Origin of the sequence: Halorubrum sp. PV6 (genome assembly GCF_003990725.2) — an archaeon.
GTDB lineage: Archaea > Halobacteriota > Halobacteria > Halobacteriales > Haloferacaceae > Halorubrum.
In genome coordinates this window covers 55425-112659 of sequence record NZ_CP030064.1, presented here as the reverse complement: position 1 = coordinate 112659, position 57235 = coordinate 55425, and the positions used below count along the sequence as shown (strand labels likewise).

The following is a 57235-nucleotide window of genomic DNA, read 5'->3' as shown; positions in this document are numbered from 1 at the left end:
GAGACGTACCGGGACATGTCGGCGACGAAGGTGATCACGGCCGACACGTACGACGACGACGGCTACCCGATCGACATGGGGCTGATGGACCCGCGGCTCGGCGTCATCGACCCCGGCCTGGAGTGTCGGACCTGCGGGTCCCACTCCGGCTCTTGTAACGGCCACTTCGGCCACATCGAACTGGCCGCGCCCGTCATCCACGTGGGCTTTACGAAGCTCATCCGACGGCTCCTGCGCTCGACGTGCCGAGAGTGCGGTCGCCTCGCCTTAGACGACGCGCAGCGCGACGAGTTCCGCGACCGCTACGAGCGCGCCAAGGAGCTCGGCGACGACGAACACGACGTGTTGAAGGCCGCCGTCCGACAGGCCCGGAAGGCGTCGACCTGCCCGTTCTGCGGCGAGCCGCAGGCGGACATCAAACACGAGAAGCCGACCACGTACTACGAGGTCCAGGACGTGCTCTCGGGCGACTACTCCGAGCGCATCGCGGCCGCGATGCAGCCTGACGAGGAGGAGGACGACCCCGGCACCTCCCCGCAGGAGCTCGCCGAGAAGACGGACATCGCCTTAGATCGAGTCAACCAGATCATGGCCGGCGAGTTCCGTCCGCGCAAGGAGGACCGCCGCGCCATCGAGAAGGCGCTGGAAGTCGATCTCACGGAGGAGGATATGAACAAGCTGATGCCCTCGGACATCCGCGACTGGTTCGAGGACATCCCGGACGAGGACCTCGAAGTCCTCGGCATCGACTCCGAACACTCCCGCCCGGAGTGGATGATCCTGACGGTTCTCCCGGTGCCGCCGGTAACCACGCGCCCCTCCATCACGCTCGACAACGGCCAGCGCTCCGAGGACGACCTCACGCACAAGCTGGTCGACATCATCCGGATCAACCAGCGGTTCATGGAGAACCGCGAGGCGGGCGCCCCGCAGCTGATCATCGAGGACCTCTGGGAGCTGCTCCAGTACCACGTCACCACGTTCGTCGACAACGAGATCAGCGGGACGCCGCCGGCGCGACACCGCTCTGGCCGTCCCCTCAAGACGCTCAGCCAGCGCCTGAAAGGCAAGGAAGGTCGTTTCCGTGGCTCCCTTTCGGGCAAACGCGTGAACTTCTCCGCCCGGACCGTCATCTCGCCGGACCCGACCCTCTCGCTGAACGAGGTCGGCGTCCCGGACCGCGTCGCCAAAGAGATGACCCAGACGCTCAACGTCACCGAGCGCAACGTCGAAGAGGCGCGCCAGTACGTCCGAAACGGACCGGAGGCGCACCCCGGCGCCAACTACGTTCGCCGACCTGACGGGCGTCGCCTGAAGGTGACCGAGAAGAACTGCGAGGAGCTCGCCGAGAAGGTCGAGGCCGACTGGGAGGTCAACCGCCACCTCGTGGACGGCGACATCGTGATCTTCAACCGGCAGCCCTCGCTGCACCGGATGTCCATCATGGCCCACGAGGTCGTGGTGATGCCGTACAAGACGTTCCGGCTCAACACCGTCGTCTGTCCGCCGTACAACGCCGACTTCGACGGCGACGAGATGAACATGCACGCGCTGCAAAACGAGGAGGCCCGCGCGGAAGCGCGCGTCCTCATGCGCGTCCAAGAGCAGATCCTCTCGCCGCGGTTCGGCGGGAACATTATCGGCGCCATTCAGGACCACATCTCCGGGACCTACCTGCTCACGCACTCGAACCCCGAGTTCACCGAGACGCAGGCGCTGGACCTGCTCCGGGCGACCCGCGTGGACGAACTCCCCGAATCGGACGGCGTCGACGACGAGGGACGCGAGTTCTGGACCGGCCGGACGCTGTTCTCGGAGCTGCTCCCCGACGATCTGTCGCTTGACTTCACCTCCTCGACGGGCGACGACGTGCTCATCGAGAACGGCCAGCTCGTCGAAGGGACGATAGACGAAGACGCCGTCGGCGCGTTCGGCGGCGAGGTCGTCGACACTCTCACGAAAGAATACGGCGAGACGCGCTCGCGCGTGTTCATCAACGAGATCGCGTCGCTGGCGATGCGCGCGATCATGCACTTCGGATTCTCGATCGGGATCGACGACGAGTCGATCCCGCCGGAGGCCGAAGAGCAGGTCGACGACGCCATCGAGAGCGCCTACGACCGCGTCCAGGAGCTCATCGCGACGTACGAGGCCGGCGAGCTGGAGTCGCTGCCGGGCCGCGGCGTCGACGAGACGCTGGAGATGAAGATCATGCAGACGCTCGGGAAGGCCCGCGACTCGGCCGGTGACATCGCCGACCAGCACTTCGGCGACGACAACCCGGCGGTCGTGATGGCCCGCTCCGGCGCGCGTGGGTCGATGCTGAACCTCACGCAGATGGCCGGCTCCGTCGGCCAGCAGGCGGTCCGCGGCGAGCGGATCAACCGCGGCTACGAGGACCGGACGCTCTCACACTACCGCGAGAACGACCTGTCCTCGGAGGCGCACGGCTTCGTGGAGAACTCCTACCGCAGCGGGCTCACCCCCGAGGAGTTCTTCTTCCACGCGATGGGCGGCCGCGAGGGGCTGGTCGACACGGCGGTCCGGACCTCCAAGTCCGGCTACCTCCAGCGCCGGCTCATCAACGCGCTCTCCGAGCTGGAGGCGCAGTACGACGGAACGGTTCGAGACACCTCGGGCCGGATCGTCCAGTTCGAGTTCGGCGAGGACGGCACCTCGCCGGTGAAGGTCTCGTCCGGCGAGGGCGACGGCATCGACGTCGACGACATCGTGAACCGCGTCGTCGACTCCGAGTTCGAGTCGGATGACGAGAAAGAGCGGTTCCTCGGCGAGCGCGCGCCGCCGACGAACCTCTCGGAGCATTCAGGACCCGGCCTGAACAAGGCCTCGGGGGTGGAGTCGGATGACTGAGTACGACCACGTCACCGACGACATCGAAGCGATCGTCGAGGCGACTGAGCTGCCCGCGCGCCTCAAAGACGAGGTGTACGAGGCGATAGACCGGAAGGCCGAGGAGAGCGGCGAGGTCACCACAGAACAGGCGACCGACATCGCGACGGGCGTCGAGAACCGCTACATCGAGACGCGGGTCGACCCGTTAGACCCCGTCGGCACCGTCTCCGCGCAGTCGATCGGCGAGCCGGGAACGCAGATGACGATGAACACGTTCCACTACGCCGGCGTCGCAGAAATCGACGTGACGCAGGGGCTCCCCCGGCTCATCGAGCTGGTGGACGCCCGGAAGACGCCGGACACGCCGATGATGACGGTCCACCTCGACGGCGAGTACGCGACGGACCGCGAGAAGGCCCACGAGGTCGTCTGGTCCATCGAAGCGACGCGCATCCTCGCGCTCGGCGACGTGTCGACGAACGTCGCCGACATGCTCGTCCGGATCGACTTAAACGACGACACGCTGCTCGAACGGTGGCCGACCCACTCGGACCCCTCGGAGGTCGCCGCGATCATCGCGGAGACCATCGAGGACTCGCTGGGCGTCGACACCCGCCAGTCGGGGACCGTCGTCGAGTTCGGCCCGAACGAGCCGAGCTACCGCGAGCTGCTCCAACTCGTCGAGAAGCTCCGCGAGATTGTATTTAAAGGGATCGAGGAGATCGAACGCGTCGTCATCCGGAAAGAGGAGATCGACGGCGACGAGGAGTTCGTCCTCTACACCGAGGGGTCGGCGTTCGGCGACACCCTCGACATCGAGGGCGTCGACGCCTCGCGGACGACGTGTAACAACATCCACGAGATCTACCGCAACCTCGGGGTCGAGGCGGCCCGCGAGACGATCATCGACGAGACGAAGAACACGCTCGAAGAGCAGGGGCTCGACGACGTGAACGTCCGTCACCTGATGTTGGTCGCCGACATCATGACGAACAACGGCGAAATCGAGTCGATCGGTCGCCACGGCATCTCGGGCTCGAAGGACTCGGTGCTCGCTCGCGCCGCGTTCGAGGTGACGGTCAACCACCTGCTCGACGCCGCGATCCACGGCGAGTACGACGAGCTCGACGGCGTCATCGAGAACGTCATCGCCGGCAAACCGATCTCGCTCGGCACCGGCGACGTCGACCTCCGGATGGGGTCGCGCGTCGTGGGCGACGACTAATGCGCGTCGAGCTCTCCGACGAGGCACGGCGGTACATCGGTCGCTTCGACGAGCTGACCGGGGTCGCGCCGAAGGACTGCCTCGTGGAGGGCGACCGGCTCGTGTTTCTCGTGCCGGCCGGCGAGATGGCCGCCGCGATAGGACAGGCCGGCGAGACCGTCAAGGAGGCGGAACGGCGGCTCGATAAATCGGTCGAACTGGTCGAAGACGCGGACACGCCGGAGGCGTTCGTCGCGAGCGCGCTCTCGCCCGCGGCGGTCAACGCCGTGACCGTGTCCGAACAGAACGACCGCGTCGCGTACGTGGAGGTGTCGGAGCCGGATCGAGGCGTCGCCATCGGCGCCGACGGGACCAACATCGAGACGGCCCGGACGCTGGCACGGCGGCACCACGACATCGACGACATCCAGCTGACCTGAACCGAGAGAATCCGCGTCCTTTTGGTCGCCGCACCGCTTTTTACGGTATGAATCGGAGACGCTTCCTCGCGGGACTCGGAGCCGGAGCCACGGTCGGTATCGCCGGCTGTTCCAGCGACGACGAGGCGAGCGGCGGCGATGGGGAAACCGGTCCCGACCGGCCGTTCGCCGACGCGGCGTGGCGCGACGGCGAGGGGATCGCGATCGAGACGTTGGCCGAGAGCCACGTCCAGCGGTTCGTCGACGCGGGCGGGTTCACCCTGTTCTCGACGGCGGAGACGAGTCACGATGGCGACGAAGAGCCGACGCCGTGGCTGCCGTCACAGACCTACGAGTCCGGGTACGACCTCGAAAACGGGCGTCAGTACTTGAAACAGGAGTTGGGAGACGCGGCCGGGGGCGCCGTGACGGAGCTTTTCGTCGCCGACGGCGAGGTGCTGCTCCGGCGACAAAGCGACGGCGAGACGCAGTACGACCGCCAGTCGCCGGACAACTCCGAGGTGGACCTCGAAGCGGCGATGCGTCAGGAGGCGGTGACGGGGCTCCGAGTCGGGAGCGAGACCGCGTCGGGCGAGACGCAGTACGAGGGGCTCAACCAGTGGAACGCCACGAGCGACGGCAGCGGATCGGTCGAAGGCGAGACGACCGCGCGCTTCACCGCCGATCAGTTCGCCGGGAACCGTGGCGTCCCCGAGACGGTCGAGACTGCGGCCGCGACGGTGCACGTGTACGCGGCGGGCGTCGTCCCGCGCCTCGAACAGTCGTGGGCGGGCCAACACGACGGAGGGGAGGCACGCGTCGACGTCGACATCGACTACCGCGATCCTGGCGCCGAGATCGCGGTGCCCGAGTGGGTCCCCGACGCCCGCGAGGCGACGAGCGAGTGAGCCGCCGGCTCGCTCGTCCCGAGAGACGACAGCGAGCAACGGCGGGCGCTCGCGCCGGCTTACCGGCTCATCGGGAACGAGCGTCGGTTATTTCTGCCTCGTGCGCGACGAGAAACACGCTCAAAATGGACGAGAGGCACCGCTCGAGCGATCTGAGGCCGTTTCGCCGAGCCGAAAGACGACGCTTAAGTAGCTCCGTTCGGAAGTGGTTGTACGATGGCGAACGGCAAATACGCGGCCCGTAAGCTCAAACAGGACCGGCAGAAGCGCCGCTGGTCCGACTCCGAGTACGCTCGGCGAGAGCGCGGGCTCAAAAAGAAGTCCGACCCCCTCGAGGGTGCCCCGCAGGCTCGCGGCATCGTCTTAGAGAAGGTCGGAATCGAGGCAAAGCAGCCGAACTCGGCGATTCGAAAGTGTGTCCGCGTTCAGCTCATCAAGAACGGGAAGCAGGTCACCGCGTTCTGTCCCGGTGACGGCGCCATCTCGTTCATCGACGAGCACGACGAGGTCACCATCGCCGGGATCGGTGGGGCGAAGGGTCGCGCGATGGGCGACCTCTCCGGTGTCAACTACAAGGTCGAAAAGGTCAACGGTGTCTCCATGATCGAACTGGTTCGCGGCAACGCGGAGAAACCCGTCAGATGAGCGGTGAGGAGACCGAGGCGCCGTCCGAGGAGGACGTCGCCGCCGACGAGCCGGACCCGGACGCGCCCGCGTCCAGCGAGGCCGCAAACGAGAACGCCAAGCTGTTCGACGTGTGGGACGTCACCGAGATCGCCTACGAGGACCCCTCGACGAAGCGATACATGACGGTGACGCCCATCGCGCACACGATGGGACGCCACGCTTCGAAGCAGTTCAAAAAGTCCGAGATCTCGCTGGTCGAGCGGATGATCAACCGCTTGATGCAGACCGACGAGAACACGGGGAAGAAACAGCAGGCGACGCGAATCGTTCGCGACGCCTTCGACATCATCCACGAGCGGACCGAGGAGAACCCGGTTCAGATTCTCGTGACGGCCGTCGAGAACGCCGCGCCGCGTGAGGAGACCGTCCGCCTGAAGTACGGTGGCATCTCCGTCCCCAAGGCGGTCGACGTCGCGCCGCAGCGCCGCGTCGATCAGGCGCTGCTTTTCATCTCCGACGGCGTCGCTAACACGACCTACAAGTCGACGACATCCGCCGCCGAGGCGCTCGCGAACGAGCTCGTCACGGCCGCGGACTACGACCCCGAGCGCTCGTACTCCATCTCACAGAAGGAAGAGCGCGAGCGCGTCGCCGCCGCGGCCCGCTAACGCGGTCGCGACGAGGACCCTCCACTCTCAGTATCTTTTAAACGTCGCGACTGGCGAGACAGATCGCGGCGAGTCTATTCTTAAATGGGGCGCAGAGTCACGGTGTTCGCTGAGCCGCCGCTGGCAACGAGGTAAAAAAAAACGAGAAGATGGGCCGTGAGTCTGACGATCCGATCGACAGCCGTCTCAGTCGTCTGCCGGCGCCGCGCCGGAGTCGCCCGAGTGCTGCTGTTTGACCCACGAGAGCTTGCCGCCCGCTGCGAGGATGTCGCGTTCGCGGTCGGAGGCGTCGAGGTCGGCGGTGAACTCCCAGTCGCCGTTGACGCTCACGGTGAACTCCTCCTGCCCGGAGCGGACGCCCGCGGGCACGTCGTCGACGATTTCGAGGTCGTCGCCCTGCTCGATCTTCTCGTACGTCTCCGCGTCGATCGCGAGGGGCACGATGCCGAAGTTGAACAGGTTCGCCTTGTGGATGCGGGCGAAGCTCTGCGCGAAGACGGCCTCGATGCCGAGGAACATCGGACAGAGGGCCGCGTGTTCGCGCGAGGAGCCCTGCCCGTAGTTCTCGCCGGCCACGAGGACGCCGCCGTCGGCGTCGAGCGAGCGCTGCGCGAACGTGTCGTCGACGCGCGAGAGCGTGAACTCGGAGAGCTTCTCGATGTTCGAGCGGAACTTCAGGATGTCCGCCGTCGCCGGGATGATGTGGTCGGTCGTGATGTTGTCCTCCATCTTGAGGAGGGCCTCACCGCCGTCCACGTCGATCCCGTCTTTGATCGGCACGTCGCCGATGTTCGGGCCTTTGACGAGACCGTCGTCGATCGCCTCGTCGGGCGCGATGATGTCGTTGTCGTCCTGGCCCATGCCGGGACCGTACTTCGTCCCCATCTCGAGGCCGGGCGCCTCGAGGTCGCCGAGTTCGTCGGCGAGGTCGCGGGGGTCGACGATTTTGCCCGTGATGGCCGCCGCGGTGGCGACCTCGGGCGAGCAGAGGAAGACGGAGTCGTCCTCGATACCGGAGCGACCCTCGAAGTTGCGGTTGAAGGTACGCAGCGAGACGGAGTCGGAGGCGGGCACGTGACCGATACCGATACACGCGCCACACGTCGCCTCGGAGAAGTTGACGCCGGCCGCCATCATCTCCGCGGTCCAGCCCTCGCGGGCCAGCATCTCGGAGGCCTGCTTCGAGCCGGGCGCGACGATCATCTCGGTCTGCTTGGCGACCTCGCGGCCCTCCAGCATCTTCGCGCTGGGGAGGATATCCTCGTAGGCGCCGTTGGTACAGGAGCCGACGATGACCTGCTCGACGTCGGTACCCTCGAACTCGCTGACGGGGGCGACGTTGTCGGGCATCGAAGGCGCGGCCACGAGCGGTTCGAGTTCGTTGAGGTCGACCTCGATGGTCTCCGCGTACTCCGCGTCGTCGTCCGGCTGAAGGTCGACGTACTCCTCCTCGCGGTCCTGGCGCGCGAGCCAGTCTTTCGTCTTCTCGTCGGTGCCGAAGATCGAGGAGGTGGCGCCGAGCTCGGTGCCGAGGTTCGTGATCGTGGTCCGCTCGGGGATCGAGAGCTTCTCGGCGCCGGGGCCGGTGTACTCGAAGATCTTCCCGACGCCGCCCTTGACGGTCAGCTCGCCGAGCAGGTGGAGCGCCACGTCCTTGGCGGTCGCCCACTCGGGGAGATCGCCTTCGAGGTGGACGTTGACGACTTCCGGCATCTCGACGTAGTAGGGGCCACCGCCCATGGCGACGGCGATGTCGAGGCCGCCGGCGCCGATCGCGAGCTCGCCGAGGCCGCCGGGAGTCGGCGTGTGCGAGTCGGAGCCGAGCAGCGTCTTACCGGGCGCCGCGAAGTTCTCCTTGTGAACCTGGTGGCAGATACCGTTGCCGGGCCGGGAGAAGTACGCGCCGTACGTGCCGGCCGCAGAGCGGAGGAAGCGGTGGTCGTCGGTGTTTTTGAAGTCGAACTGGTACGTCTGGTGGTCGCAGTACTGCGCGGCGAGCTCCGTCTGGACCTCGTCCATCTCCAGCGCCTCGAACTGGAGCCACACCATCGTCCCCGTGGTGTCCTGTGTCAGCACTTGGTCGATCTCGATGCCGATCTCCTCGCCGGGCGTCAGCTCGCCCTCGACGAGATGGTCATCGAGGATCTTCTCTGTAATCGTTTGTCCCATATCACGCGGAGATGGCTCTCCCGTGAATATAAAACCCGCGAGTTTTCTGGAAGATCGACCGTGTTAGATCGGTTTGAGACGCAATTGTTGCGGAAAAAAGGTCGTGATACCAATACCCATGTGAAAATTGATCGTAACGAGTGTATAAGGCCAATAAAGGGCTACATCGGTCGATTTCGGCAGTTTGAGCAGATCCGGAGTTTTGCGGGACCGAGCCCGAACGCGCGGGCGACACGGTTTAGTCTGGGCCGCGGGTCCGGTCGAGTATGTTCGATTCGGGAGCGACGGTCGCGGCGGCACTCGAGAGCGCCGACGCCGACCTCGACGAGACACAGCAACAGCCGAACGGCGTCGACCTCACCCTCGGTGCCGTCTTCGAACAGGCGGCGCCGGGCGAGATCCGTCGCGACGGGAAGCGAGTCGGCGAGCGTACCGAGGTCGAGCCCGAAGACGGCGCGTATCGCTTGGAGCCGGGGACGTACGTCGTCCGGTACGGCGAGCCGGTTCGGATTCCCGAAGCGCGGATCGGCTTCGTGCTCCCGCGGTCGACGCTGCTGCGTAACGCGTGTACCATCGACACCGCCGTCTGGGACGCGGGCTACGAAGGGGTCGGCGAGGGCCGTCTCGACGTGGGCCACGAGATATCGATCGAGCCGGGCGCGCGGATCGCCCAGCTCGTGCTCGCGGCGGCCGATCACGAGGGCACCTACGACGGGACGTATCAGGGCGAGGGGCGCGAGTAGAGGGAAGGTGGGCTCACGGCGTCGAAGTCACTGCCTTTGAGGGCGCGAGACGCGTCGCTCGCGGTGATGTAAGGACGAACGGCACGCCCGTGCCAGGAAAAAGCGGCACGAGCGTGTCGTTCAGTAGGTCCCCGCTGACGCTTCGGCCCTCCAAGCGAAGCGTCACCTGTACAGAGTGGTGGAATCAACTTAAACGTGCCGGGGGGTCCGAGATGTCGACACGCCGGTCTCGCTGACGCTCTTAAATACCGTTACGGAGAGGGCGCTTCGGGCGAAGAGACGTAGGACGCGAAGTCGGAGGTGGTGATGATCCCGATCGGTTCGTCGCCGTCGACGACGGGAACGTGGTGGAACCCGTGTTCGACCATCGTCGCGGCCACCGCGGACACCGAGTCCTGTGCGCTCGCCGTGATCGGGTCCGCGGTCATGTATCGCTCGACGGTCGTCTCGGCTTTCGGCTGGCTCTTGGCGACGATGTCGACGAAATCGGTCGTCGTGAGGATGCCGACCAGCGCGCCGTCCTCGACGACGAGCGCCGAGCTGATGTCGTTGTCGAGCAGTACGGCCGCCGCGTCCTCGACGAGCGTGTCCGGCGTCACCGTGTACAGTTCGCTCGTCATCAGGCGCGCGACGAACACGTCTTCGATGTCGTCCATACGTATCTGTCCATCCCTCGAAGCATAAGGATTCCCACGGCCGCCGGTCAGCGGAACCGCGAGAGGCCCGACTGGCGACGCGGCCCGGCGCCGTCCGGCGTCGCGACCCACGCGGTGCGCTCGTCGCGGAGCGCGTCCCGGTCGGTCGCCGGCGGGTCCGCGGGCTCGAACGCCTCGCAGGCCTGGCCGCAGTCGCGGCCGGGGTTGACGACGCGCTCGAACTGTTCGCAGTAGGGGCGCCCGTCGGCGGTCGTCGTCGCGTGCGCGCAGGCGGGCGGGTCCGGTCGCCACCCCTTCCCGTAGGCGCGTTCGGCGATCCGGCGGCGTTTGCGCGCCTTCGCGTCGGCGGTGACGAGCGCCACGTCGGTTCGGAGCGCGCGCTCGTCGCGAATCTCGACGCCGGGCGCGTCGGGCGCGAGGCGGGTCGGCTCGCGGACGACCTCGCGGTCGCCCGTGTCGGGGTCGAACCGCCAGACGCCGACCACGTCGGGGATCCGGTTGAGGTGCGCGCGGGTGACGTACGAGGCCGTCGCGAGGACGACGTGGTCGAACAGGCCGAGCGCGGCGTCGTACCGCAGTTGCGCCGCCAGATCGCCGGGCGAACCGAGGTCCGGCTTGTTCTCGACGGCGGTGAGCGACCCGACCCAGTCGTCGGGGTACCGGGCGGTCGCGCGCACGACCGGCCGCCCGTCGCGACGCTCGCGTTCGAGATACCCGACCGCGGCCGCGTGGTCGGCGACCGCCTCGGCGCGGTCGGGCGGCAGGTCGAACGCCTCCGTGAGCGGGACCGCCTCGCCGGGACCAACGGCGGCCTCGATGGCTGGGTCGGGGATCCGGTCGGCCGTGATCGCCGCGCGCCGGTCGAACGCCGGGCCGGGCGTCATCACGCAGACGTCGACGATCCGGCCGCCGGGGTTCTCGATGCCAGCGCCGAGCTGTCGGGAAACGACGCGGTCCGGCGATTCGAGCGCGGCACACAGCGCCAACTCGAACCGGAACTCCATGCGCACGCGAGGGGCGCGGCCGGCTAAAACGCGTCGGCGAGAGCCGCGTCGGGACGCCCAGCCGACGAGCGTGGCGGTTCCGTGTTCGGCCGGACGGCCCGCGGCGGCCGCGGTCGAAACCGGTATTCCCCGGCGGGGCCAACGATACCCATGCGCCCGGTCACGCGGAACCTCCTCGTCGCCATCGCCTTGGTCGCCGTCGCCCTGCTCGCGTTGGGGGCGGTGCCGAGCTACCTCGGGAGCGGCGACCCCTACTACCTCACCGCCGAACCGATCGAGACGAACGAGACCGCCGCCGACGTGAACAACGTCTCCGACCGGCGGTACCCGTTCCTGACGACCGCAATCGAGAGCGAGGACGGGCGCTCGGAGGGGTACCAGACCGGGCTCTCCGGCGCGAAGAAGTGGTTCACCCACACGCCGTTCGACGAGGTGGACGCCCTCACCCAGCAGGTGCCGGAAGCGGCGGCCGGCGACGGGGTGCGCGTCCGCCGCGGCGGACAGGTCTACTACGTGGAGGTGGTACAGCCGTGAGCGACGACCTCCGCGACCTGCCGGCGTTCGACGACGGGCGGTCGCACTCGCTGCCCGGCGAGCCGGAGTGGCCGGTCTTAGAGGTCGCGGTGGAGTACGACGCCGGCTGGTTCGTCGGCGGGTACGACCGCGTCGAACAGCCGGACGGGACCGAAAAGAAGTACTACTGGGCGGAGCTGTCGCCCGCGACCGTGGTGATCGCGGTCGCCGACGATCAGGTGCTGTTCGTCGAGCAGTACCGGCCGACCGTACGCAACACCCAACTGGAGCTTCCGGCGGGGATCGTCGAGCCCGGCGAGTCGTACACCGCCGCCGGGGCTCGGGAGCTCGCCGAAGAGACCGGCTTCGACCCGGCGTCGACCGTGCTCTTACAGGAGGTGTGGTGTTCGACGGGCGTGTTGCGCCACAAGCGCGGCTACGTGTTCGCCGAGGGGTTAGAGCCGGTCAGCGTCGACCACGACAGCAACGAGTTCCTCGTGCCGCGGACGGTCCCGATCGACGAGGCGCTGGCGGTCGCTCGGGAGCCGCCGACGAACGACGCCACGCTGGAGGGGTTGCTGTTGGCCGAGGCGGAAGGGTATTTATAAGCCGCGGCGGCCGCCTAAAAGCTGTGAGAACGCCGAAACGCGCCGCATAACCCGATGACCGTCCAGTTCTTGGCGTCGACGGGGAGGTATTAGTCGCCTCGGTCCTACACTAGGGTATGAGCCAGACCTCGGACCAGTCGGTGTTGCTGTCGGACGACCCCCCGCTCGACCTCCGCCTCTCGGAGGCGGAGCTGGCGGCGACCCGCGAGCGGATCGTCTCCTTTATTCGTGACATCGTCGACGACGCGGGCGCCGAGGGGGCGGTCCTCGGGCTGTCGGGCGGGATCGACTCGACCGTGACCGCCCACCTCGCCGTCGAGGCGCTCGGGAAAGACGGGCTTCACGGGATCACGATGCCGTCCGAAGTGAACGATCCGGAGATGATGAGCGACGCGGAGCGCGTCGCCGAGGACCTCGGAATCGAGTACGACGTAGTCGAGATCCAGCCGATAGCGGAGTCGTTCTTCGACGCGGTCCCCGAGGCCGCGGACGACCGCATGGCGGCCGGCAACGTCTACGTCCGCACTCGCGCGGTAGTGAACTACTTCGTCGCCAACGCGGAGAACCGGGTCGTGTTGGGGACCGGGAACCGCGCGGAGGCGATGACGGGCTACTACACCAAATACGGCGACCAGGCGGTCGACTGCAACCCCATCGGCAACCTGTACAAACAGCAGGTCCGCCAGTTGGCCGCCCACGTCGGCGTCCCCCGCGATTTGGTGATGCAGGAGCCGACCGCGGGCATGTGGGAGGGACAGACCGACGCCGAGGAGATGGGCCTCGACTACGACACCGTCGACGCCATCCTCGCGGTCCACGTCGACGGCGGGCTCTCGCGGTCGGCGACGGTCCGGGAGCTCGGCGTGCCGGAAGCGGCGGTCGAGCGCGTCGCGGATCTGCACGAGCGCAGCGCTCACAAGCGCGCGATGCCGCCCGCGCCCGACCGATAACGATCGGCAGGCGGCGCAGGCGGAGGGCCGGGAGAATCAGCGGGGGTCAGGCGTTCTGTGCGCGTTCCTTCGCGACTTCGGCGATCCCGGCGTTCGCCGAGCAGTTCGGGCACGCGTGAATCCGACCGCGAGCGTCCGAAAACACCCGAGCGAATCGTTCCGAGACGTGCGCCTCGCAGTGCTCACACGTCGGCATAGTGAAGCGTGGTATCGTGGGTCATATTCTGTACAATACTTGTAGGGTGCGTGGCCTCAAGACTCCTTTCCGGATTCCCTCCCAAATTCGACCCATATCGGCGTTTCGGCGCGCGAAAGTACCGAAAACGGCGACTAATCGGATTTCGGTTTGGGGTACAAAAACGGACGCGAGACCGACGCAGCCAGGCGCGGTCAGAAGTCGCGGAGCGCTTCGAGCACGTCGAAAGCGGAGCCGTCGTCGATGGCGGCGTGAGCCGCGTCGATGCCGGCTTCGATCGAGTCGACGTCCCCGCGGGCGTAGATCCGGAGCGCGGCGTTGACCACGACCGCGTCGGCGAAGGGGCCGTCGCGCTCGCCGGCGAGGACCGCCTCGGTGATGGCGGCGGACTCGGCGGCGACGTCGTCAACCGCGAGGTCGTCCTCTTCGAGGTCCATCCCGTACTCGGCGGTCTCGATCTCGAAGTCGTCGAAGGAGGCGCCCTCGCTGCCGTCGGCGGCGTCTCCGCCCGACGCGTCCCACTCGGCGACCTTGGTGTAGCCGGGGCGCACGTCGTCGTAGCCTTCCATCCCCTGGAACATCAGGACGCGGTCGAGGTCGTGGAACTCGCTTTCCACGAACGTGTCGACGACCTTCTTCGCGAACGCGAGGTGGTAGAAGGAGCCGAGGTGGACCGACGCACCGGACGGGTTCGCCAGCGTCTCGATGGTGTTGACGAACGTCCGGACGCCCATCATGTCGCGGCGGTCGAACAGGTCGTCGATGGCGGGGTTAAACGCGGGCTGGTAGTAGAAGCCGAAGCCGGTCTCGTCGACCATGTCGGCCGAGTCGGACGGCGTCAACTCGGTGTGGACGCCGAGTTCGTCGAGCACGTGTTTATACGAGTCCTGCTTCTGCGTGGGGACGCGGTCGCCGGAGTGGACGACGACGGGCGTGCCCGCGGCGGCGGCCACCGCGCCGGCCGCGACGCCGAGGATCGCCGAGCGGCCCTTGCCGTCGTAGTTCGCGCCGCAGTCGACGGGGTCGGCGTCGGGTTCCGCGTACTCGACGCGCTCGCACATCACGTCGACGTAGGCGCCGAGCTCCTCGGGCGTGTTTCGCTTCCAGCGGTTCGCGAGCCAGAACGCGCCGAGCGTCGTCGGGTCGGGCTCGTCCGCGAGGATGCGTTCGAACGCCTCGGTCGCCTGCGCGCGCGTCAGGTCGTCGGCCGACTTGTGGCCGGAGCCACAGACCTCGGTCATCAGCCGTTTGAGGGGCCAGTCGCCGAACTCCTGGGTCGCCTGAGCCATACGCGTCGTTCGGGTTCTCGAACGAAAAGTCCCTCGTTCGGCTCCCGGAGGCTGAGAAGAGTCCCTCGCGACGGCGCGCCCGAGCGGTGGGCGAGCGGGAACCGGCGGGTGTTGGGTGGGGTTCCCCCGAATCCGTGGTAGTAGTTCGCAAAGTGAAATCGGTCGATCGTCTACTAACACCTTATTTTCTCTTTATACCCAAACTTCTATAGCGCACTAGTTGATGGAGTGAGGTGCAAAACCCGTTAGAGTTATATGTTCGTCCATCTTGTAAACAGATGTTCCCGATGACATCCAAATCCGTCGCCACCGCACTCACGCTGTATCGCGCTCGCACGCTGACGCTCGAACAGGCCGCCACGGTCGGTGGCTGCTCGACCGACGAACTGGAAGCGAGCGCCCGTACGTTCGCGCCGACGCCGAGTGAGACCCCCGCTGACGACTGAGCCCTCGTCACCCCACTACCGAGTGAGCCCTCGTCACTCCGCTACCGACCGAGGCCTCGCCGCCCCGCTACCGACGCCGGCCGGCCGCAATCGCCGGAGTAGACTGTGTCCTCGACTGCTCCGAAACCCGTAGGTACGCGCAACTCCTACTGCGCGCAATGAGTCTGGACGCCGACTGGCGAAGCGATATCGATGCGGTCGACGCGGCCCTCATCGACGAGTACCAGAGCGGGTTCCCCGTCGAGTCGCGCCCGTTCGAGCGGGTCGCCCGCGAGATCGCGGCCGAGACGGGCGTCGCGGTCGACGCCGACGAAGTCCTCGACCGGGTTCGCGACCTCCGCGAGAAGGGGGTGTTCCGACGGTTCGGGGCGGTGCTTAACCCCCCAGTCATCGGGTCATCGACGCTCGCGGCGGTTCGCGCGCCCGAGGACCGGTTCGACGAGGTCGCCGACGTGATCAACGGCTACAGGCAGGTGAACCACAACTATCGGCGGGACCACGAGTGGAACCAGTGGTTCGTCGTCACCGCGGGGTCACGCGAGAAGCGCGACGCCATCCTCGAATCGATCGAGGACGAGACCGGGTGTGAGGTGTTGGCGCTCCCGATGCTCACCGACTACTACATCGACCTGGAGTTCCCGGTCGTGAACGAGGACCGCTTCGCGCGCGAGTCGCTCGACAGCACGGACGTCTCGGCCACCCGCATCTCCGAGGACGCGCGGGGCGACCTCACCTCGCTCGAAGCCGACCTCCTGTTGGCTATCCAGGACGGGTTCCCGCTGTCTCCGACCCCCTACGCCGACGTGGCGGCGGAGATAGACGCGCCCCTCGACGACGTGCTCGCGGCGGTCGAGCGCCTGCTCGCTGACGGCTGTATCAAGCGGATCGGCTGTATCGTCAACCACGTCGTCACCGGGTTCACGAACAACTGCATGGTCGTCTGGGACGTGCCCGACGACGAACTCGACGAGCGCGGCGCGGCGGTCGGGAGCCTCCCGTACGTCACGCTGTGTTACCACCGACCGCGGCGCCCGGACCAGGAGTGGGAGTACAACCTGTTCACGATGATCCACGGGCGCGAGGCGGAGGCGGTCGACGCGAAGATCGACGAGCTCGCGGCCGACTACCTTCCGGTTCCCCACGACCGGCTCTACTCAACGGAGACGCTGAAACAGACCGGCGCGCAGTACGAAAGCCTCGTCGCCGAGGAATAAGAAGAGCGGCGGCGGTTCAGTCGTCGCCGAGGACGGTCGTGTGCTCCCCGGCGTCCGCGTCCGCCGCGTCGACCGCGAACGCCTCGCGGCCGGCTCCGAGGTACTCAAGCGCGTCGGCGCCAGCGACGGCGACGACGACGAAGCCCACCTTCGAGACGATGTCGAGGTAGACGAAGACGAGCATCTCCGTCGACGGCGTCACCAGCCCGAAGCCGGTGGTCCCGAGCAGCCAGACGACGGGGTACAGCGTCCACAACACCACCGTGATGTTCCGGAGCGTGCCGAAGACGGCTCGAACGCGGTCGCTCTCTGCCGACGCGGAGCGCGGGAGCGAGACGAGGAGGCCGTAGACGAGCGCGAGGAACGCGGCGCCCGCGACGCCGAAGGCGACCCACGAGACCGTTCCGGTGGTGGCCGCGGCGACGATCCCCCCGGCGATTATCACCACGTCGATCCCGATCAGGCCGGCGAGGACGCGCCGCGGCGGCCGGACGAGCAGCCCGAGATACAGGATGAGAAGCGGCGTCGTCAGGAGCCAGTCGACGTACCGAACGATGTCGAGCTCCGCGCCCCCCGTCGAGACCGTCCCGTAGCCGAGCGCCATCAGGAGGTACGCGACCGCCGCGATGCCGGTGACGCCGGCGAGCGTCGCGTAGTAGACGGCGTGTGACTGCTCGGCCGACGAGGACCGAGAGAACCACGCCCAGAGCGGCGGTATCGTCCCGGCACCCATTGCGAGCGCGCCGATCCACGCCCAGACGGCGATGTCGACGAGCACCTCAGTTCACCCCCTCCCCGTCCGCCGGGTCACTGCGAGGCGCGTCTCGCCCCCCGGCGGCGTCGCTCCCGCGTGAGAAGTCGAAGGAGCCGCCGTCCGGCGAGTCCTCGGTGCCCCCGTCGGAGACCGCCGCGGCGGAACCGGCGGGGCTCGCCGAGCTGTCCGCGTCGAGATCCGTGCCGGGAGCGAGGCCGCTGTCGGCCTCGAACCGGAAGTCGTCGACCGCGTTTCGCAGCGCGACGGCGCGCTCCGAGAGCGACCCGGCCGCGGTCTCGACCGCGCTCAGGGTCTGCTCCTGTTCGTCGACCGCGCCGGTGACGTCGCCGGCCGCGCTCGCGGTCTGGGCGCTGATCGCGGAGACGTCCTCGACGTGGCCGACCACCGCGTCGACGGAGTCCGCCTGCGTCTCCGTCGCCCGCGTGATCTCGGTCATGCTCGTGTCCGTTCGCTCGGAGGCTTCGGCGAGGCGTTCGAGCGCGTCGATCGACGTCTCGACGGTTTCGACGCCGGTCGAGATGCGCTGTTCGGTGCGTGCCATCGCGTCGGCGCCCGTCTCCGCGCGCTCCTGGATGGAGTGGATCCGGGCTTCGATCTCGCTTGCGGACTCCTGTGTCTCCTCCGCCAGCGCCTTGACCTCCTCCGCGACGACCGCGAATCCCGCGCCCTCGGCGCCGGACCGGGCCGCCTCGATGGAAGCGTTGAGCGCGAGCAGATTCGTCTGCTCGGCGATCTCGGAGATAGTGTCGACGACCTCGCCGATCTCTTCGACCTCCTCGGCGAGCGCCTCGACCTCTTCGGTCGTCTCCGCGGTCGTCTCCTCGACCGCGTCCATCTCGGCGAGCGCCTCCTCGGCGGCCTCCCGGCCCTCGTCGCCGACTTCGGCGGCGTGTTCCGCGGTCTCGGCCACGTCGGAGACGGTGGCGGCGACCTCCTCGGCCGAGGAGGCGAGGTTCTCGGCCTCGTCGGTCGCGGCCTGCAGGTCGTCGCGCTGGGTGCGAGCGCCCTCCGCGATCTCGTCGACCGCCTCACTCACGGTGCCCGTCGTCGCTCGCAGGCTGTCCGTGCGGTCGTCGACGGTCCCGGCCACGTCGGCGGTGTCCTCGGCGACGGTGGCGACGGAGGCGACCGTCTCCTCCAGTTCGTCGGCCATCTCGTTGAACGCGACGCCGACCCGGCTCATCGCGTCGTTGTCGCTCTCGGGGTCGACCCGTCGGGTCAGGTCGCCGTCGGCGAGCGCGCGCATCGCCGACTCGTACTCGGACGCCTTCTGCTCGACCGTCTCGGCGCGTTCGGTCGCCTCGCGGCGCGCCTGCTCCGCGTCCTGACGGGCTTCCTTGGCGTCGTTGATCGTGGTCCGGAGCGACTCGCGCATGGCGTCGAACGCGCGGAACAGCCGCCCAAGCTCGTCGGTGCGCCCCGTCTCCAGTTGCACCTCGAGGTCGCCGTCGGCCATCCGCTCGGCTTTGCCGGTGAGTTGGCGCAGCGAGATGACCGTGTTCGATCCAACCGTGACGCCGATGAGCGCGAGCCCGATCACCGTCAGCAACGTCATTCCGATGAGCCCGGATCGGACCTCGGTCCCCACGGCGCCGGCCGTGCGAAGGTAGACGATGACCCCGTATGAAACTGAGACCCCCATGACCCCGATGAGCGACAGCGCGAGCTTCGCGCCGTAACTCGATCGGATGCCGGAAGTCGACCCCTCTTGCATAATGTACCATACAACAGTGATCGGATCGGTATAACAGGTGGTTCCCGAATATTAGCACTGATAACGCTGATCGGCCGCCGCGACGAGCGGCTCCGCGGCCTCGCGAAGTCGCCGACGAGTTGGTCGACGTCGCGGACGCGCGTCTCCGCCTATATAGGTATGTAGTCCGGTATCCATCGCTACACCGCCCTCATAGTCGGTTTTACGACGCTCGCCGAGAGATTCGTAGCCGTGACCGACGCCGACGCCGCCCCCTCCGGCCGGCCCGCGCTCCTCGCCGCGACCCCGAGCGCCGAACGGGTGACGCGGTGGCTCCGAACGCTGGCGCTGCTGGCCGGCGTTCTCGGCCTGCTTATCGGCCTGCTCGTCCTCGAACTCGTCGGCCGGCTGTGACCGCGAGCGGCGCCCGCCGGTCAGCCGAGCGAAACTGAACGGCCGACGACAGCGAACCGGAGCGCAGACGCCGCGTCGTCTCTGTTTTCACTTTCGCTTTCGGGCGCGTTTTTAAAAGGCGTGGGCACGACGAGTCGGGTATGAGCCAGTCCACGTTCGACGACGACGACCTGTTCGGCGAGGCCGCAGAAGAGACCCGCGCCGAGGTTCGAGAACACCTCCAGGCCGCCCGCGAGGAACTCCCCGACGCCGACGCGGTGTGGGAGACGGACGCGGACAACGTGTTGGGCGCGCTCAACGGGCTGAAGTCGGCGCTGTCGGTCGGCGACGCGGTCGACAGCGTGCGCTCGGCGAAGAAGGCGTACGTGCTCGGCGAGCGCGCCGACGCCTTCGAGGACGCCGAGGATTTACAAGCGGAGATCGAGGAACTGGAGTCGCTCGTCGGCGACATCGAGGCCGCCGCCGAGGACGTCGGCTCGCTCACCGGCACGGTCCCCGCGATTCGCGGGGCGCTCCAGGACGCCGCCGAAGCGGACGACGAGGAGTAGTCGCACCGAACGATTCCTTATAAATCCCGGTCGACGACCGCCGTCGCGACCTCGACGAGCGCGTCGCTCGCCGTATCGAGGAGTTCCGCTCCGCGCTCGGCGTCGCCGGCGCTCGGATCGCCGACCACGCCGTTGTCGCTGAACTCGTCGGCGTCGTGCGCGAGGTTCACGCCGGCGACCCACTCGCCCCACCGGTCGGCGGCGCCGTCGCGGGCGTCCGCGATCCGGTCTTCTCGAACCAGATCCGGGTGCGTCGCGCGCAGCAGCGCCGTCTCGAGCGGCCCGGCGTGGCCCATGTCGCTCGCGTGCTCGCCGACCGAGTCGAACCACGTGAACGCCGCGGCGTAGCCGTCGTGGGCCGCGTCGCGAGAGAACCGGCGGGCGACCTCCGCGAGCGCCGCCACGTTGCCGCCGTGGCCGTTGACGAACACCACCCGATGTATCCCGTGGCTCGACAGCGATTCGGCCGCCTCGCGGACGTACGCGCGGAAGGTGTCCGGCGAGACCCACATCGTCCCGTCGAACGCGCGGTGTTCCTCGGCGACGCCGACGGGAATGGGCGGCGACACGGCGACGGCGCCGCGGTCCGAGGCCTCGTAGGCCGTCTCGCCCGCCTCGGCGACGGCGACCGCGTTGAGGGTGTCGGTCCCGAGCGGGGCGTGGGGGCCGTGCTGTTCGGTGCTGCCGACGGGGACGAACGCGAGGTCGATGTCGGCGTCACGCACGTCGGTCCAGGTGGCGTCCGCGAGTCGCATACCCGACCGTCGGCGGGACATGCCGTATAGCCGACGGTCCGGGCGCCGGGACGCCCGCCGTCAGTCGTCGTCGCTCTCGGCGTCTTCGATCAGCTGTGCGGTGCGCTGTTGGGCGCGGTCGATGAACTCCTGCGGGAGCTCGTCGATTTCGCCGGCCTGGACGCCCCAGAGGTGGCCGTACAGCCCGTCGTTGGCCAACAGTTCGTCGTGGGTGCCGCGCTCGACGATTTCGCCGCCCTCCAACACGAGGATGGTGTCGGCGTCCTTGATAGTCGAGAGGCGGTGGGCGATGGCGAACGTCGTTCGGTCGGCGGTGAGGCGGTCGAGCGAGCGTTGGATCAGCATCTCCGTCTCGGTGTCGACGTCGGAGGTCGCCTCGTCGAGGATGAGGATGTCGGGGTCTTTCAGCACCGCTCGCGCGATGGTGACGCGCTGGCGCTGGCCCCCGGAGAGTTTGACGCCGCGCTCGCCGACCATCGTGTCGTAGCCGTCCGGGAGGTTCTGGATGAACTCGTGGGCCTCCGCGGCCTCCGCGGCCTCGCGGACCTCCTCGTCGGTCGCGTCGAAGGTGCCGTAGGTGATGTTCTCGCGGACGGTGCCGTAGAAGAGGTACGACGACTGGCCGACGTAGCCGATCGACCGGCGGAGGGATTTGAGCGTCACGTCGCGCACGTCCTGGCCGTCGATCCGGATCGCGCCGTCGTCGACGTCGTACATCCGGAGCAGCAGTTTGAGCACTGTCGATTTTCCGGCGCCGGTCGGGCCGACCAACGCGAGCGTCTCGCCGCCCTCGACCGCGAAGTCGATGTCGGAGACGATGGTCTCGTCGTCGTAGCCGAAGCTCACGTCGTCGTAGACCACGTCGCCGTCGCCGACGGTCAACTCCTCGGCGTCCGGATCTTCGGCGAGCCGCGAGGGCTCGTCCATCAGACCGAAGATTCGCGCCGAGGAAGCCCGAGCGCGCTGGTACATGTTGATGATCTGCCCGAACTGCGCCATCGGCCAGATGAACCGCTGGGTGTAGAGGATGAAGACGACGAACATCCCGACCGACAGGTCGCCGGTAAAGGGGCCCGGCGGCGTCTCGCGGAACACCCACAGGCCGCCGACGACGAAGGTGAACACGAAGCCGATGCCGGCCAGCACGCGGAGCGCGGGGAAGAACTTGATCCGGGTCGTGATGGCGTCCCAGTTGGCGTCGAAATAGTCCATCGACACGTCGTCGACGCGGTCGGACTCGTACGGCTCGGTGTTCGACGACTTGATCACCTGAATGCCGCCCAAGTTGTTCTCCAGCCGGGAGTTCATTTTCCCGACCGACGAGCGCACCTCGGCGTACTTCGGCTGGATGATCTTGATAAAGAGGTAGGTGAAGCCGGCGATGACGGGCACCGGGAGGAGCGCGACCAAGGCGAGCTGCCAGTTGATCCACACGAGCAGGAACCCAATTCCGAGGACCATCACGGAGAGGCGGAACAGCGAGTTCATCCCGTCGTTTAAGAACCGTTCGAGCCGGTTCACGTCGTTCGAGAGGATGGACATCATCTCGCCCGTCTGCTTGTCGGAGAAGAACTCCATGTTGAGCCGCTGCATCTTGTCGTAGGTGTCGGTCCGAACGTCGTGCTGGATGTTCTGTGCGAAGGCGTTGAACCCCCAGTTGCGGACCCAGTGGAAGGCGGCGCCGATCCCGAACGCGCCCCCGATGACGGCGATGGTGAACCAGAACTGCGCCTCCTGTCCCGTCGGAAGCCACGCGTCCGGGAGGACCACGAGCGGGATCTGCTCGCGGAACAGCGCGTCCTGGTAGAACACGGCGTCGATAGCGATCCCGAGCATCAGCGGCGGGAGGAGGTCGAGGAGCCGCGCGAAGACGCTGGCGAGGACGCCGACGGACACCTGCGGGAGGTAGTCGCGGCCGTACGCGAGGAACAGCCGTTTCATCGGGTTCTCGATTTTGTCCCGCTGTTCCTCGAACGGGTCGTCGTCTTCCCACTCGGGACTACTCATTACCGTATCGTACCGTGTCTGGCGGCATATGGGTTTCCTTCGGACCGCGATGAATCGGTTGAAATCTCCGGTATCGAGCGCTGAAACCGCCGATCACCGGGTGGGCGTCACACGACGCGGCGCTCCGTGTCCGGGTCGACGCCGGCGGCGGCGAGGTCGTCTCGGATGCGTTGCCGGAGCGGGTCCGGAATCTCCTCGCGGGGGACGGGGGCGGCCGTCCCGACAGCGGTCTCCTCCTCCGAGTCGGCGGGGACCGTCCAGTAGAGGACACGCTCGGCGTCGGCGTAGAACTCCACCGCGAACCGCGTGCCGCCGCCGTCGTAGTGGACGCGCGCCGCGGCGCCCTCCGCGCGCCACCCGTCTTCCTTGGTCAGCGCGGCGATCGAATCGTACACGGTCGCGTTCGGGGCGGCGGACACATGTCGGTGTCGCCGTCGGGCCGCCTCGACCGCGTCATCGATACCGGTTTACAAACCCCGCCCCGATGGGTAGCCATGTCCCTTCGCGTCACGTTTCTCGGAACGGGCGGCGCCGTCCCGACCACCGAGCGCGCGCCGAGCGCACTGTTCGTCAACCGCGAGGGCGACCGCCTGCTGTTCGACTGCGGGGAGGGCACCCAACGCGGCATGATGCGGCACGGAACCGGGTTCGGGATCGACCACCTGTTCGTCTCGCACCTCCACGGCGACCACGTCCTCGGGATTCCGGGGCTCGTCCAGACGCTCGGGTTCAACGACCGCGAGGACCCGCTCACGATCCACTGCCCGCCGGGGACCGGAGCGGACCTCCACGACCTCGTCCACGCGGTCGGCCACGACCCGGCGTTCGACGTGCGGCTCAACGAGGTCGCCCCCGGATCGGTCGCGCTCGACGCCGACGGCTACGAGGTCCGCGCGTTCGAGACGGTCCACCGGACGAAATCGCAGGGCTACGTGCTCGAAGAAGACGACAGGCCGGGGCGGTTCGACCGCCCGAAGGCCGAGGAGTTGGGCGTCCCGGTCGGACCGAAGTTCGGCCGCCTGCACGCCGGCGAATCCGTCGAGGCCGAGGACGGTTCGATTGTCGAACCGGAGCAGGTCGTGGGGCCGCCGCGACCGGGACGGACGCTCGTGTACACCGCCGACACCCGGCCGCGAGAGGGCACCGTCGCGGTCGCCGCGGACGCCGACCTGCTCGTCCACGACGCCACCTTCGCCGACGACATGGCGGACCGCGCCCGCGACACGGCGCACTCGACCGGGCGAGAGGCCGGGGAGATAGCCGCCCGCGCCGACGCGAAGCGGCTGGCGCTGGTCCACATCTCCTCGCGGTACGCCGCCGACGCCTCGCCGATCCGCAGGGAGGCGGCGGGCGCGTTCGACGGCGACGTGCTCCTGCCGGACGACGGCGACCTGTTCGAGGTCCCGTTCCCCGGCGCGGACGAGTGAGGGGTTGTCGCGGGCGTCGTTCGCGCCGGAGCGCCGTTTCGCCGTTTCGTCCCTTCACGGCCCCGCTGTGGTGAGTTTTTCCGTACTGCGCCCCTACCGGTAGCGAGAGCTAATGTCCGCTTCAGAAACGGTCCGGTCGGAGGGCGGGAGAGATCCCGATCCAACGGACCGGCTCGGCTCGGCCCGGGAACGCTTCGACCGGATTGACCGCGCGATCACGAGAGAGATGGACCGACTCGGAATCCCCGTCCTCCGGGTCGCGCTCGGGATCGTCTTCGTCTGGTTCGGCGGACTGAAAGTTATCGGCGGGAGCCCGGCCGCCGACCTCGTGGCCGCCACGGTGTACGTGGTGCCGGCCGAGGTGTTCGTCCCGATACTCGGGGTCTGGGAGGTGCTCATCGGGCTGTGTCTGCTGTACCGGCCCCTCATCCGGGTCGGCATACTCCTGTTGTTCCTCCAGATGCCCGGCACCTTCCTCCCGATGGTGCTACTGCCGGAGGTCGTGTTCGTCACGTTCCCGTTCGAGTTGACCGTCGAGGGGCAGTACATCGTCAAGAACCTCGTGATCATCGGTGCCGCGCTGGTCGTCGGCGGGACCGTCCGCGAGGACGCCGAGGAGTGAGCCGGAGCGCCCGGTAGGGGCCACCGTTCGGGAAACCTTGATGAGTCGCCGCGCCGACCGCTCGGGTATGTCCGGAGACTGCATCTTCTGTTCGATCGTCGCCGGCGACATCCCGGCACGAACCGTTCACGAGACCGACGACGTGCTGGCGTTCCTCGACGCCAATCCGCTCGCTCGCGGACACACGCTCGTGATCCCGAAGTCGCACGCGAAACACGTCGGCGACCTCGACGGCGACCTCACGAGCGAACTGTTCGCGGCCGTGGCCGAACTCACGCCGCGCGTCCAGTCGACCGTCGGCGCCGACGGCGCCAACGTCGGGATCAACGACGGCGAGGCGGCCGGACAGGAGGTCCCGCACGTCCACGTCCACATCATCCCGCGGTTCGAGGGCGACGGCGGCGCGCCGCTCCACGCGGTCGGCGGCGAGCGGCCCGACCTCTCCGACGACGAACTCGACGCGATCGGCGAGGCGATTGCCGAGTGAGCGTCACGGCGGCGGGAGGACAACAGGATTAACAGCGAAACTGCGAGAAACAGAGCGCATGCACGCGACGACGCTCGCGCTCGTCGGAGCGACCGGCGGGGCCGGAACGACCCGCACCGCGATCGAACTGGCGACGCTCGGCGCGCGCGACGGCCGCGACGTGGCGGTCGTCGACGCCGCGTTCACCACGCAGGGGCTCTCCGAATACGTGTCGGGCCGGATCGGGACGGATCTCACGACGCTTCTCACCGACGAAACCGGCTCGTCGCTGTCGGCGGCGACGTACCCGATCGCACCGGGCGCTGACGGCGGCGGGGACAGTGCCGACGGCCTCGACCTGCCGGGGCGGGCAGAGGTCGTTCCGGCGCGGGCGCCCTTCGAGCGCGTCGCACGCGCGAAGACGGCGGAGGCGGCGCGGAAGTTGGAGCGCCGGATCGACGAGGCCGCGACGACCTACGACGCGGTCCTCGTCGACGCCGCCCCCGTCGGCTCGAACGAGGCGGTCGCGGGGGTCACCGCCGCCGATCGGACCGCGGCGGTGACGCCGGCGACGACGCACGGCCGGGACGCCCTCCAGCGACTCCGCGGTCGCGTCGCGGACGTGGGCGCGAGCGTGGACCGCACCGTAGCGATCGCTCGCGAGGCGGACGGGGAAGCCGCCGAGCGCGACGCGGAGGTGTGCCTCCCACAGACGGCTCCCGAAGTCGGTGCTGCGCCGACGACGGCGGCGGGGGACGGCGCGTACACGCGGGCGGTGGCGGCGGCCTTCGAGGACTGCTTCGACGCGACGGTCGACGTCGAGTTCGCGGAGCCGGGGCTGGTCGACCGGCTGCGGTCTTAAAGGGAGAAAACAGGCGACAGCGACTCAGCGGAGGCCGTCCGGCGACCCGAGCGCGCCGCCGAGCGCGTCGTCGTCGCCGGCGGATCCGACGCCGAGCGGCGCGGAGCCGGCGACGTGAGCGTCGACGGCTTCGGCGGCCGCGGGGAGCGGGTCGTGCGTCTCGACGTACGTCGCCAGCGCGAAGTCCGCCTCGTCGCCGCCGGCGAGCGCGACCGCCTCGCTGCGCGCGAGTCGACCGTCCAGCCAGTCGCGGACGACCTCGCGGCGGCTCGGCGCGAGCGGACAGACGCCCTCGACGCCGCACCGGTGGAGCGCCTTCGCGCCCGTCATCGGCGTCACGCCGGCCTCGCGCGCGGCGTCGCCGACGCTCCGGCCGGCGGTGTACGCGTCGACGAGCGTCGCCGTCGCCGCGGGCGTGCACGGGAGGTCGTCGGCCTGTTCTGCGAGTCGCTCGGCGAGCGGCGTGTCGGTGTCGTCCGCGACGGCGACCCCGCGGTCGCGCTGGCTCGCGGTCACCTCGAGGCCGTCCGCGATCTCCGACAGCGTCATGCGAGATGCTCGCACGCTCGACGAGTTAAAACCACCGTACTGCGGCGGGATAGTGGGAAGAAACACCGACCGATTACCGGTCGGTTCGATCCCGCAGAGTCGACCGATCGACCCGCGATCAGGGCGGGTTTAAGTAAGGCATCGGGTCCGAGTTCGATGTGTGATGAGTGACGCACGCTCGACGCAGACTCGTTCGCCCCGTACCCAGACCGACGACGCCGCGACCGCGGACCGCGCCGAGCGCCCGACCCGAGCGGCGACCGTCGAGGACGGCGACGCCACGGCGACGAACGCCGACGCCCGCGAGACGTGTCCGGAGTGCGGTGGCCGGACGCGCGTCGACGCCGCAGAGCGCGTCTGTGCCGACTGCGGGCTCGTCGTCGAGGCCGACCGAATCGACCACGGCCCCGAGTGGCGCTCGTTCGACGACGACGACACGAACCCCAAGCGCACCGGCGCACCCCTGACGCGCTCGCGTCACGACCGCGGGCTCTCGACGGAGATCGGCCGGTCGACGAAGGTGAAAGGGCGCAAGCGGCGGCGACTCGCACGGATGCGCACCCAGCACAACCGCGCGCAGATATCCTCGAAACGCGATCGCAACAAGGTGTACGCCTACACCGAGATACGGCGGCTCACGGGAGCCTTAGAGCTGCCCGACAGCGTTCGCGACACGGCCTGTACGCTGTTCGACTCCGCACAGGACGAGAGCCTGCTCCGCGGTCGCTCGCTTGAGGGCTTTGCGGCCGCCTGCCTCTACGTCGCCTGCCGCACCGCCGACGTGGCGCGGACCGTCGGTGAGATCTGCGCCGAAGCGAAGGCGACGGAGGCCGAACACCGGGCCGCCTTCGACGCGATGAACCGCGAACTCGGCCTGCCGATCGCGCCGACCGGACCCGCCGAGTACCTCCCGCGGTTCGCGAGCGACCTCGGCTGTGCGCCCGAGTTGGAGCGTCGCGCCGGAGAGCTGGCCGAGCGGACCGTCGAGGAGGGCATCGCGAACGGCCGCAACCCGGTGGGCGTCGCCGCCGCGTGCCTGTACACGGCCGCCCGAGAGCTGGGAGCCGACTGCACGCAGCAGGAGGCCGCCGACGTGGCCGGCGTGACGCCCGTGACCGTACGGCGGACGTACGTCGACCTGACCGAGTCGTGAACCGCGACCCGCGCCGGAGCGCACGGTCCGGCGACGTCGGCCGACGAGGAACCGACCGAGTGTGACCGCATTGCTGTCGGGGGCGGTGGGAGCGCTCCCGAGCGCTCGGTATCGGTAACGTGACGTGAGTACGCATACCACGAAAACCGTTAAGCCCGGCTGTTCCCTATCAGCGGTTATGAGCGCTGACCGGTCCGTCCTCCAGCGGGCCATCGAGCGCGGCGAACGAGACGGCGGTTCCATCGAGTTCAAAGAGCGACTGACTCGCGAAGTCCACCTCGCCGACGGGCGCATGGAGTCGCTCGTGGCACAGCTTCGCCACCGCGTCCTCTCGGGCGACGGCGAGGCGACCTACGTCCTCGGCGTCACCGACGACGGGGGGTTGGCCGGGATCGACCCCGACGCCTTCACGGAGACGATGGACGTGCTCTCGCTTTTGGCCGACGAGGCCGACGCCCACATCGCCGACGTAGAGACGTGGAGCGCCGGCTCCGCCGGCAACGGGAACACTGACGGGCTCGTCGGCCTCGCCACCCTCCGGGAGGGCGGCATGTTCGAGGCTGACGACGACCACCTCGTGGTCGGGACGGCCGGCCACGTCGACCACGGCAAGTCGACGCTCGTCGGGACGCTCGTCACCGGGCGAGCCGACGACGGACAGGGCGGGACGCGGGGATTCCTCGACGTGCAACCCCACGAGATAGAGCGCGGGCTCTCGGCAGACCTCTCGTACGCCGTCTACGGCTTCGACGACGAGGGCGGCGAGCCGGTCCGAATGGACAACCCGCATCGGAAGTCCGATCGCGCCCGGATCGTCGAGGAGGCCGATCGGTTAGTCTCGTTCGTCGACACGGTCGGCCACGAGCCGTGGCTCCGGACGACGATCCGAGGGCTCGTCGGCCAGAAACTCGATTACGGGCTGCTCGTCGTCGCCGCCGACGACGGCCCGACGAAGACGACCCGCGAACACCTCGGCATCCTGTTGGCGACGGAACTCCCGACGATCGTCGCGGTCACGAAAGCCGACGCCGTGAGCGACGACCGGCTCGCGGCGGTCGAACGAGAGGTGGAGTCGATGCTCCGGGACGCGGGACAGACGCCGCTTTTGGTCGAGCGGCACGGGATCGACACGGCGGTCACGGAGGTCGGTGACGGGGTCGTCCCGCTGCTCCAGACCAGCGCGGTGACGAAGCAGGGCGTCGACGCGCTCGACCGACTGTTCGAGGCGCTCCCGAAGCGGGCGACGCCGGAGCGCGAGGAGTTCCGGCTGTACGTCGACCGGAGTTACAAGGTGACGGGCGTCGGCGCGGTGGCGTCCGGCACGGTCAACTCCGGCACCGTGGAGGCCGGCGACGAACTCCTGTTAGGGCCGATGGCCGACGGCTCCTTCCGCGAGGTGGAGGCGCGGTCGATCGAGATGCACTACCACCGAGTCGACAAGGCGACCGCGGGCCGCATCGTCGGAATCGCCTTAAAAGGCGTCGACGAGTCGGAGATCGAACGCGGGATGGCGCTCGTCCCCAGAGACAGCGACCCGAAGCCGGTCCGGACGTTCGAAGCCGAAGTGATGGTCCTCAACCACCCGACGCGGATTCAGGCCGGGTACGAACCGGTGGTTCACCTCGAAACCGTCTCCGAGGCGGCGGTCTTCGAGCCGGAGGGCGGACGGCTGCTCCCCGGCGACACCGGCCGAACGACGGTCCGGTTTAAGTTCCGGCCGTATCTGATCGAGGAGGGACAGCGGTTCGTCTTCCGGGAGGGGTCGAGTAAGGGCGTCGGGACCGTCCGCGACGTGACGTGAGCGGTCAGACGGCGGCGAGACGGCTGACTGACGGCGCGGCCGCCTACGCGTCGGGACCGAGCAACGGTTCGATCGCTTCGTGGCGTATCGTTCCGAGGTGGGTACCGTCGATGCGTTTGAGATGCGTGAAGAGGACGCCACGTTCGCGCGCCGTGGCGACCATCCCGGTCGCCTCGGTGGGGTCGTAGTAGCTCGCGAAAAGCAGCGCGCGGGACGCCGACTCGTCGAGAAGTTCGACGACGAGGAACGCGTTCTCGCCGACCGTCGACCGGTACGCCTCGTACCGGGTCACGTCGAGCGTCGAGAGGACCTCGGCCACCTCGTCGGCGTGGTTGTCGGGAACGACGTGGACGAACCCGAATCGCTCGGGGTCGTCGCCCATGTCGGGCGTCACGGTGTCGGTGTGGAGCGTCGTCGCCGTGACGACCTCGAACCCGGCCTCCCGGCGCTCGTCGGCGAGCAGTTGCATCTCCTCGTTCGTCTGCGCCCAGCCGTTCTTCCGAACGGACGCCCCGCTCGCGAGCCGCTGGAGTCGCTCGTCGTCGCGGTCGTTTCCGGTATCAGGCACGTCTATCGGTTCGAGGGTCGCGGATAAAACCCTTTTCGGTGAGCCGGCTCAGACGATGCCGAACTGGGCTTCGAGGAGGTACGACGCGAGCAGCACCAACACGCTCGCGACGAACAGCTTTCCGGCCGGCGTCACGCGCTTCGTCGGCGGCGCCGGCGGAAGCCAGCGGGACGGGGGAAGCGAGCGGACGAACCGCTGGAAGCGCGTCCGGTCGGGGACCTTCGGGATCGACCGGCCGTCGACGGTCACGCCGTCGACGGTGTTCGATTCGAGGTCGCTCGGCGACCGCGGCCACAGCCGGGCCGTCGCGTACGCCATCATCGCGAGGCCGGCCAGAAACAGGAGCACCTTGACGCGAGCGAACCCGCCGCCGGTGGCGATACCGAGGACGGCAGCGCCGGTGCCGACGAGGACGGCGACCGTCGCGGCGTACGTCACCGCGTGCGCCGCCACGAGGCCGGCGACGCGGAGGCGGGCGAGAGACGAGCCGTCGGCGGGACGCATCTCAGTTCGTTCTGGCGTCGATGACGGTCTTCGGGTCGCGGTACTCGGGCGCGTGACGGTGACAGAGGCTCTTTCGGCCGGCGTCGCCGACGGTGTGAGCGTCGGGCGCCTCGGACTCGCAGACTCCGCCGAACGCGTCGTCGAGGACGTCCAGCGCGTGCGCCTCGTCGTTCTGCCGCGCGTAGGTCGCCACGTCGTCGAGGACCCGTTCGGCGTCGTCCGGGACGTCGAGGTCGTCGAACAGCTCGGCGTACACCTCATCGACCGTGTCGAGGGCGGCGTCGCGGCCCAGCAGCTCCCGGATGCGGTCGGTGACCGTCTGCTCCGCGCGCTCGCGCTCGCGGAGGATCTCGCCGAGCGTGCTGATCGACGACCACACCGCGTCGTCGAGGTCCTCGTACTCCTCCGGCCGGATGCGCGCCGGACAGCGGGTGCTAAACGGACAGCCGCTCGGCGGGTATCGCGGGTTCGGCGGCGTCCCCTGGAGCGTGAGTCGGTCCTTCTCCACGGTCGGGTCGGGCTCCGGAATCGCCGAGAGCAGCGCGTGCGTGTACGGGTTCGCCGGGTCGGTGAACAGCTCCTCCGTCGGCCCGATCTCCATGACGTTCCCGAGGTACATCACCGCGACGCGGTCACAGATGTGCCGCACCACGGAGAGGTCGTGGGCGATGAACAGGTAGGTCAGTCCGAACTCCTCTTGGAGGTCCTCCAAGAGGTTGATGACCTCGGCCTGGACGCTCACGTCGAGCGCCGAGACGGGCTCGTCGAGGACGATGAACTCGGGTTCTAACGCCAGCGTGCGGGCGATGCCGACGCGCTGGCGCTGGCCGCCCGAGAACTGGTGCGGGTACCGGTAGTAGTGTTCGGGGCGGAGCCCAACGGTGTCGAGCAGCTCTTTGACGCGCGCTTTGCGGTCGCGTGGCGTCTGCCACTCGTACACGTCGAGCGGCTCCTGGACGATCTCGCCGACGGTCATGCGGTCGTTGAGACTCGAGTCCGGGTCCTGAAAGACGATCTGTGCGTCCCGCCGCCACGCGCGGAGGTCGGCGCCGCTGAGTTCGGTGACGTCGCGCCCCTCAAATCGGATCTCGCCGCCGGTGGGGTCTTCCAACTGCAGCAGCGTCCGTCCGAGCGTGGTCTTTCCGCAGCCGGACTCGCCGACGACGCCGAGCGTCTCACCGCGGTGGATGTCGAAGGAGACGCCGTCGACCGCCTTCACCGGCGGATCGCCGAACAGCCGGTCGCCCTCGTAGTACGTCCGGAGGTCCCGCACCTCGACGAGCGGGTCGTCGGAGCGGTCGCCCGCGTCCGCGAGCGCCTCGGTCGATCGGTCGGTCGACGCGTTCGTCGGTTCCGTCGTCTCGGGGTCGTGTGCTGTGTCGCTCATCGGTCACCTCGCTCGTGTGTCCCTTCTTCGTGGCCCTTGACCGCCTCCGCCCGGTCCATCGATTCCGGGTACAACAGACACGCCGCGGAGTGGTTCGACGCGGCCCCGTCGATGGAGACGTGTTCCGGGTGGACCTGGTCGCAGGCGTCGAACGCCTTCGGGCACCGGGGGGCGAACCGGCAGTACGTCGCCGGCTCGTTCGGGGTTGGGACGTTGCCCTCGATGGTCTCTAACCTCGCCCCGCTCTGACGACCGGGGATCGACCGGAGTAACCCCTGCGTGTACGGGTGTTTCGGCGACTCGAACAGCGGCTCTGCGGTCGCCGTCTCCACGACCTCGCCGGCGTACATCACGTTCACGCGGTCGGCGACCTCGGCGATGACGCCCATGTCGTGTGTGATGAACATCACCGCGAGGTCACGGTCCGCCTGCAGCTCCGCGATCAGGTCGAGGATCTGCGCCTGAATCGTCACGTCGAGTGCGGTCGTCGGTTCGTCGCAGATCAGCACCTCGGGGTCGCAGGCGAGCGCCATCGCGATGACGGCGCGCTGTCGCATCCCGCCGGAGAACTGGTGCGGGTACTCGTCGACCCGGCGGCGGGCGTCGGGGATGCCGACCGCTTCGAGGAGGTCGACGGCCTCGCGGGTGGCCGCGTTGCCGGAGAGCCCCTGGTGGAGCGCGAGCGTCTCCTCGATCTGATTGCCGACCGTGTACACGGGGTTCAGGCTCGTCAGCGGGTCCTGAAACACCATCGCGATCTTGTTCCCGCGGATGGCCCGCTGGGCCTTCCCGGAGAGGGCCGTCAGTTCGACGAACCCGTCGACGATGCTGTCGGGGTCCGACGGGTCGCCGTCGGTGACGAACACGCAGTCGTCCGCGTCGGCCAACCCGAGTGCCTCGCCGTACCCGGCCGCGAGGAAGTCGGCGACGGTGGCCGCGTCGCGGCCGGCGAGGCCGAGGTCGCCGGGCGTGACCCCCACGTCATCGTGATCGAACAGCGAGGCGGGGTCGACATCTCCCGCGACGCGCTCGACATCGACAGTCCGGCGAGGGAACTCCGAGGCGAACTCCCGAACCGTGTCGAGGTCGGTGAATCGGACGCTCGACCCGTCGAGCACCCGGCCGGGGGACTCGATGAGCCCCATTATCGAGCGTGCGGTCACGCTCTTTCCGGACCCGCTCTCGCCGACGATCCCGACGGTATCGCCGGGGGTGAGGTCGAACTGCACGCCGTCGACGGCGCGGATCGTCTCCTTGTCGGTGAAAAACGCCGTCTGGAGGTTCCGCACCGAGACGATCGGCTCACCGGGCATCACGCACCACCCCCGGTGGTCGCGGTGTCGCCGTTGCCGACGTTGCTCTCGGGGTCGATGGCGTCGCGGATGCCGTCGCCGAGCGCGTTAAAGCCCATCACGACGAAGACGATGAACACGCCGGGTATCGTCGCGATGTGCCACGACTGCGTGGAGATGTACGAGCGCCCCTCGCTTACCATCCGGCCCCACTCCGGCGTCGGGGGGTTGACCCCGAGACCGAGGAAGGACAGCGCCGCGGTGGCGATGATGATACCGCCGAGCAGCAGCGACGCGTAGATCATGATGTAGCCGGCGATGTACGGCGTCATGTGCTTCCGCATGGTCTGGAACGGGCTCTGGCCGTAGCTTTTCGCGGCGTCGACCCACTCCTGTTCGGCGACCTGTAGCGAGGGCCCGCGTATCGATCGCCAGAGGCCGGGCCAGTAGACGAAGGCGAATATCAACGCCAGTAGCAGTCCCCCGTCGTACACCGCCGCTATCGGATGGTTCGCCTCCTGGAACACCACCGACAGCAGGAGCACCATCAGGAACGCGGGGACGGAGATGATCGTGTCACTGGTGATCACCGTGAGGACGTCGATCACCCCCTTGTAATAGGCGGTGATCAGCGACATGCCCAGCGCGATGCTGGTCGCGAGTCCGATCGCCGTGAGGCTGATGACGAGCGACGTTCGGGCCCCGAACACGAGGAAGGTGAATAGGTCCTTCCCGTCTTGGTTCGTCCCGAACGGCGCCCAGCGGTTGTAGTCGTCGTAGCTCATCGGCCCGATGGTGTCGTCACCCCCTTGCGAGCGGCTGTTGAGGTTGGCCGTCCCGTGCGACACGGTGACGACTTCGTTCCCGTCGAGGTACTCGAACTCGTTTTCGTACGGGCTAAAGAGGTTCTCTTCGGCGGTCGTCGGGCCGAGCGCGGGCGCCCACATCGCCATCACGACGAACGAGAAGACGATGACGAGTCCGAGGATACCCCAGTAGTGGTTCCGGAAACGATTCACGCTGTCGTCGCGGGGCGTCCAGTCGGCCTCGCGGTAGTGCTCGCGGAAGATGCGGTAGCCGATCCACGCCCACGCGAGCGCGATGAAGGCGTACGCGTAGACGACCGCCACGCGAATCGCCCACGCCGCCGCCGGCGAGAGGCCGAGGAACGTGTCGTCCCAGCCCCCGCTCGGGAGTCGGTGTCCCTGATTCGGGATCACCTCTCGGCTCGTGATCGTCGGGAGCGAGGAGAGAGCGTCGAGGACGCTCGTTATCGCGGCGACGAGCGCGTCGACGAGCGCGCCGACCGGCGTCGCGACGACGAGGACGGCGACGGCGCCGACGCCCGCCGCGACGAGCACCTGTTCGAGGAAGTCGTCGGTCTCGCTGCTGCGTTCGAGGCCGACGGTCTTCACGAGCGAGACGGGAAGGACCGCCCTGACCGGGACCGCGACGAGGAGCAGCAACAGCACCGCGGTGAGCACGAACGCGATGTCGCCCGCGATGGGACCGAGCGTGCCGGCCACGTTGCCCTCAACCCACGACGGGCCGATGGCGACGCCGCCGATGACGAAGCCGACGGCCGCGCCGATAGACCGGATGCCGCCGGCGAACCGCCCCATTTCGAGTGCGAAGAGTACGCCGACCCCGAGGAGCCACAGCAGGGCGGGACGGGGGTTCGCCGCGACGCGCTCGCGCAGCGTGGTCTCGTTGTCGTCGACCGATGCGCCGGCGTCCGCCGTGGGACCGTCGTGTGCGACGCTCATTGGTCGTACCCCACTCTCGGATCGAGGACCGTGTACAGGAGGTCTTGGATGATGTTCATGAAGATGATTATCAGCGTGAAGATGAAGATGAGCGACCCCGCGAGCGGGAGGTCCGCCTGGTAGGCCGCGTTGAAGAACAGCGACCCGATACCGTTGATACCGAAGATGACTTCGACGATGACCGACCCGCCGATAAGTAAGAACGCCTCGTTGGTGATGATCGGGACGAGCGGGATGAGCGCGTTCCGGAAGACGTGTTTCCAGACGATGACGCGCTCTGAGAGCCCCTTCGCCCGCGCCGTCTCGACGTAGTTCGAGTTGATCGTTTCGAGCACCGCGGTCCGACCGATCCGGAGCTCAGACGCCATCGAGGCGGAGCCGAGCACGATGGCCGGCGGGAGAATGACCTTGGCCGCGACGAGGAAGAGGCTGAAATCGAAGTAGAACCCCGCGGGAATCGCCATGCCGGCTACCGACACCCAGTCGGTGATACCGACGAAGTTGGTCGGTGGCGGTCCGATGAGACTGTCCACGTTTGGACCTATCGTGTACCAGTCGAAGCCGAAGAGGCCGCCGCCGTCGGTGCGCCGGAGGATGGCAAGCGCCATGATCGCGAGCCAGAAGTTTGGCATGGCGAGCCAGACGATACCGCCGAAGGAGGCGACGTAGTCGCCCCAGCTGTTCGGGTTTAACCCGGCGTAGAAGCCGAGGGGGATGCCGATGAAGAGGGGCAACAGGACCGACCAGAACCCGAGCCAGAGGGTCCGCGGGGCGTAGCTAACGAGGAGTTCGTTCGTCGTCCGGCCCGGCTGGATGACCCACGACTGGCCCAGATCGAACGTCAACAGCCCCCACATGAAGTCGAGGTACTGCCGCCAGAGCGGTTCGTTGAGGCCGAGCTGTTCGCGTATCTGTGCCGTCTGTGCGCCGCTCGACTCCGGGCCGAGCAGGGCGGCGACCGGATCGAGGGGTCCCATCCGGAGGATGATGAAGATGAGCGACATCACCAGGAAGAGGACGGGAATCGACAGCAGGACCCGTTTGATGAAGTATCGCCAGCGGCTCATGGGCGGACGTTTGTGAACAAGGGGGTCATTGAACTAAGCTAGCGTAGGTGGTGGGGGGGTGTTATGTGTCGTGGTTTGCCGGAAAACGACCGTGTCAGGGGAACGAACCGAAGCCCCGACGTCGGTCGGCGGTTAGTTGTCGAGCGAGGTCTGGTTGTACTTCTGGTAGTGCGGGCCGAGCGCGCCGGTCGGCGCCACGTCCACGTAGTCGTACCAGAAGCGCTCCGTGAGCCCGTGGTACAGCGGCAGCATGATCATGTCGTCGCGGCGGGCCTCCTCGATGTCGACGAACGCCTCGGTCCGGATGTCTTCCGCGTCCGGGTCCGGGTTGTTCTCGAACCGCTCCCAGGCGTCTTGCGCCTTCTGGACGTTCTCGCTGTCGGCGGCCTGCCAGTCGAGGTAGTAGCCGTCGGCGTCCGTGGGGATGAGGTCCGTGTTCGTGTTCTCCGGCTCGAAGCCGAAGAGACCGTACGCCGGGTCGCTCCAGCTCCAGATCCAGCCAAGACTGTAGAACTGGAGGTCGCCCTCCTCACCGCGGCTGATGAGCGTGTTGAACGGCGACGTCTCGAGGGTGAGCTCGATGCCGAGCCCGGAGAGCTTGTCGCGGGTGAGTCGGCCGAACTGCTCGAACGCCTCGCTCTCGTAGGTGGTCAGCGTCAGCTCGAACGGGTCGTCGGGGGTGTACCCGTCCTCTTCGAGGATCTGCTGTGCGCTGTCGCGGTCCGTCTCGTTTTTGCCGTACGGGAACGCGTCGGCGAACTCCTGGTAGCCGTCGGGGCCTTCGGGCCAGACGCCCGGCGGCAGGAAGCTGAACGCCTCCTGGCCGCGTCCCTCGAAGACCTCGTTGATGAGCTCCTCGTGGTTCGTGATGTACGCGATGGCGCGGCGCACGGAGCGCGGCGTCTGTGCCGCGTTGAACCCGACGTAGAAGGTACTCAGCTCGGAGACACCGAGGTAGTTGACCTCGTCGCCGTTCTCGAGCGGGCCGTAGGTCCCGGCCTGGCGGCCGCGGTCGTCGGCCTCCGCGTCGATGTTGCTCTGTTCGTAGAACGGGGTCGGAACCGGGAAGATGTCGGCGTTCCGCTCGTTGACGTACGTCCAGATGGCGTCGTCGTCTTCGAGGATCTGCCAGTGGACGGAGTCGAGCGAGGCCGTCTCGCCGTGGTAGTCGTCGTAGCGGGTGACGCGGACCTCGGTGCCCGGCTCCCACATGTCGAACTCGAACGGACCGGTCCCGGCGGCGGACTCGGTCGCGAACGTGGCCTGGTCGACCTCGCCGTCGTACCCTTCGACGTCGCCGACGTACCCCTCGGGGAGCGCCCCGAAGGAGTCGTACGTGAGGATGTCGAGCGCGGCCGGCGCCGGCGCGTTGAGCGTGACGGAGAACGTGCGATCGTCGATGACTTCGATCGCTTCGGAGTCGGGGACGACGCTCGCGGGGCCGACGCCGTTCTCTTCGCTGGTCTCGGCCGAGACGTTGAGGAACCCGGAGCCGAGCAGGAAGTTGGAGCGCTGGCTCTGGGGGGCCTCGGCGAGGCGCCGCCACGAGTACTTGAAGTCGTTCGCGGTCAGCGAGGCGCCGTTGTGGAACGTTGCCTCCTTGATCGTGAAGGTGTACGTCAGGAGGTCGTCGGAGATGTCCACGGAGTCGAGGAGCACGTTCTCGACTTCGGGGACGCCGTCGGGATACGTGACGAGCCCTTCGTAGAGCTGGCGGATGACCGACGCGGACGCCGTGTCGGTGGACTCGATGGGGTCGATGGTCGAGACGCTGGAGTTGATGAGGTTGAGCTGGTTCGCGTTCTCGTCGCCACCGTCGCTCCCGTCGTCACCGTCGCTCCCGTCGCTGCCGTCGCTCCCATCACTGCCGTCGCCGCCGTCACCGCCCTCCTCGGGTGCCTCACCCGAGCAGCCTGCGATGGCGATGGTCGCTGCCGCGCCACCAGTCGCCTGGAGGAGTCGTCGCCGCGAAATTTCGGTTTCGTTTGCCATACTTGAGTATAGCAGCACGTACAGAATAAAAATGCTTTTATTATCAAACGGCGCCACTCGATCGAGATGATCTATGCAAAATACACAACAATAACAATCTTTTATTGAAATATCCGGTGAGTCGTGCAGATCTACGCAATTGTTGCGAGAAACAATGAATAAGTTCGTAGTTTCGCGGTGAGTCGTACGGGCGGAACGGCGCTCGCGGACACTCAACAAGCCGGCCGCGATTACGCCGCGCCGTCGTCGACGGAGACCAACTCCATCAGCGGGTAGCCGTCCCGCATCGCCATGCGGGTGCGGACCGTGACGCCCTCGTGTTCGATCCGCATCTCGACGTCCATCAGCGACCCGGTCAGCTCGGTGTAGCCGTTCTCGTGGTCGATGGCGTCGGCGACCCGGTCGTCGTGGATGGTGACCGTCACCGACTCGCAGAACGGCTGGTTTTCGATCGACTCCGCCATCGCCGCCTCCATGCTGCGCGTGCTCAACGGGCTGATCGGCGTGCCGGCGAACTGGTGGTACAGCGAGCCGAACTTGATCCCGGCCTCGAAACACGCCTGCTGGGCGTCGGTTGCCATGGTGGAAGGCGGCCGCGCGCGGGCAAGAAGGTTCTGACGGCGGATGGGAACGGAGACGATGTGACGGCGGATGGGAACGGCGACGATGGCGACGAAAACCGAACGCGGGAGGCGGGTCGAGCCCCTACGGGTTGACGGTCAGCGGGACCAGTCCGTCGTCATCGTCGCCGGAGTCGCCGTCGCTCGTGTTCGTGTCGTCCGACCCGCCGTCGCTCGTGTTGCTGTCGGTCGTCCCCTCGTCGCTCGTGTTCGTGTCGTCCGACCCCCCGTCGTCCGCGGTACTCCCGTCGCCCGCCTCGTCGTCGGAGCCGTCCGAGTCGGTCGAGTTCCCGGTCGCGGCCGCGTCGCTTCGGTCGAGCCCCTCGTCGAAGATGTCGGTCTCGATGGTCTCCTCGTACGTCAGGGAGTCCAGCGGGACGGTGACCGACTCGCCCGAGGGGAGTTCGATCACCGCGTAGAACTCGATCCGGAGGTCGCTCACCTGGTGGCCGCGGACCGACTCGTCGAGGTGCGTGACCCACCACTCGTCGAGCCGCTCGTTCCGGAGCGCGGTCGTGAGCTCGACCGTCTCGGTGCCGTACGACGGGACGAGGTACGCCTCTTCGGTCGATCCGGAGCCCATCTGCACGCCGTTCATCGTGACGTCGTACCCGATCTCCGAGACGACGTACGGTTCGAGGTTGGGGTTGTACACGTCGAACTCCATCTCGATCGGCGTCTCGGCGTCGCTCACGGTCCCCCAGCGACCGCGCGTCTCGTTGACGTAGAGGACCGGGTCGTCGACCAGCGGCGCGTCGGCGTTCACCGGGCGGGTCTCGTCGGAGGTGAACGCGCCGATGAGGTCGGTCTCTATCTCGCGGGTGCGGGTGAGGTTCGCGCTCCGCCCGAGGACCTCGGAGGCGACCGTCGCGTCGATGGTGACGGTCGTCCGCTCCCCGTTCTCGACGTGGCTGGTCCACCACGGTGGGATCGCGTCGTTCGCCAACTCGGTCTCGAACGCGAGCGACGAGTTGCCGGACGCGACGCTGACCCCCTCGCGGCCGCCGGTAGCCATCTCGACATCGTTCATCGAGACGGTGTAGTTGACCGTGACGCCGTCGAGGCCGACCCCGATCGGGTTCGGGTTCGAGACGACGAGGTCGGTCTCGACGACCGTCGTCTCGTTCGTCACGTCGCCGAAGGAGTTGTTCACGGCGGCGACGCTCGGGACGCCGAAGACGCCAAGGGCGAACGCCCCGCCGACCGCGGCGGCGACGACCGCCAGCGCGACGACGGCAGTTCGGAGCTTGCCCCCAGTGAGGGCCGCGAAGACGCCGGTGAGAGCCATACCGGCCTGTTTCGATCCGCGGATAAAGGCGTGTCGTCCGAGCGAGCCCGCGAACCGAAGGCGTTTGGTGCGGCGGGCGGAACGGGCGGGTATGAACCACCTCCGCGTCACCGGCGGACGGGTACTCCGGCCCGACGGCCGAGTCGAACGGGCGGACATCGCGGTCGACCGCGACGAGGGAACGATCCGAACCGTGGGGTCGCCGGGCGAGGTCGGCGGGGCGGCCGACGAGACGCTCGACGCGTCGGGGGCGCTCGTGGTCCCCGGGCTCGTCAACGCGCACACCCACGTGGCGATGACGCTGCTCCGCGGGTACGCCGACGACAAGCCGCTCGACCCGTGGCTCCGCGAGGACATCTGGCCGGCCGAGGCCGAACTCACGCCGGACGACATCGAGGCGGGCGCCGAACTCGGCGTCCTCGAGATGATCCGGTCCGGGACGACCGCGTTCGCGGACATGTACTTCTCGATGGACCGCGTGGCCGGCGTGGTCGATCGGGCGGGCCTGCGCGCGCGACTCGGTCACGGCGTCGTGACGCTCGGAAAGGACGCCGAAGCCGCCCGCGCCGACATCGAGGAGAGCCTCGATATCGCCCGCGAGTTCGACGGAGCGGCCGACGGCCGGGTCCGGACCGCGTTCATGCCGCACTCGCTGACGACGGTCGACGAGACGTACCTCCGCGACGGAATCGAGGCGGCCCGCGAGGCGGGCGTGCCGGTCCACCTCCACGCGAACGAGACGACGGACGAGGTCGACCCCATCGTCGACGAGCGCGGGGAGCGCCCGATCGCGTACGCGGACGACCTCGGCGCGCTCGGCGCGGGCGACTTCTTCGCGCACGGCGTCCACCTCGACGACGCCGAGATCGGTCGGCTGGCCGAGACGGGGACGGCGATCGTTCACTGTCCGGCGTCGAACATGAAGCTCGCAAGCGGGATGGCCCCCGTCCAGCGGCTCCGCGAGGCGGGCGTGACGGTCGCGCTCGGGACCGACGGGGCGGCCTCGAACAACGACCTCGACGTGTTCGACGAGATGCGCGACGCCGCCATGCTCGGGAAACTCGCCGCGAACGACGCGAGCGCGGTCCCCGCCGAGGCGGCCGTGGAGATGGCGACCGCGGGAGGCGCCGACGCCCTCGGGCTCCCCGGCGGTCGGATCGAACGGGGTGCCGCCGCCGACCTCGCGGTCGTCGACCTCGACGCCCCGCACCTGACGCCGGTCCACGACCCCGTCTCGCACCTCGCGTACGCGGCGCGCGGGGGCGACGTGCGCCACACCGTCTGTGATGGCTCGATACTCATGCGCGATCGTGAAGTGCTAACGCTCGACGCCGATGCGGTACAGGAGCGGGCGGCAGCAGCCGCGAGCGACCTCGTCGACCGCGTGGAGTCGGCGTAGCGAGAACGGTAAGCGGACGCAACCGGACGGAAACTGCGAACCCAGACGGTGTCGGCAGTAATTAAATAGGGAAGCAAAGTCTGACCTTCTTCTTATAAATGGTCCGCGGTGAGCGCTCGAAGAGCGCGAACCGCGAGGCTGGGGAGGCGTGGGGCGCTGTGCGGTCGCGGTCGGGTGGGACTTTGGAGCGGTTCACCGGCGATCAGCGGTCGTCCGCGTATCGCCGAGTCTGGGATTTCGGCGGTAGTCGTCGCGGGTCGATTCCCGAGGCGAGTTCATAGGCGACGAAGTGCGCGCGACCGACGACCGACCCGAGTCCGGGGGCGAAACCGGGGCCGATCGGGGGCGAAACCGCCGTCGAACCGCCGATCCAACAGAACAACCGGTACAGTGCCGTTAACCCGGATACAATCCGGATTAAACCGCGTTAACCGAGTTCTCTTTTTATACGGTAACAGTGTCACGACCCGAGTGGACATGAGCAAACGCACGATTGGCATGCTGCTGATTGCGGTCGTCGCGCTCGGCGCGATGACGGGCGTCGCGGCCGCCGATGGGCACCTCGAAGTGAGTGTCGACGACGGCGGCGACGCGCCGGTCGTCACGGTCACCGAGAACGGCACCGCGGTCGCGAACGCGACGGTGAACGTGAGCGTCGTCGACGCGGCAAACGAGTCGTACAGCGGGGCGGGCGAGTACGAGACGGACGCGAACGGAAGCGTCGAACTCCCCACCCCTGAAGAGGACGTGACGGTCGCGGTGGTCGCGGCCGCCGAGAACGACTCCGCCTCGGTGACGGCCGACCTCGAAGCCCCCGACGGCCTCGAACTCGAGGTCGAGAACACCGACGGCGAGCCGGTCGTCACGGTGACCGATAACGACACCGCGGTCGAGAACGCCTCCGTGAACGTCACGACCGCCGAGGGGAACGCCAGTTACGCCGGCACGGGCGACTACGAGACGGACACGAACGGCACCGTCACCCTCCCCGCCGCCGCGGAGGACGTCACGGTCGACGTGACCGCAGAGGTCGAGAACGACTCCGTCTCCACGACGGTCGACCTCGAAGCCCCTGAGGGACTCGAAGTCGACGTGGAAGACGCCGACGGCGAGCCCGTCGTCACGGTCACCGACGACGGCGAGGCCGCGGCGAACGCCTCCGTGAACGTCACGACCGCCGAGGGGCAGAACGTCACCTACGTCGGCGAGGGCACCTACGAGACGGACGCGAACGGTACCGTCACCCTCCCCGCCGCCGACGAGAACGTCACGGTCGACGTGACCGCCGAGTTCGGGAACGAGACCGCCTCGACCACCGTCGATCTGACGACCGAGGGCGACGACGCGGAGGCCAAGCCGTTCGGACAGCTCGTCCGCGAGTTCATCGAGCAGGTCAGCGACCGCGAGGGCGGCATCGGCGCCGCCGTCTCGGACTTCGTGACGGAGAACAACCCCGGTAACGCCCCGGACCACGCGGGCGGTCCCGGCGGCCCTGACGACGCTGGCGATGCGGACGAGAACGACAAGAGCGACGAAAACGAGAGCGACGCGCCCGGCAACGGGAACGCGCCCGACCACGCCGGCCAAGGCAACGACGGCGGGCAGGGCCCCCCGGCTCACGCCGGTAACGGGAACGACGACGACGAAAGCGATGACGAAGGCGACGACGAAGGCGACGACGCGGACGAAGAGAACGACGGCGACGCCGAGGAGGGTGACGCCGAGGAGGACGACGCCGAGGAAGACGCGGAAGATGAGGAAGACGATGAAGCGGACGAGGAAGACGACGATGACGACGACGCCGGCCCCGGTAACGGGAACGGCAACGGCAACGGCCCCCGCAACTGACGCGCGAGCGACGCGGTAGCCGAGACGCGAGCGGTTCGGTCCTGTTCTCCGCTTTCGACGCGAACGGTGTCGGCAGGGTTTAGTGCGGCGTGAGCGAACTGAAGCGTATGAGCGAAACCGCGTATCCGCCGGTGTCAAAGCACCTCACGGACGTTGACACGGCTCGGACGGAGGGCCGCCGGAAGATGGACTGGGCGCTCCAACACATGCCGATCTTAAACGCGCTCCGCGAGGAGTTCGTCGACGAGCAGCCGCTCGCCGGCGAGACCATCGCGATGGCGATGCACGTCGAGGCGAAGACGGCGAACCTCGTCGAACTCCTCGCCGACGGGGGCGCCGAGGTTGCGATCACCGGGTGTAACCCGCTCTCGACGCACGACGACGTGTCGGCCGCGCTCGACACCCACGAGTCGATTACCTCCTACGCGGTCCGCGGCGTCGACGACGAGGAGTACTACGACGCGATGCACGCCTGCCTCGGCCACGAGCCGACCATCACCGTCGACGACGGGATGGACATGGTGAAGCTCGTCCACGAGGAGTACCCCGACCTGATCGACTCCATCGTCGGCGGCGCCGAGGAGACGACGACGGGCGTCGACCGCCTGCGCGCGATGGACGCCGACGGCGAGCTGCACTACCCCGTCTTCGCCGTGAACGACACGCCGATGAAACAGCTGTTCGACAACGTCCACGGCACGGGCGAGTCGTCGCTCGCGACCATCGCGATGACGACGAACCTCTCGTGGGCCGGCAAGAACGTCGTCGTCGGCGGCTACGGCCAGTGCGGGAAGGGCGTCGCGAAGAAGGCCTCCGGCCAGAACGCGAACGTCATCGTCTGCGAGGTCGACCCGCGGAAGGCGCTCGAAGCGCACATGGAGGGGTACGAGGTGCTCCCGATGGTCGAGGCCGCGGAGAAGGGCGACGTGTTCATCACGACGACGGGCAACCGCGACGTGATCACCCGCGAGCACTTCGAGCAGATGCAGGACGGCGTGCTGCTGGCCAACGCCGGCCACTTCGACGTCGAGGTGAACTTAGAGGACCTCGACGACCTCGCCGTGGACCGCTACGAGGTCCGCGACGGCGTCGAGGGGTTCGAGCTGGCGGACGGTCGCGTCCTGAACGTCCTCGCCGAGGGGCGGCTCGTCAACCTCGCGGCGCCCATCTCGCTGGGGCATCCGGTCGAGGTCATGGACCAGAGCTTCGGCGTGCAGGCGGTCTGCGTCCGTGAGCTCGCGACGAACGGCGACGCGTACGAGCCGGGCGTCCACGACGTCCCCGACGCGCTCGACCGCGAGGTCGCCGAGATCAAGCTCGCGGCCGAAGGCGTCGAACACGACGCCCTCAGCGACGAGCAGCGCGAGTACATGGACAGCTGGGAGCACGGCACCTAACTCGGGAGTCGGAGCCGCCGGCCGCGGTCCGGCGACAGCGCGGTTCGACCGGCTTTAGTGCGGCGCGTCCGTACGCGTCGTATGAACCTGACGGCAGTGCTTCACAGCGGATTCGGCGTGGCGGTCCTGGCTGGAATCCTCCTCTCGGACACGACGCTTCGCATCGCGGCGTTCGCCGTCGGCGTGGTGCTCTTCGTCGCCGGCATCGTCGTCTCACGGCGCGACGACGGCGGGGCGTAGCGGGGAGGCCACGCGGCCGACCGAGCGCGCGTCTTTTTTATCGGCGACCCCTACCGTCGTCAGTGACAGTCACGAGCGTCCACGACCCGAGCCACCGCGAGGCCCTCTGGGAGCTCGAGGACGCCTTCGAGCGCGGCGACCTGATAACCCTCTTCGGCCGCTGTACGGTCAGTTACGAGGGCCGCGCCGCCTCCGACCTCGGGAGCGGCGACCGGCTGTGCGTCTTAAAGCCCGACGGGGCCGCCCTCGTCCACACCGACGAAGGGCGCCAGCCGGTCAACTGGCAGCCACCGGGGTCTGAACACCGCGCGGCCGTCCGCGAGGGGACGCTCCGGGTCCGCTCGACCCGAAGCAACCCGGACGAGACGCTGACGGTCCGCTTCGACCGGGTGCACCAGCTCTCTGCGATGGCCGTCACGGGCGGGCGCGACCTCACGCTCCACGGGAGCGAAGAGGACCTGCGGACCCGAATATTGGAGCGGCCGGAACTCGTCGAACCGGGCTTTACGCCCCGCGAGACCGAGCGCCCCTCCAGCGCCGGTCCGATGGACGTGTTCGGCCACGACGCCGACGGGAACCCAGTCGTCGTCGAGTTGAAACGGCGGCGGGTCGGCCCGGACGCGGTCGGGCAGTTGGCGCGGTACGTGCGGGCAGTGAGAGCGGAGTCGGGCGTCGACGGCCCCGGAGACGGCGGCGAGACGACCGTCCGCGGGGTCCTCGTCGCCCCGTCGATTACGGACCGCGCCGCAGAGCGACTCGCCGATCGCGGGTTCGACCACGTTGCGCTCGAACCGACCCCTGAAGAGTGAACAGGTGGCGTCCAGCAGGTGTGAGAGTGGTGTGTCAACACGTCGCTTTGTGGGGAAAACGCCCGAAACAGCCGGCAACGAGCCGACAACGACGCCGTGGTATCGAAGGCTTTATCGCCGCAGCGGGGGCTACATCGGACAAGTAGCCATGTCTGACAAACCCGCCTCTATGTATCGGACGATCGACAAGCCGTCGTACACTCGCCGCGAATACATCACGGGCATTCCCGGTTCGAAGATCGCCCAGCACAACATGGGCGACCTCTCCGCGGAGCCGGACGACTACCCCGTCCAGATCAGCCTCCGCGTCGAGGAGGAGCTGCAGATCCGACACGGCTCGTTGGAGAGCGCGCGCCTCTCGGCGAACCGCCACCTGATCAAGGAGCTCGGCGAGGGCAACTACAAGATGACCCTCCGCAAGTTCCCCCACCAGGTCATCCGGGAGAACAAGCAGGCGACCGGCGCCGGCGCGGACCGTGTCTCCGACGGGATGCGGCAGGCGTTCGGCAAGCCGGTCGGGACGGCCGCGCGACTGAACAAAGGCGACATCGTCTTCACCGCCTACTGCGACGTCGAGCAGGCAGCCGTCGTGAAAGAGGCGTTCCGCCGTGCGTACAACAAGCTCTCGCCGCCGTGCCGGATCACGGTCGACCGCGGCGAGAAGCTCCTCGTCTCGTAAGCGGATCGACTCGTCGACACGGCGACGGTTCCGCCCGATCGGGACGGCCCCGTTCTCTGCAGGCTTTTTTCGCGTAGCACCGCCGACGCGCCGAGCCGAACTCCTGAAATACCTCGCTCGCATACCGACGGGCAGTGTCACAGCAGTTGGCCGAGGTCGAGACGCTGTTCCTCCACGAGGCGCGGAGCGATTACACGGTCGTCGCCACGCGCGACGGGAACCGGGTGCTCCGCGGGCGACTCGAACTCAAGGAGACCAGCGCAGGGCCGCGGCCGGGGCGGTTCCGCGTGACCCGCGACGGCGAGGACCAGCCTCGCCAGCCCGACGAGTTCGTCGACCTCGCCCGCGCCGCCGCCCGGATCCGCATCTCCGAGCAGACCTCGCCGGAGAACCGCGCGCGGCTGAAGGCGATGCTCGACGGCTACCAGCTGGAGGCGACGGCCGTCCGGACCTGCCGGCGCTGTGCGAACGACGGCCGATACGGACCGATCACGAGCGAGAGCGCGGTCGAACACAACGACGAGCTGATCTGCCGCGACTGCGCTCGGCGGGAGTTGGAGCGAGAGCTCTCGTATAAAGGCGAGTTCACGGGCGCCGCCGAAGAGCGATTAGAGGAGTTACTGTACGAGTCGGGCGATTTAAATCGGATAATCAATCTCCTGCAGGGCGGGCTCGACCCCGACCTCACCAAGTACGACGAGGTCTCCGCGAACGTCGACGACATCTCTCCGGTGCGGACCGAGGACCTGGACCTGCACCCGGACCTCTCGGCGCACGTCCAGGGGCGCTTCGAGGAGTTGCTCCCCGTACAGAGCCTCTCCGTCCGGAACGGCCTCTTAAACGGCGACGACCAACTCGTGGTGAGCGCCACCGCGACCGGCAAGACCCTCGTCGGCGAGTTGACGGGGATCAACCGCGCGCTACAAGGGAACGGGAAGCTCCTCTTTTTGGTGCCGCTCGTCGCGCTCGCAAACCAGAAACACGAGGATTTCAGGGACCGCTACGGCGACCTCCTGAACGTCTCGATCCGCGTCGGCTCCTCGCGGGTGAACGACGACGGCAACCGCTTCGACCCGAACGCCGACGTGATCGTCGGCACCTACGAGGGGATCGACCACGCGCTCCGGACCGGAAAGGACCTGGGCGACGTCGGCACCGTCGTCATCGACGAGGTCCACACGCTGAAGGAGGGCGAGCGCGGCCACCGCCTCGACGGACTCATCTCGCGGCTGAAATACTACAGCGAAGAGCGGATGCGAACCCACTCGGGATACGACGGGACGCAGTTCGTCTACCTCTCCGCGACCGTCGGGAACCCCGAGTGGCTCGCCGAGCGCCTCCGCGCGACGCTGATCGAGTACGAGGAGCGGCCGGTCCCAATCGAGCGCCACGTCACCTTCGCTGACAGCCGCGAGAAGGCGCAGATCGCCGACAAACTCGTGAAACGCGAGTTCGACACGAAGTCGTCGAAGGGGTACCGCGGGCAGACGATCATCTTCACCAACTCCCGGCGGCGCTGTCACGAGATCAGCCGGAAGCTCCGATACGACTCCGCGCCGTACCACGCCGGCCTCGACTACGGTCGGCGGAAGAAGGTCGAGCGCATGTTCGGGGATCAGGACCTCTCGGCGGTCGTCACCACCGCGGCGCTCGCGGCTGGCGTCGATTTCCCCGCCTCGCAGGTCATCTTCGACTCGCTGGCGATGGGCATCGAGTGGCTCTCGGTCCAGGAGTTCTCCCAGATGCTCGGGCGAGCGGGGCGCCCGGACTACCACGACCGCGGGCGCGTCTACCTCCTCGTCGAACCCGACGGCGTCTATCACAACTCGATGGACCGCACCGAAGACGAGGTGGCGTTCACCCTGCTTAAAGGCGAAATGGAGGACGTGGCGACGCACTACGACGAGACCGCCGCGGTCGAGGAGACGCTGGCGAACATCGTCGTCGCGGGCAAGAAGGCGAAGCGGCTCAACGACCGGATGATCGGCGAAGTGCCGACGAAACACGCGATCGGGAAGCTGTTGGAGTGGGAGTTCATCGACGGTTTCTCTCCGACGCCGCTCGGCCGCGGGATCACGAGACACTTCCTCGCGCCCGACGAGGCGTTCTTCATGCTCGACGCGATCCGCAAGGGGACCGACCCGTACCAGATCGTCGCCGACCTCGAACTTCGCGACGACGAGGAGTGAGCCGGGCGCAGGGCGCGTCGCCGAGGGGAGCAATCCCGGCGACGGCGGAGTCCGTCTCGCAACGAAACCCTTTAGCGGTCGATTGAGGTATATACAGGTGCGGGACCGTGGGTTAGTGGTATACTCCGGGCCTTGGGTGCCCGTGACCCCGGTTCGAATCCGGGCGGTCCCATTCTGCTGCTGCGAGCGACACCGCGAGCAGCAGCCGTGGATCGGATTCGAACCCTACCGGACGCGCGCAGCGACGGCGGAGCGAGCACGTTCGGTTTCGGTTCGAATCCGGGCGGTCCCACTCTGCTGCTGCGAGCGACACCGCGGGCGGTGGCCATGAAGCGAAGTGAAACGGGGAGCCGACACCGTTCGTCCGGACCCCGTACCTTCCCGCCGCCTTTCGAAATCCTTTTGTCCCGAATCGCCATTCTTCGAGATGCGAGCCGCCTTAGCTCAGACTGGGAGAGCACTCGACTGAAGATCGAGCTGTCCCCGGTTCAAATCCGGGAGGCGGCATATTCTGCGGCGACGAACGAAGTGAGGAGGCGCAGAAACGACGCCGAGTGGATTCTGAACCAGACGAGTCGCGCGCAGCGGATCGAGCACGTCTCGGCGAGGTTTAAATCCGGGAGGCGGCATATTCTGCGGCGACGAACGAAGTGAGGAGGCGCAGAAACGACGCCGAGTGGATTCTGAACCAGACGAGTCGCGCGCAGCGGATCGAGCACGTCTCGGCGAGGTTTAAATCCGGGAGGCGGCATATTCTGCGGCGACGAACGAAGTGAGGAGGCGCAGAAACGACGCCGAGTGGATTCTGAACCAGACGAGTCGCGCGCAGCGGATCGAGCACGTCTCGGCGAGGTTTAAATCCGGGAGGCGGCATCCTATTTCGACGCGGTTTCCACGTGAGTAGTAGAAACTCAATCGAAGATCGGGCAATCCCCGTTCCCGCGAGCGGAGCGAGCGGGAAGTCGAAAGACGAGCGAAGCGAGTCTTTCGGAAGTTCAAATCCGGGAGGCGGCATATTCTGCGGCGACGACCGAAGTGAAGAGGTGCAGAAACGACGCCGAGCGGGTTCTGAACCAGACGAGTCGCGCGCAGCGGAGCGCGCGGGGCCGTTTTTAAGCCCGTTCGAGCGTGACTCGGACGCGCGTCCCTGAGTCGGGATCGGCCTCGACGGAGAGAGTCCCGCCGTACCGCTCGACGAACGTTCCGACGAGGAAGAGGCCGAGGCCGACGTCGGTGAGGTCGGTCGGGTCGTCCGCCTCGGCGACCACGCGCCGAACTCGCTCTGGCATCCCGGCGCCGTTGTCGCCAACCTCGATGACCACCGTCTCCTCGCGTTCGCGGACGTCGACGGTCACCTCGGGGGCGTCGGCGCCGTTGTGGACGACCGCGTTGTCGAGGAGGTTCCGGACGACGACGCCGAGGAATCGGTCGGCCCGAGTGACGACCGTGTCGTCGAGGCCGCCGACCGCCGTCCGGACGCCCTCGTGGCGTCGTTCGAGCCGGTCTACCTCCTCTTCGACGATGTCGTTCAGGACGACCGAGACGAGCGCGTCCCCGTCGCCGTCGAGCGCCTCGAGGAGTGCGCCGGCGGACTCCGTCGACGCGACGATGCTCTCGCCCGCCTCGACGATGCGCGAGACCGCGCGCGCCTCCGCCGGGTTCTCGGGGTCGATCCCCTCCGCCCAGCCGAGGACGACCGCCGCGTCGTTGCGGATGTCGTGTCTGACGAGCCAGTTGAGCGCGGCGAGCCGGCGGCGCTGTCGCTCCAGCGTCGCGGCCTGTCGCTTGCGTTCGACGGCGTAGCTGATCGTCTTGACCAGGACCCGCGGCGTGACGTGGTCTTTGATCAGGAAGTCTTGCGCGCCGCTGGCGACCGCTCGCTTCCCCATCTCCTCGTCGCCCGCGCCGGTGAGGACGACCACCGCGGCGGACGGGTCGGCGTCGAGCACGCGTTCGACGGTCGCCAACCCCCGCGAGTCGGGAAGGTTTAAATCGAGCAACACCGCGTCGTAGGGATCGCCGGACGCTGCGGTCGCATCGATCGCCGCTTCGACCGACTCGACGTGGTCGACGCCCGTCGTCTCCACCGCTTCGAGCGGGTCGGCCTGTAACTCCTGGAGCATCGTCCGGTACACCTGTGCGTCGGAAGGGTTGTCCTCCACGAGGAGCACGGACTGGTCGGCGGCCACGGTGTTCACACTCGACCGTCGGTCGGTGATTAAAAGTAGCTTTACCCGGCGGGCGTCAGCGGCCCTCGGGCGCGGGTCGGCGCTCGCCGCCCGCGGTCGCGGCCGCGAACCGGCACGCTCCCGCGACGCGCCGGGCGTACTCGCCGAACGCCAGCGGCTTGATCAGGTAGCAGTTCGCGCCGGCGTCGTACGCGCGGTCGATGTCGCCGGGGTCGTCGGACCCGCTGAACACGACGACCGGGAGCGTCGCCTCGTCGAACCGGCGCCGGAGGCCGGCGACGACCGAGTGCCCCGAGCCGTCGGGGAGGTCGATGTCGACGAAGACGAGCGCGGGGAGCGGGGCGTCGCCGCTCGCGAGGTCGGCGGCGAACCGTTCGGCCGCGGCGACGCTCGCGACCCGGACCACCTCGGCGGCGAGGTCTCGCCGTTCCACCACGGTCTCGAACATGAGGGCGTCGTGGTCGCTGTCCTCGACGTACGCGAGCCGGGGGAGGAAGTGTTTCGCCTCCGCGCGGCGGTCAGCCGCCGGCATCCGCGTCCTCCGTCAGGGCGTCACCCGACTCGTCGACCAGCCGACGCCACGGCTCGCGCTCGCGCAGCGCGACGCTCCGCTCCGCCTCGATGCGCGCCAACTCCTCGGCCGCGTCGGCGAAGGGGCCGGTCTCTTCGACCGTCGCCCCGAGCTGGTCCCTGACGAACGCGAGCCGGTGTCGTCGCCCGCGGACATCGCGGGCCGCGGGGGAGAGCGACTCGAACCGGAGGAGCTCCGCGACGGCGTTCTCCAGCATCGTCCGGCCGATGGGCTTCGAGAGCAGCAGGTCCGCCGAGAGGGAGACGTCGGTCGGACGGACCTGCTCGGAACTGAGGAGGGCCACTGGCACGTACTCGCCACCACCCCTGACCGCGTCGGCGACCTCGTCGCCGTGGAGGACCGGAAGCTTCCGGTCGAGGACGGCCGCGTCGATCGACGCGTCGAGGGCGTCGAGCGCCTCGCGCCCGTCCGTCGCGGTCACCACGTCGTACGTCGCGGAGAGCCACAGCGAGTACAGCTCTATCTGGCGAACGTCGTCTTCGGCGATCAGGAGGGTCGGGCGGCCGGCGCCGGTGACGTACTGCGCGTCCCAGTCGGCCATCCGCTCGACGATGTCGTAGAGGTCGCTCCCGGCGGCGGTGAGTTCGTACTCGACGCGGACGGGCTGTTCTTGCACGACGTCTCTGGTCACGGTGTCGTACTCGAGGAGGTCCTCGAGGTCGTTCGAGAGCACCTTGTTCGAGATGCCACCGAGCTCCCGCTGGAGGTCCCCGAACCCCAGCCGCCCGTTCTGCGCGAGGGCCGCGAGGATGCGCGGCTTCCACTTCGCTCCGAGGAGGGAGCGGGCCGCGGAGTCTGTGCCGTCCGTGTCGGTCATGGTCCCTCGGCGGGGGTGTTCGTGGTCATCTGTGGTCTCGCCTCTGTTATCGTGTCGAAGTACAGGCTGGCTAATAACTTGGAGGTGACCCTCGGGGGTGGCCCGCGCGTCACCGCCACTACAGGCCCGGTCGGGCGAACGATTCGTCCGGGGTCGAACCCGAACCGGAGCGCGATCCAGCCGCCTCGGCGGGTTCGCTGTCAGAGGCGCCCCGCGCGCGGTCCCCGGCCGGTCAGAGACGCTCCCGTCCACCCCCGGCAACCGGGGACCGCGGCCCGTGCAGAGCGGCGGACCCCCGTGACCTGACGATGCGCTAATATATCTCGCCACCCTCTGGACGAGCAACTGTCCCATGGAGCAGACGTACGTTCCCCCCGATTCCCCCGTCGGCCCCGCGCTCGACGCGCTCGAAGCCGACCCCGACGTGTCCGGCCTCCTCGTCCTCGCGACCGACGCCGCGGGCCCTCACGCGACGGACCTCGCCGACAGACTCGCCGGCTCGTCGCTCACGGCGTTCGGAGGGGCGTTCCCGCAGGTGATCGCCGACGGGACCGCCCGCGAGACGGGGACGCTGCTTCTCGGCCTCCGCGAGGCGCCCGCCGTCACCCCCGTCGAGGGGCTGAGCGATCCCGACGCGGACTTCGACGCGCAGCTTCCCGACCTGCTCGTCGAGGGGTATCGGACGGCGTTCGTCCTCGCGGACGCGTTCGCCACCCGGACGGAGGCGCTCGTCGGGGCGCTGTTCGACGCCTACGGCGTGGAGGTCACCGTCCTCGGGGGCGGGGCGGGGTCGCTCTCGATGGAGCAGGCGCCGTGTCTCCTGACCGAGGACGGCTGGGTCGAGGACGCCGCCGTCGTCGCGGCCACCCGCGCGGCTGGAAGCGTCGGCGTGAGTCACGGCTGGCGGGAGTTCGCCGGGCCGTTCCGCGTCACGGACGCCGACGGCCCCGTGGTGCGCCTCCTCGGTGACAAGCCGGCGTTCGAGGTGTACCGCGACCTCATCGAGCCGGACATCGGCCGGGAGCTGACCGCCGACAACTTCTTCGAGGTGGCGAAGTCGTACCCGCTCGGGCTGAGCCGGTTCGAGGCCGAGAAGATCGTCCGCGACCCGTTCGAACCGACGGCCGACGGCGGGATCCGCTGTTTCGGCGAGGTCCCCGCCGGGTCGTTCGTCCACGTCCTGAAAGGCGAGCCGGACTCGCTCGTCGCGGCCGCCCGCGAGGCCGCGGCGGCCGCCCGCGAGGCCGCGGCGGCCGCCCGCGAGTCGGCGTCGACCGCGGGCGGCGAGACGCTGTTTTTCGACTGCATCTCGCGCGTGCTCTACCTCGGCGACGAGTTCGACCGGGAGCTCGCCGCGGTGGGCGAGGGCGACGCGGGGCCGCTCGTCGGCGCGCTCACCGTCGGCGAGATCGCCAACTCCGGGCGCGAGTTCCTCGAACTGTACAACAAGACGGCGGTCGTCGGCGTGGTGGAGGGGCTGTGAGGGAGACGACGGCGACCCCGCCGGAGCAGATCCAGGTGTTCTACGAGATCGCGCTCTCCATCGGTCGGGGGGAGACGGTCGCGGCGGTGGCTCGGACGGCGCTCTCGTCGTATCTCAGGCGGCTGAACTGCTCGACCGGCGGGGTGTTCGAACGCCGCGAGGCGCCGGACGGGGGTGCAACGTACGACCTCGTCGCCGGCATCCCGCGACAGCCGACGTTCAACGAGGCGTTCGAGGCGGCGACCGGTCACGTCGCCGAGGGCGCGGAGCCCGAGTCCGCCTGGCACGACGAGACGCTGCCGATCGTGGGGACCCACGACGGCTCCCACTACTACCTGTTCGACCTGCCGGACTTCGGCGCGCTCGTCGTCGTGAAGAACGGGGCGCCCTTCTCTGAGGGGACGCTCGCCGCGCTCGCCCCGCTACACGAGCGACTGGCGGACGCCTGCGCCGGCCGGCGGGCGGAACAGGAGGCGCGACGCGCCCGAGAGACGCTCCGGACGGTCGTCGACACGATCCCGCAGGAGGTGGTCGTCGCGGACGCCGACGGGCGATACAGGCTGGCGAACGAGGCGGCCGCGGCCGCGCGCGGCGTCCGCGTCGAGGAGCTCGAGGGGGCGACCGGTCCGCCTCGTCTCGGCCGCGAGGGGGACCGAGGCGTCAGCGACGCCGAGCAGCGGGTCATCGAGACCGGCGACCCGGTCAGGATAGCGGACGAGGAGCTGGTCGACGCCGACGGCGGCGCTCGGACGGTGACGACCGACGTGGTCCCGCTTTCGGTTCCGGGCGAGACCGGCCGGCAGGCGCTGGTCGTCGCGGCGGACACGACCGAGCGCGTCGAGCGCGAGGAGACGCTCGAACGGACGAACACCGTCCTCAGGACGGTCCTCGACACGCTCCCGGCGGGCGTCTTGGTCGAGGACCCGAACCGGGACATCCTCGCGGTGAACCAGCGGCTGTGCGACCTGCTCGACGTGCCGGTCGACGCGGCGTCGCTCGTGGGCGCGGACTGCGCCGCGGCTGCACACGACCTGAAGCACGTGTTCGAGGCGCCGGAGGAGTTCGTCGACCGAGTGAACGAGCGCATCGCGACGCGCGAGCCGGTGACCGACGAGCCGCTGACGCTGGCCGACGGGCGGCGGCTCGAACGCGACTACGTGCCCTACGAGCTGCCGGACGGCGAGGCGAACCTCTGGGTGTACCGCGACGTGACCGAGCGCGCCGAGCGCGAGGCCGAGCTCCGGGAGACGCGACGCCGGCTGCGCCGCTCGAACAGGGACTTAGAGCAGTTCGCATACGCGGCCTCACACGACCTGAAGCAGCCGCTCCGGACGGTCGGGAACTACCTCACCCTGCTGGAAGAGCTCTACGGGGTCGGGTCGACGCTCGACGAGCGCGCGTTCGACCTCGTCGAGAGCGCCGTCGACGCGACCGAGCGGATGCAGTCGATGATCGACGCGCTGCTCCAGTACTCCCGCGTCGACAGCCGCGGCGGCGCCCTGGAACCGACCCCGCTCGCGGACGTGGTCGACAAGGCCCGGCTCAACCTCACCGTTCGCGTGGAAGACGCGGACGCGACGGTGACCGCCGACTCGCTGCCGACGGTGCGGGGCGACCCGCGCCTGCTCGTCCAGCTGTTCCAGAACCTGATCGACAACGGCGTGAAGTACAACGACTCGGCGAGCCCGAGCGTCCACGTGGGGGCGAGAGACGCCGTCGACCCGGCCGCGCTTCCCGAGTCGGTCGCCGACGGCCTCGACGGGTCGCGCGAGTGGCGCCACGTGTACGTCGAGGACGACGGCGCGGGGATGGACGAGTCGGCCGTCGAGCGCGCGTTCGACGTGTTCGAGCGGCTGGGGCGGACGGACGTCGACGGCACCGGCGTGGGGCTGGCGCTGTGTCAGCGCATCGTCGAGTACCACGACGGGGCGATCTGGCTCACCTCGGCCCCCGGCGAGGGGACGCGCGTGGACCTGTTGCTCCCGGCGCCGACCTGATCGGCGCCCCGTGGTAACCGCGAGGTGACCCGCCCGGCGGCCCCGTGGTTACGGCCGGTATATACCCCGACCCGTCGCCGGTACGGTTGCAATGACCCGACTGTTCACCACCGTGATCGTCGCCCTGCTGCTCCTCGCGGCGGGCGCGTCCATCAGCACCAGTGCGTTTACCGCGGCGAACGTCGACCGCTCCGCGAACATCGACGTGGTCGCCGACCAAGACGGCCTCCTCGCGCTCACCGACGGGACCTCGGGCCCGCTCGTCTACTACGCCGACGAGCAGCTCGCCATCGACTTCGAGCAGGGAACCGCGGGCGGCGCGAACACCGACGCGCAGTTCGTCCTCGGTGACGGCGCCGACGCGAAGAACGCACACGCGTTCAGCGTGACCAACAACGACGCCGAGGCCCACGATATCGTCGCGACGTACGCAGCCACGACCGACGACGCGAACGAAGACAATAACGTGGAGTTCGTCGTCTACGACGACCAGGGTAGCGCCGTCGCAACCCTCTCCGAGGAGACCGACGGGCAGTCGTTCAGCGCCACTGCCGGCCAGACGTTCTACGTCGTCATCACCGTCGACACGGGCCACGGCGACGCCGCCGTCCTCACCAGCGGGAGCGACCTCTCGGGCACGCTCTCGTTCGACATCGACGACAACGCGAACGCCGCGGTGTAACCGCTTCGCTGACGTAGCCGCACCTCCAGAACCGCTCGATTCCCACCGTTTCAGTACACTCACACCATGCTCCGGACCGCACTCACCGTCGTCGCCCTCGCCGCGCTGGTCGCCCTCGCCCTCTCCGCTGTGACCCCGCTCGGCTTCGGGTACGTGTACTCCGACAGCATGGAGCCGACCCTCGGGGTCGACGACGGGTTCGTCCTCGTCCCCGCGGGCGACGTCGACGTGGGAGACGTCGTCACCTACGAGGACGCCCGCACGGGCGAGCTCGTGACCCACCGCGTCGTCGGCCGCGAGGCCGGCGGGTACCTCACCCGCGGCGACGCGAACCCCGCGACCGACCAGGCGGCCGGGGCGCCCGTCGTGACCGACGCGGCCGTCCGGGGCGTCCTCCTCGAAGTCGGCGGGCGCCCCGTCGTCGTGCCCGGCTTCGGGCGCGTCGCCGGCGCGGTCAGCGGGAACCTCGGCGCCCTCCTCGGGGGGCTCGCGCTCCTCGCGCTCGCGGCGACGCTCCGCCCGCGTCGTCGCCGGGTCGGTCGGTCCGTGCTTCGGTCGGGAGCGGTCGTCTGGCCGGTCGTCGCGACCACGTTCGTCGTCACGGTCGCCCTCGTGGCGATCGCTCCGGCCGGCTACGACGCCTCGTTCGTCGTCACCGAGGCCGGGGTCGGGACGTCGCTCCCGGCCGACGCCGATGTCGTCCGGGAGGTGGGCGTCTCGGTCGTCCAGTCGCCCGTGGCGACGCTCCTCGTCGAGACCGACGGCGCCGCCGTCGACGGGCTCCCCGAGGGGACCGTCACCGCGTCGGCGCTCGCGCCGTACACCGCCGCGAACGACCGGCGAGCGGTTCCGGTTCCGTTCGTCGACGCGACGGTCCCGGTGCTGTCCGAG

General features: G+C 68.4%; 53 protein-coding genes and 2 tRNA genes (2 of these 55 only partly in view). 33 read left to right on the top strand and 22 right to left on the bottom strand.

From position 1 onward, the window contains the following. From DOS48_RS14315 to DOS48_RS14290, 6 genes are all read left to right on the top strand, one after another. On the top strand, positions 1 to 2871 hold the 3' portion of the coding sequence (locus DOS48_RS14315; protein WP_127116406.1) for a DNA-directed RNA polymerase subunit A'. Its footprint begins 51 nt before the window's first position; the window shows 2871 of its 2922 coding nt (coding positions 52–2922); its start codon lies beyond the left edge, outside the window; the stop codon is at positions 2869 to 2871. Next, positions 2864 to 4078, top strand: a complete 1215-nt coding sequence (gene rpoA2, locus DOS48_RS14310; protein WP_127116405.1) for a DNA-directed RNA polymerase subunit A'' — start codon at positions 2864 to 2866, stop codon at positions 4076 to 4078. Before DOS48_RS14315 ends, rpoA2 begins: the two co-directional genes overlap by 8 nt. Beyond that, on the top strand, positions 4078 to 4497 hold the full coding sequence (locus tag DOS48_RS14305; protein ID WP_127116404.1) for a NusA-like transcription termination signal-binding factor: 420 nt from the start codon (positions 4078 to 4080) through the stop codon (positions 4495 to 4497). Before rpoA2 ends, DOS48_RS14305 begins: the two co-directional genes overlap by 1 nt. 47 nt (positions 4498 to 4544) lie before the next feature. Continuing rightward, entirely contained in the window at positions 4545 to 5384 is an 840-nt protein-coding gene (locus DOS48_RS14300; RefSeq protein WP_127116403.1) for a hypothetical protein, read from the top strand. Between the two features lie 216 nt (positions 5385 to 5600). Further along, on the top strand, positions 5601 to 6029 hold the full coding sequence (locus DOS48_RS14295) for a 30S ribosomal protein S12 (RefSeq protein WP_004048726.1): 429 nt from the start codon (positions 5601 to 5603) through the stop codon (positions 6027 to 6029). Beyond that, positions 6026 to 6679, top strand: a complete 654-nt coding sequence (locus DOS48_RS14290) for a 30S ribosomal protein S7 (protein WP_127116402.1) — start codon at positions 6026 to 6028, stop codon at positions 6677 to 6679. Before DOS48_RS14295 ends, DOS48_RS14290 begins: the two co-directional genes overlap by 4 nt. A 186-nt stretch (positions 6680 to 6865) precedes the next feature. On the opposite strand, the gene DOS48_RS14285 is transcribed toward DOS48_RS14290, so the two are convergent. Further along, positions 6866 to 8848: an aconitate hydratase gene (locus tag DOS48_RS14285; RefSeq protein WP_127116401.1), complete on the bottom strand. Its 1983-nt coding sequence runs from the start codon at positions 8846 to 8848 to the stop codon at positions 6866 to 6868. Between the two features lie 266 nt (positions 8849 to 9114). On the opposite strand from DOS48_RS14285, the gene DOS48_RS14280 reads away from it, so the two are divergent. Then, on the top strand, positions 9115 to 9591 hold the full coding sequence (locus DOS48_RS14280; RefSeq protein ID WP_127116400.1) for a deoxyuridine 5'-triphosphate nucleotidohydrolase: 477 nt from the start codon (positions 9115 to 9117) through the stop codon (positions 9589 to 9591). Between the two features lie 251 nt (positions 9592 to 9842). Here DOS48_RS14280 and DOS48_RS14275 read toward each other — a convergent pair whose 3' ends face one another. Beyond that, complete coding sequence (locus tag DOS48_RS14275) at positions 9843 to 10247, bottom strand: cyclic nucleotide-binding/CBS domain-containing protein (RefSeq protein WP_127116399.1); 405 nt, start codon at positions 10245 to 10247, stop codon at positions 9843 to 9845. A gap of 47 nt (positions 10248 to 10294) precedes the next feature. Continuing rightward, the gene (locus tag DOS48_RS14270) at positions 10295 to 11251 is read right to left on the bottom strand and encodes a DUF5787 family protein (protein WP_127116398.1); all 957 of its coding nucleotides are present in this window, start codon (positions 11249 to 11251) and stop codon (positions 10295 to 10297) included. Between the two features lie 150 nt (positions 11252 to 11401). Between DOS48_RS14270 and DOS48_RS14265 the strand changes: the two genes are divergently transcribed. From DOS48_RS14265 to DOS48_RS14255, 3 genes are all read left to right on the top strand, one after another. Beyond that, positions 11402 to 11785, top strand: a complete 384-nt coding sequence (locus tag DOS48_RS14265; RefSeq protein ID WP_127116397.1) for a hypothetical protein — start codon at positions 11402 to 11404, stop codon at positions 11783 to 11785. Next, the gene (locus DOS48_RS14260; RefSeq protein ID WP_127116396.1) at positions 11782 to 12372 is read left to right on the top strand and encodes an NUDIX hydrolase; all 591 of its coding nucleotides are present in this window, start codon (positions 11782 to 11784) and stop codon (positions 12370 to 12372) included. The genes DOS48_RS14265 and DOS48_RS14260 overlap by 4 nt, the downstream gene beginning before the upstream one ends. Positions 12373 to 12488: 116 nt before the next feature. Next, positions 12489 to 13322: an NAD+ synthase gene (locus tag DOS48_RS14255; RefSeq protein WP_127116395.1), complete on the top strand. Its 834-nt coding sequence runs from the start codon at positions 12489 to 12491 to the stop codon at positions 13320 to 13322. Between the two features lie 390 nt (positions 13323 to 13712). Here the strand turns inward: DOS48_RS14255 and DOS48_RS14250 are convergent, their stop codons facing one another. Continuing rightward, complete coding sequence (locus DOS48_RS14250; RefSeq protein WP_127116394.1) at positions 13713 to 14807, bottom strand: anthranilate phosphoribosyltransferase; 1095 nt, start codon at positions 14805 to 14807, stop codon at positions 13713 to 13715. A gap of 287 nt (positions 14808 to 15094) precedes the next feature. On the opposite strand from DOS48_RS14250, the gene DOS48_RS14245 reads away from it, so the two are divergent. Together DOS48_RS14245 and DOS48_RS14240 are read left to right on the top strand one after the other, a co-directional pair. Continuing rightward, positions 15095 to 15253, top strand: a complete 159-nt coding sequence (locus DOS48_RS14245) for a hypothetical protein (protein WP_168654233.1) — start codon at positions 15095 to 15097, stop codon at positions 15251 to 15253. A 158-nt stretch (positions 15254 to 15411) separates the two neighbouring features. After that, on the top strand, positions 15412 to 16467 hold the full coding sequence (locus DOS48_RS14240; protein WP_127116393.1) for an Lrp/AsnC family transcriptional regulator: 1056 nt from the start codon (positions 15412 to 15414) through the stop codon (positions 16465 to 16467). Between the two features lie 16 nt (positions 16468 to 16483). On the opposite strand, the gene DOS48_RS14235 is transcribed toward DOS48_RS14240, so the two are convergent. Continuing rightward, a complete protein-coding gene (locus DOS48_RS14235) occupies positions 16484 to 17245 on the bottom strand; it encodes a bacteriorhodopsin (RefSeq protein WP_127116392.1) in 762 nt (253 codons plus the stop codon). Position 17246: 1 nt separating this feature from the next. Then, positions 17247 to 18956 carry a methyl-accepting chemotaxis protein gene (locus DOS48_RS14230; protein ID WP_127116391.1) on the bottom strand — a complete coding sequence of 570 codons (1710 nt, stop codon included), beginning with the start codon at positions 18954 to 18956 and terminating at the stop codon, positions 17247 to 17249. A gap of 231 nt (positions 18957 to 19187) precedes the next feature. On the opposite strand from DOS48_RS14230, the gene DOS48_RS14225 reads away from it, so the two are divergent. Both DOS48_RS14225 and DOS48_RS14220 read left to right on the top strand, forming a co-directional pair. Then, positions 19188 to 19349, top strand: coding sequence for a hypothetical protein (locus tag DOS48_RS14225; RefSeq protein WP_168654232.1), 162 nt, complete (start codon positions 19188 to 19190; stop codon positions 19347 to 19349). 140 nt (positions 19350 to 19489) lie between these two features. Continuing rightward, positions 19490 to 19897: a DUF5790 family protein gene (locus DOS48_RS14220; protein ID WP_127116390.1), complete on the top strand. Its 408-nt coding sequence runs from the start codon at positions 19490 to 19492 to the stop codon at positions 19895 to 19897. Between the two features lie 17 nt (positions 19898 to 19914). On the opposite strand, the gene DOS48_RS14215 is transcribed toward DOS48_RS14220, so the two are convergent. The 3 genes from DOS48_RS14215 to DOS48_RS14205 all read right to left on the bottom strand — a co-directional run bounded on the left by DOS48_RS14215 (position 19915) and on the right by DOS48_RS14205 (position 23054). Further along, positions 19915 to 20652, bottom strand: coding sequence for a creatininase family protein (locus DOS48_RS14215; protein ID WP_127116389.1), 738 nt, complete (start codon positions 20650 to 20652; stop codon positions 19915 to 19917). Between the two features lie 60 nt (positions 20653 to 20712). Further along, on the bottom strand, positions 20713 to 22659 hold the full coding sequence (locus tag DOS48_RS14210; RefSeq protein WP_127116388.1) for an ABC transporter ATP-binding protein: 1947 nt from the start codon (positions 22657 to 22659) through the stop codon (positions 20713 to 20715). Positions 22660 to 22766: 107 nt separating this feature from the next. Then, positions 22767 to 23054 (bottom strand): hypothetical protein, encoded by a 288-nt coding sequence (locus tag DOS48_RS14205; protein WP_127116387.1) that lies wholly within the window; start codon positions 23052 to 23054, stop codon positions 22767 to 22769. A gap of 99 nt (positions 23055 to 23153) precedes the next feature. Between DOS48_RS14205 and rnz the strand changes: the two genes are divergently transcribed. From rnz to DOS48_RS14185, 4 genes are all read left to right on the top strand, one after another. Continuing rightward, positions 23154 to 24086 carry a ribonuclease Z gene (gene rnz / locus DOS48_RS14200; RefSeq protein WP_127116386.1) on the top strand — a complete coding sequence of 311 codons (933 nt, stop codon included), beginning with the start codon at positions 23154 to 23156 and terminating at the stop codon, positions 24084 to 24086. A gap of 112 nt (positions 24087 to 24198) precedes the next feature. Next, entirely contained in the window at positions 24199 to 24708 is a 510-nt protein-coding gene (locus DOS48_RS14195; RefSeq protein WP_127116385.1) for a DoxX family protein, read from the top strand. Positions 24709 to 24775: 67 nt separating this feature from the next. Further along, positions 24776 to 25195: an HIT family protein gene (locus tag DOS48_RS14190; protein ID WP_127116384.1), complete on the top strand. Its 420-nt coding sequence runs from the start codon at positions 24776 to 24778 to the stop codon at positions 25193 to 25195. Positions 25196 to 25253: 58 nt separating this feature from the next. After that, positions 25254 to 26036 carry a ParA family protein gene (locus DOS48_RS14185; RefSeq protein WP_127116383.1) on the top strand — a complete coding sequence of 261 codons (783 nt, stop codon included), beginning with the start codon at positions 25254 to 25256 and terminating at the stop codon, positions 26034 to 26036. Between the two features lie 24 nt (positions 26037 to 26060). Here DOS48_RS14185 and DOS48_RS14180 read toward each other — a convergent pair whose 3' ends face one another. Beyond that, complete coding sequence (locus DOS48_RS14180) at positions 26061 to 26585, bottom strand: hypothetical protein (RefSeq protein WP_127116382.1); 525 nt, start codon at positions 26583 to 26585, stop codon at positions 26061 to 26063. A 163-nt stretch (positions 26586 to 26748) separates the two neighbouring features. Between DOS48_RS14180 and DOS48_RS14175 the strand changes: the two genes are divergently transcribed. Together DOS48_RS14175 and DOS48_RS14170 are read left to right on the top strand one after the other, a co-directional pair. Beyond that, a complete protein-coding gene (locus DOS48_RS14175; RefSeq protein ID WP_127116381.1) occupies positions 26749 to 27738 on the top strand; it encodes a transcription initiation factor IIB family protein in 990 nt (329 codons plus the stop codon). Positions 27739 to 27916: 178 nt separating this feature from the next. Next, a complete protein-coding gene (locus tag DOS48_RS14170; RefSeq protein WP_127116380.1) occupies positions 27917 to 29539 on the top strand; it encodes a GTPBP1 family GTP-binding protein in 1623 nt (540 codons plus the stop codon). 43 nt (positions 29540 to 29582) lie between these two features. Here the strand turns inward: DOS48_RS14170 and DOS48_RS14165 are convergent, their stop codons facing one another. The 9 genes from DOS48_RS14165 to DOS48_RS14125 form a co-directional block, all read right to left on the bottom strand. Then, a complete protein-coding gene (locus DOS48_RS14165) occupies positions 29583 to 30107 on the bottom strand; it encodes a hypothetical protein (protein ID WP_127116379.1) in 525 nt (174 codons plus the stop codon). Between the two features lie 48 nt (positions 30108 to 30155). After that, on the bottom strand, positions 30156 to 30611 hold the full coding sequence (locus DOS48_RS14160) for a hypothetical protein (RefSeq protein ID WP_244629349.1): 456 nt from the start codon (positions 30609 to 30611) through the stop codon (positions 30156 to 30158). A gap of 1 nt (position 30612) precedes the next feature. Then, the gene (locus DOS48_RS14155; RefSeq protein WP_127116378.1) at positions 30613 to 31998 is read right to left on the bottom strand and encodes an ABC transporter ATP-binding protein; all 1386 of its coding nucleotides are present in this window, start codon (positions 31996 to 31998) and stop codon (positions 30613 to 30615) included. Beyond that, complete coding sequence (locus tag DOS48_RS14150; RefSeq protein ID WP_127116377.1) at positions 31995 to 33311, bottom strand: ABC transporter ATP-binding protein; 1317 nt, start codon at positions 33309 to 33311, stop codon at positions 31995 to 31997. Before DOS48_RS14150 ends, DOS48_RS14155 begins: the two co-directional genes overlap by 4 nt. Beyond that, entirely contained in the window at positions 33311 to 35056 is a 1746-nt protein-coding gene (locus DOS48_RS14145) for an ABC transporter permease (protein ID WP_127116376.1), read from the bottom strand. Before DOS48_RS14145 ends, DOS48_RS14150 begins: the two co-directional genes overlap by 1 nt. Next, positions 35053 to 36123 carry an ABC transporter permease gene (locus DOS48_RS14140; protein ID WP_127116375.1) on the bottom strand — a complete coding sequence of 357 codons (1071 nt, stop codon included), beginning with the start codon at positions 36121 to 36123 and terminating at the stop codon, positions 35053 to 35055. The genes DOS48_RS14145 and DOS48_RS14140 overlap by 4 nt, the downstream gene beginning before the upstream one ends. A gap of 132 nt (positions 36124 to 36255) precedes the next feature. Continuing rightward, positions 36256 to 38115, bottom strand: a complete 1860-nt coding sequence (locus tag DOS48_RS14135; RefSeq protein WP_127116374.1) for an ABC transporter substrate-binding protein — start codon at positions 38113 to 38115, stop codon at positions 36256 to 36258. Between the two features lie 230 nt (positions 38116 to 38345). Further along, complete coding sequence (locus tag DOS48_RS14130; protein ID WP_127116373.1) at positions 38346 to 38696, bottom strand: dihydroneopterin aldolase family protein; 351 nt, start codon at positions 38694 to 38696, stop codon at positions 38346 to 38348. A 124-nt stretch (positions 38697 to 38820) separates the two neighbouring features. Then, entirely contained in the window at positions 38821 to 40023 is a 1203-nt protein-coding gene (locus DOS48_RS14125) for an LEA type 2 family protein (protein ID WP_127116372.1), read from the bottom strand. A 91-nt stretch (positions 40024 to 40114) separates the two neighbouring features. Between DOS48_RS14125 and DOS48_RS14120 the strand changes: the two genes are divergently transcribed. The 9 genes from DOS48_RS14120 (at position 40115) to DOS48_RS14080 (ending at position 49091) form a co-directional block, all read left to right on the top strand. Further along, positions 40115 to 41422 (top strand): amidohydrolase, encoded by a 1308-nt coding sequence (locus tag DOS48_RS14120; RefSeq protein ID WP_127116371.1) that lies wholly within the window; start codon positions 40115 to 40117, stop codon positions 41420 to 41422. A 477-nt stretch (positions 41423 to 41899) separates the two neighbouring features. Next, the gene (locus DOS48_RS14115) at positions 41900 to 43270 is read left to right on the top strand and encodes a DNA primase (RefSeq protein ID WP_127116370.1); all 1371 of its coding nucleotides are present in this window, start codon (positions 41900 to 41902) and stop codon (positions 43268 to 43270) included. Positions 43271 to 43377: 107 nt separating this feature from the next. Beyond that, entirely contained in the window at positions 43378 to 44667 is a 1290-nt protein-coding gene (locus DOS48_RS14110) for an adenosylhomocysteinase (RefSeq protein ID WP_127116369.1), read from the top strand. Between the two features lie 81 nt (positions 44668 to 44748). Then, positions 44749 to 44907 carry a hypothetical protein gene (locus tag DOS48_RS14105; protein ID WP_168654231.1) on the top strand — a complete coding sequence of 53 codons (159 nt, stop codon included), beginning with the start codon at positions 44749 to 44751 and terminating at the stop codon, positions 44905 to 44907. A gap of 62 nt (positions 44908 to 44969) precedes the next feature. Further along, positions 44970 to 45716, top strand: coding sequence for an endonuclease NucS (gene nucS, locus DOS48_RS14100; protein ID WP_127116368.1), 747 nt, complete (start codon positions 44970 to 44972; stop codon positions 45714 to 45716). 148 nt (positions 45717 to 45864) lie between these two features. Further along, positions 45865 to 46395: a 50S ribosomal protein L16 gene (locus tag DOS48_RS14095; protein ID WP_127116367.1), complete on the top strand. Its 531-nt coding sequence runs from the start codon at positions 45865 to 45867 to the stop codon at positions 46393 to 46395. 134 nt (positions 46396 to 46529) lie between these two features. Then, a complete protein-coding gene (locus DOS48_RS14090) occupies positions 46530 to 48584 on the top strand; it encodes a DEAD/DEAH box helicase (RefSeq protein ID WP_127116366.1) in 2055 nt (684 codons plus the stop codon). Positions 48585 to 48685: 101 nt separating this feature from the next. Further along, positions 48686 to 48756, top strand: a tRNA-Pro gene (locus tag DOS48_RS14085). 261 nt (positions 48757 to 49017) lie between these two features. After that, positions 49018 to 49091 (top strand) — tRNA-Phe (locus DOS48_RS14080). Between the two features lie 605 nt (positions 49092 to 49696). Here the strand turns inward: DOS48_RS14080 and DOS48_RS14075 are convergent. The 3 genes from DOS48_RS14075 to DOS48_RS14065 are packed head-to-tail and all read right to left on the bottom strand — an operon-like array spanning position 49697 to position 52182. Further along, positions 49697 to 50782, bottom strand: coding sequence for a hybrid sensor histidine kinase/response regulator (locus tag DOS48_RS14075; RefSeq protein WP_127116365.1), 1086 nt, complete (start codon positions 50780 to 50782; stop codon positions 49697 to 49699). Between the two features lie 46 nt (positions 50783 to 50828). Then, positions 50829 to 51305 carry a response regulator gene (locus DOS48_RS14070; protein WP_127116364.1) on the bottom strand — a complete coding sequence of 159 codons (477 nt, stop codon included), beginning with the start codon at positions 51303 to 51305 and terminating at the stop codon, positions 50829 to 50831. Continuing rightward, entirely contained in the window at positions 51292 to 52182 is an 891-nt protein-coding gene (locus DOS48_RS14065; protein ID WP_127116363.1) for a winged helix-turn-helix transcriptional regulator, read from the bottom strand. Before DOS48_RS14065 ends, DOS48_RS14070 begins: the two co-directional genes overlap by 14 nt. Before the next feature lie 352 nt (positions 52183 to 52534). Here DOS48_RS14065 and DOS48_RS14060 point away from each other — a divergent pair, with 352 nt between their 5' ends. From DOS48_RS14060 to DOS48_RS14045, 4 genes are all read left to right on the top strand, one after another. Next, a complete protein-coding gene (locus DOS48_RS14060) occupies positions 52535 to 53665 on the top strand; it encodes an FIST signal transduction protein (RefSeq protein ID WP_127116362.1) in 1131 nt (376 codons plus the stop codon). Next, positions 53662 to 55662, top strand: a complete 2001-nt coding sequence (locus DOS48_RS14055; protein WP_127116361.1) for an ATP-binding protein — start codon at positions 53662 to 53664, stop codon at positions 55660 to 55662. The genes DOS48_RS14060 and DOS48_RS14055 overlap by 4 nt, the downstream gene beginning before the upstream one ends. 91 nt (positions 55663 to 55753) lie before the next feature. Beyond that, positions 55754 to 56344, top strand: a complete 591-nt coding sequence (locus DOS48_RS14050; RefSeq protein WP_127116360.1) for a hypothetical protein — start codon at positions 55754 to 55756, stop codon at positions 56342 to 56344. A gap of 66 nt (positions 56345 to 56410) precedes the next feature. Then, positions 56411 to 57235, top strand: partial view of a signal peptidase I gene (locus tag DOS48_RS14045; RefSeq protein ID WP_127116359.1) — the 5' portion only. It continues 270 nt past the right edge of the window; 825 of the gene's 1095 nt are visible here — the first part of the coding sequence; its start codon is at positions 56411 to 56413; the stop codon falls past the right edge of the window.

Coding starts and splice junctions, on each gene's coding strand:
- DOS48_RS14160 (WP_244629349.1), bottom strand. CDS start 30,611: ATGCGTCCCGCCGACGGCTCGTCTCTCGCCCGCCTCCGCGTCGCCGGC.
- DOS48_RS14220 (WP_127116390.1), top strand. CDS start 19,490: ATGAGCCAGTCCACGTTCGACGACGACGACCTGTTCGGCGAGGCCGCA.
- DOS48_RS14060 (WP_127116362.1), top strand. CDS start 52,535: ATGGAGCAGACGTACGTTCCCCCCGATTCCCCCGTCGGCCCCGCGCTC.
- DOS48_RS14285 (WP_127116401.1), bottom strand. CDS start 8,848: ATGGGACAAACGATTACAGAGAAGATCCTCGATGACCATCTCGTCGAG.
- DOS48_RS14215 (WP_127116389.1), bottom strand. CDS start 20,652: ATGCGACTCGCGGACGCCACCTGGACCGACGTGCGTGACGCCGACATC.
- rpoA2 (WP_127116405.1), top strand. CDS start 2,864: ATGACTGAGTACGACCACGTCACCGACGACATCGAAGCGATCGTCGAG.
- DOS48_RS14180 (WP_127116382.1), bottom strand. CDS start 26,585: ATGACGCTGTCGGAGATCGCGGACGGCCTCGAGGTGACCGCGAGCCAG.
- DOS48_RS14210 (WP_127116388.1), bottom strand. CDS start 22,659: ATGAGTAGTCCCGAGTGGGAAGACGACGACCCGTTCGAGGAACAGCGG.
- DOS48_RS14280 (WP_127116400.1), top strand. CDS start 9,115: ATGTTCGATTCGGGAGCGACGGTCGCGGCGGCACTCGAGAGCGCCGAC.
- DOS48_RS14240 (WP_127116393.1), top strand. CDS start 15,412: ATGAGTCTGGACGCCGACTGGCGAAGCGATATCGATGCGGTCGACGCG.
- DOS48_RS14305 (WP_127116404.1), top strand. CDS start 4,078: ATGCGCGTCGAGCTCTCCGACGAGGCACGGCGGTACATCGGTCGCTTC.
- DOS48_RS14290 (WP_127116402.1), top strand. CDS start 6,026: ATGAGCGGTGAGGAGACCGAGGCGCCGTCCGAGGAGGACGTCGCCGCC.
- DOS48_RS14250 (WP_127116394.1), bottom strand. CDS start 14,807: ATGGCTCAGGCGACCCAGGAGTTCGGCGACTGGCCCCTCAAACGGCTG.
- DOS48_RS14190 (WP_127116384.1), top strand. CDS start 24,776: ATGTCCGGAGACTGCATCTTCTGTTCGATCGTCGCCGGCGACATCCCG.
- DOS48_RS14115 (WP_127116370.1), top strand. CDS start 41,900: ATGAGCAAACGCACGATTGGCATGCTGCTGATTGCGGTCGTCGCGCTC.
- DOS48_RS14125 (WP_127116372.1), bottom strand. CDS start 40,023: ATGGCTCTCACCGGCGTCTTCGCGGCCCTCACTGGGGGCAAGCTCCGA.
- DOS48_RS14270 (WP_127116398.1), bottom strand. CDS start 11,251: ATGGAGTTCCGGTTCGAGTTGGCGCTGTGTGCCGCGCTCGAATCGCCG.
- DOS48_RS14265 (WP_127116397.1), top strand. CDS start 11,402: ATGCGCCCGGTCACGCGGAACCTCCTCGTCGCCATCGCCTTGGTCGCC.
- rnz (WP_127116386.1), top strand. CDS start 23,154: ATGTCCCTTCGCGTCACGTTTCTCGGAACGGGCGGCGCCGTCCCGACC.
- DOS48_RS14110 (WP_127116369.1), top strand. CDS start 43,378: ATGAGCGAAACCGCGTATCCGCCGGTGTCAAAGCACCTCACGGACGTT.
- DOS48_RS14145 (WP_127116376.1), bottom strand. CDS start 35,056: ATGAGCGTCGCACACGACGGTCCCACGGCGGACGCCGGCGCATCGGTC.
- DOS48_RS14295 (WP_004048726.1), top strand. CDS start 5,601: ATGGCGAACGGCAAATACGCGGCCCGTAAGCTCAAACAGGACCGGCAG.
- DOS48_RS14170 (WP_127116380.1), top strand. CDS start 27,917: ATGAGCGCTGACCGGTCCGTCCTCCAGCGGGCCATCGAGCGCGGCGAA.
- DOS48_RS14275 (WP_127116399.1), bottom strand. CDS start 10,247: ATGGACGACATCGAAGACGTGTTCGTCGCGCGCCTGATGACGAGCGAA.
- DOS48_RS14065 (WP_127116363.1), bottom strand. CDS start 52,182: ATGACCGACACGGACGGCACAGACTCCGCGGCCCGCTCCCTCCTCGGA.
- DOS48_RS14300 (WP_127116403.1), top strand. CDS start 4,545: ATGAATCGGAGACGCTTCCTCGCGGGACTCGGAGCCGGAGCCACGGTC.
- DOS48_RS14120 (WP_127116371.1), top strand. CDS start 40,115: ATGAACCACCTCCGCGTCACCGGCGGACGGGTACTCCGGCCCGACGGC.
- DOS48_RS14135 (WP_127116374.1), bottom strand. CDS start 38,115: ATGGCAAACGAAACCGAAATTTCGCGGCGACGACTCCTCCAGGCGACT.
- DOS48_RS14245 (WP_168654233.1), top strand. CDS start 15,095: ATGACATCCAAATCCGTCGCCACCGCACTCACGCTGTATCGCGCTCGC.
- DOS48_RS14255 (WP_127116395.1), top strand. CDS start 12,489: ATGAGCCAGACCTCGGACCAGTCGGTGTTGCTGTCGGACGACCCCCCG.
- DOS48_RS14230 (WP_127116391.1), bottom strand. CDS start 18,956: ATGCAAGAGGGGTCGACTTCCGGCATCCGATCGAGTTACGGCGCGAAG.
- DOS48_RS14130 (WP_127116373.1), bottom strand. CDS start 38,696: ATGGCAACCGACGCCCAGCAGGCGTGTTTCGAGGCCGGGATCAAGTTC.
- DOS48_RS14150 (WP_127116377.1), bottom strand. CDS start 33,311: ATGCCCGGTGAGCCGATCGTCTCGGTGCGGAACCTCCAGACGGCGTTT.
- DOS48_RS14185 (WP_127116383.1), top strand. CDS start 25,254: ATGCACGCGACGACGCTCGCGCTCGTCGGAGCGACCGGCGGGGCCGGA.
- DOS48_RS14195 (WP_127116385.1), top strand. CDS start 24,199: ATGTCCGCTTCAGAAACGGTCCGGTCGGAGGGCGGGAGAGATCCCGAT.
- DOS48_RS14050 (WP_127116360.1), top strand. CDS start 55,754: ATGACCCGACTGTTCACCACCGTGATCGTCGCCCTGCTGCTCCTCGCG.
- DOS48_RS14155 (WP_127116378.1), bottom strand. CDS start 31,998: ATGAGCGACACAGCACACGACCCCGAGACGACGGAACCGACGAACGCG.
- DOS48_RS14070 (WP_127116364.1), bottom strand. CDS start 51,305: ATGCCGGCGGCTGACCGCCGCGCGGAGGCGAAACACTTCCTCCCCCGG.
- DOS48_RS14105 (WP_168654231.1), top strand. CDS start 44,749: ATGAACCTGACGGCAGTGCTTCACAGCGGATTCGGCGTGGCGGTCCTG.
- DOS48_RS14140 (WP_127116375.1), bottom strand. CDS start 36,123: ATGAGCCGCTGGCGATACTTCATCAAACGGGTCCTGCTGTCGATTCCC.
- DOS48_RS14175 (WP_127116381.1), top strand. CDS start 26,749: ATGAGTGACGCACGCTCGACGCAGACTCGTTCGCCCCGTACCCAGACC.
- DOS48_RS14095 (WP_127116367.1), top strand. CDS start 45,865: ATGTCTGACAAACCCGCCTCTATGTATCGGACGATCGACAAGCCGTCG.